Source organism: Actinoallomurus iriomotensis, from assembly GCF_030269445.1.
Lineage (GTDB): Bacteria > Actinomycetota > Actinomycetes > Streptosporangiales > Streptosporangiaceae > Actinoallomurus > Actinoallomurus iriomotensis.
Map to the genome: position 1 here is coordinate 856,778 of NZ_BSTJ01000003.1, position 53,756 is coordinate 910,533.

Below are 53,756 nucleotides of genomic sequence, written 5' to 3' on the forward strand. Positions count from 1 at the left end.
ACATGCACTGGGCGGGCGTGGACATGAAGGCCGAAGACTGGGTGCTGCTGTCCTTCCCCGCGGCCAACCGCGACCCCGCGCAGTTCGACCGCGCCGACGAGGTCGTGATCGACCGGCAGGTCAACCGGCACGCGGCGTTCGGGCTGGGCATCCACCGCTGCGTCGGCTCGCACCTGGCGCGCATGGAGCTGCGGGTGGCGCTGGAGATCTGGCTGGAGCGGATCCCGGCCTTCTCCCTCGACGACCCGTCCGCGGTGACCTGGGCCGCGGGCCAGGTCCGCGGACCGCGAACGCTCCCCCTCCGCGTCGGCTGACGCGCCGCCGGGCTCACGTGGCCGCGCCAGGCGACGCCGACCCGATCAAGATCATGTTTGTTCGGATCGGCCGCCGTGTGCTTCGGCGAATACCGGCAGTGCCACGTCTGGTCGGTAGGCGGTCACGATGCGGTTGACGGGCTGTCGTAGTGCTTCGACGGCGTGCTGCCGGCATGCCGGCTCCGTCTGGTGATCGATGCCGGGACGAAGCAGCTCGACGATCGGTTCGGAGGGGCAGTCGTGCGTCCCGCAGGCTTTGGCGTCGCGATTGATCAGGGCTGAATGGCTGTTCGTCGCGGCGTACGCGTCCGCGGTCAGTGCGGCGAGCAGTCCGATGGAGTACGCGGCGGTGGGATCGGCCGGTGTGGAGGCATTCAACGCCACCGCGTGCGCGTCCACCAACATGAGGTCGAGCGCGTCGAGTCGTTGCGCCGGCGATACCTCCTCGATCTCGGCCAGCCGTGTGCGCAGATTCGCCAGCCAGGGCAAGCCCGGCTGCCCCTCGGCCGTCGTGAGTACGGCCCGGGCACACTCCGCGAACTGGTGTCCTCGGGTCTTCCACCACATGAGCTTGCGCTGCCGCCCGTCTGCCAGCCCGGCCAGCCCTGGCCACTTGCGCCGGGCGCCCTGCCTGGTCATCCCCGCCGCGGCACCGATCGCGGGATAGTCGGCGCCGCGTTGTGCCGCCGACAGGGCCGCAGAGGCCGCCAGCTGTTCCGCGCCGTCTCGGATCGCCAGCAGTGCGGTCAGCGCGGCCAGCCACAGTTGCCGCAGGTCGGCGTCCGGTAGGTCCGAGCCAGGCCCCGCATCCGGTCCGAGCTCCAGCGTTTCTCGCGCCGCGGTCAGGCGGCACATCGTTCGTCGGACGCACGATCGTGAGTGACGCGCTCGGACGGGGACACGAGGTCACGACCTTCAACCGTGGGTTGACCGGCAAGGACGTCGAGGGCGTCGAGGCGCTTCGCGGCGACCGCTCCACCGACGAGGGTCTTCGGCAGCTCACCGGCCGTGCCTTCGATGCGGTCATCGACCCGGGTGGGCTGGTGCCGGCCCACGTGCTGCGCACCGCGCGGGCACTGGCCGAGTCGGCCCCCTTCTACGCGTTCGTCTCCACCACGGCCGTCTATCAGGCATGGAGCACCGCCGGGGCGGACGAGTCGGCGGCGACCTGGCCGGGCGTGGCGGACGAGGACGGCGACCCGGCCGACCTGGCAAGGCTCGGCGTGCGCAAACGTGGGTGTGAGCTGGCGGTCGAGCAGACCTACGGACCGAATGCCTGCCTGATCGCGCGCGCCGGCTTGATCGTGGGTCCGCACGACAACGTGGGCCAGTTGCCCTGGTGGCTCACCAGGATCGCCGAGGGCGGCCGGGTGCCCGCACCCGGCGATCCGGCCCGGAGGCTGCAGCTGATCGACGCGCGTGACGTGTCCACGTTCGTGCTGGACCAGGTCGAGGCGCATGCGGGCGGCATCCACAACGTCGTCCCGGACGAACCGAACACCACGATGGGCCGGCTCCTCGACGACTGCGTGCGGGCCACGGGTTCGAACGCCGCACCCGTGTGGATGGACGAAGGTTTCCTGTTCTCCCAGGCCGTTCAGCCATGGGCCGAGCTCCCGCTATGGATCCCGGACGGGCCTGACACCACCGGCTTCTGGGCGGTGTCCGGCGCCAGTGCGAAGGCGGCCGGTCTGCGCACCCGGCCGTTCGGCGAGTCCGTACGGGACACCTGGGAATGGTTGCGGTCGGGCGGCGAAGTGCAGACCACCCCCGGCGCCCTGCCGTTCGGCCTCTCCAGCGAGAAGGAGCAGCAGGTGCTCGCGGCATGGGACGCCCGACCGGCCGCCTGATGGCCCGGGAGGCGGTCAGGCGGGTTCGCCGGCCTGACCGCCCACCGAGCTCACCGACCGGCATGTCCGTTGGGCTCGATGCGGCCCGGGCCCTCCCGTGTCGCCACCATCGTTGACCGATCGAACCGCAATTCCTACTATCCAAGTAGATTTGATCGGGAGATGAGTACATGACCAAGCCCGGCAAGCAGGTACATCTCGCCGCGCACTTCCCCGGCGTCAACAACACGACCGTCTGGTCCGACCCGCGTTCGGAGAGCCAGATCGACTTCGGCTCGTTCGTCCGGCTGGCGCAGACCGCCGAACGCGGCAAGTTCGACTTCTTCTTCCTCGCCGAGGGCCTCCGGCTGCGTGAGCTCAAGGGCCGCATCCACGATCTGGACGTCATGGGACGGCCCGAGTCGTTGACGGTGCTGTCCGCGCTGGCGGCGGTCACCGAGCGCCTCGGTCTGGCCGCGACGGTCAACTCCACCTTCAACGAGCCGTACGAGGTCGCCCGGCGGCTGGCCTCGCTCGACCATCTCAGCGGCGGCCGGGCGGCCTGGAACGTCGTGACCAGCTTCGACGCGTTCACCGGCGAGAACTTCCGGCGCGGCGGCTACCTCGACGAGGCCGACCGGTACACGCGCGCCGCCGAGTTCCTCCAGACCGCGCGCGAGCTCTGGGACTCCTGGCGGCCCGACGCCGTGGCCGCCGATCCGGCCCGAGGGGAGTTCGTCCGCCCCGGCGGCATCGGCGCCTTCCGGCACGACGGACGCCACATCTCCATCTCCGGACGGTTCAACGTGCCGCGCGGTCCGCAGGGCCGGCCGGTGATCATCCAGGCCGGCGACTCGGACGAGGGACGGGAGTTCGCCGCCTCCGACGCCGACGTCATCTTCAGCCGGCACGGCAGGCTGGAGGAGGGCCGGGCCTTCTACAAGGACGTCAAGGCCCGCATGGCCAAGTACGGCCGCCGGCCCGAGGACCTGAAGATCCTGCCCGCGGTGACCTACGCCCTCGGCGACACCGAGGAGGAGGCCGCCGAGCACGCTGCCGAGATCCGCCGGGCGCAGGTGAGCCCGCAGACGGCGCTCGCCTTCCTCGAAGGCGTCTGGGGCCGCGACTTCTCCGACGTCGACCCGGACGGGCCGCTGCCCGACCTCGAACCGGACCTCGGCGAGGGCGTGTCCAAGGGCCGCGCGCAGTTCCGCGGCGACCGGAGCGCCACCGTCGAGAAGTGGCGGGCGCTGGCACGCGAGAAGAACCTCACGGTCCGCGAACTGGTCATCGAGGTGACCGGCCGGCAGACGTTCGTCGGCACCCCCCGTACGGTCGCGGACCGGATCGAGGAGTTCGTGCGGACCGACGCGGCGGACGGCTTCATCTTCGTGCCGCACCTGACCCCCGGCGGCCTGGACGACCTGGTCGACAAGGTCGTGCCGCTGCTCCAGGAGAAGGGCGTCTTCCGCGCCGACTACACCGGCCCGACACTCCGCGACCACCTCGGCCTCACGAAGGAGCAGGCGGCATGACACGTGTCCACCTCGCCGCCGCGCTGGACGGCGCCGGCTGGCACCCGGCGGCGTGGCGCTCGCCGGACGCACGGCCGGACGAGCTGTTCACCGCCGGCTACTGGGCCGGCCTGGTGGCCGAGGCCGAGAACGGCCTGCTGGACTTCGTCACCTTCGAGGACTCTCTCGGCCCGCAGTCGTCGCGGTTCGAGGGCCCCGACGACCGCGTCGACCAGGTCCGCGGGCGGCTCGACGCCGTGCTGGTCGCCGCCCGCGTCGCGCCGCTCACCTCCCGGATCGGGCTGGTGCCGACGACGAGCACCACGCACACCGAGCCCTTTCACGTCGCGATCGGCATCGCCTCGCTCGACCACGTGAGCCGCGGCCGGGCGGGCTGGCGACCGCAGATCTCCCCCCGCGCCGCGGACGCCCGGCACTTCGGCCGCCGGGAGTTCCCCGAGTTCACCCTCGACCAGCGCGCCGACCCGCGGATCGCCGAGCACGTACGCCTGCTGTTCGACGAGGCCGCCGACGTGGTCGAGGTCGCGCGGCGGCTGTGGGACAGCTGGGAGGACGACGCCGAGATCCGCGACGTGGCCACCGGACGGTTCGTCGACCGCGACAAGCTGCACTACATCGACTTCGAGGGTCGGTTCTTCAGCGTCAAGGGACCGTCGATCACGCCCCGGTCGCCGCAGGGCCGGCCGCTGGTCACCGCGCTCGCCCACGACGTCCTGCCGTACGAGTTCGCGGCACGCGGCGCGGACGTCGTGTACGTCACCCCGCGCTCCGCGGCCGAGGCCGCCGAGATCGTCGGGCGGGTACGCGAGGCGGAGACGACGGTCGGGCGGCTCGGCGACCCGCTGAAGGTCTTCGCCGACGTGCTGGTCTTCCTCGACGACGACGCCCCGGCGGCCCGCGACCGCAAGGCGCGGCTGGACGACCTGGACGGCGCGCCGCTCGCCTCGGACGCCCTGGTCTTCACCGGCTCCCCCGGAGAGCTGGCCGACCTCCTGCTGGAGTGGCGCGACGCCGGCGTCGAGGGCTTCCGGCTCCGCCCGGCCGTACTCCCGTACGACCTGGCCGGGATCACGCGCGGGCTCGCGCCGGAGCTGCGCAGCCGCGGCGCGTTCCACGACGCGTACGGCGCGGACACGTTGCGGGGCCTGATCGGCCTCGACCGCCCCGCCGGCCGCTACGCGGTCAGCTGAGGTTCGACGCGGCGCGGCGCCGCCGGTACTCGGCCGCGCGGGCCTCGTAGGTGCGGTGCTCCTCGGCCGCGTCCGGCGGCAGGTGCGGCGCGTCCGGGGTGTGGTCGGCGAAGAACTCCCTGGTCGCGTTGTTCGACGCGACGGCGAGCGGCCCGGAGCGGGCGAACATCTCCGTCTCGTAGCGGGTGATCGCCTCCTCGGTGTCGCCCGCGGCGACGATGGCGCGGGCCAGCTCGGCGCCATCGAGCATCGCGAGGTTCGCCCCGTACCCGCCGAACGGTCCCATGAGGTGGGCCGCGTCGCCGATCAGCGTGACGCCGGGCACGCGGTCCCAGGTCAGGGGGGCGGGCAGGCCGGCGAAGGAGCGGGGCACGTAGGAGCCGTCGATCTCGGTGATCGCCCGCCGGAGATCGGCCGACCAGTGACCGAACTCCCGCAGCAGGTACGCGGACACGGACGCGCGATCGCGGACATCGACCCCCTGCCGCGCGGGCCAGTCGAGCCGAGCGCGGAACGCCAGGTAGCCGCGGATGACGGCGTCGCCGTTGCGCTGCAGGATCAGCCCCCGGCCGTTGCCGTCATTGACGAACAGATGCCCGTCGCCGACGAGCGCGGCGATCTCGGGATGCGCGCGATCGACGTCGTCGTACCGCGCGTCGAGGAAGCAGACGCCCAGGTGCTCGGGTGCGGCGTCGGTCAGCAGCGGCCGGACCCTCGACCATGCGCCGTCGGCGCCGATCACGAGGTCGGCTTCGACGCCCGAGCCGTCGGCGAACTCCAGCCGCCACACGCCGTCGCCGCCGGGCGTGATCGCGGTCAGCTCGCGTCCCCAGTGGACCGTCCCGGGCAGCAGGTGTTCGTAGAGCATGACGCGAAGGCGGCCACGGTCGATCTCGGGCGCCGCCTGGTCGGACTCATCGGGAACGAATCCGGCGAGGACGCGGCCCTGCTCGTCCATCCAGGTCTTGGCCTGCCTGCTGATGCTCGCGAGCCCCAGGAACGCGTCGAGGAGGTCGGCGTCCTCCAGGGCGATCTGGCCGGTGTCGGCGTGCAGATCGAGCGTGCCTCCGGGATCGCGGGCGTCGACGGCGGAGTCGGCGTCGAAGACGGTGGGCCGGATGCCGTGGCGCTGCAGCACCCGTGCGCAGGTGAGGCCGGCGGGTCCGGCGCCGACGATGGCGATGCGAGGTGAGGGCGTCATCTCGGGCTCCTCTCGTGTCGAAGCGGGTCCGGGTGGCCCGGACCCCGAGAAAAGCACACTTGAGCAATAAGTGCAACGGATACACTTTTTGAGCGGGTAACCCGATCTCTAGGCATGGCGGGGCCGTGTGGTGAGGAAGGGCTTGTCGGCGTGGGTCGGCTACGCCGTCGTGTCGGCGGCCGGGCCGCCCACCGCGTGCCAGCCGTGCTCGAGCAGGTCGAACGCGCGCTCGACCATCAGCTCGGGGTCGGAGCCGTCGAACACGAGGTCGATGACCTCGATCGAGAAGTGGGCGAGCGCACGGCAGGCCGGATCGTCGTGGGGAGCGCCCACGTCGTCGGCGATCTCCGCGGCGAGAGCGAGCTCGTACCGCATCCACATCTTGCGCGAGTACTCGCGAAGCGCCGGGGTCTGCTCGATGAGCCGCTTGAACTGGGCGAAGCGCGGATCGTCACCGTGGTGGGGCAGCCGATGCCGGATCACGTAGTCCCGCAGTGCGGCCGGGATCGACCGCCCGGCACCGCGATCCCGTACGGCCGACAGGAGGGCGTCCTTGACGTCGCCCTCCTGGTCGAAGACCAGGGCCTCCTTGCTCGGAAAGTGCTTGAACAGCGTCGTGACCGACAGGTCGGCCGCCTCGGCGATCTCCCGGATGCCCACCGCGTCGTAGCCGCGCTCCAGGAACAGGCGCAGTGCGGCGTCGGCCAGAGCCTTGTGGGTGGCGGCCTTCTTCCGCTCGCGCCGGCCGAGTCGAGGCTGCTCGATGGCACTCTCCGGCATGCGGTCACTCTACCGAGAACGGCCGCGGGCCGTTCCCCCGTGACCGGACGACGCGGGTCGACTACCCTTTATGACAGGCGTCATGGAAGGCGGGAGTCCATGTCGGGTGAGGAGAGGCCGCCGCGGGAGCGGATGGTCTACAGCGCGGCACAGCTGGTGCGGTCGCGCGGGGTGGCGGCGACCGGCGTACGCGACGTGGTGGCGTACGCGAACGCGCCGCGCGGGTCGTTCCAGCACTACTTCCCCGGCGGCAAGGACCAGCTCGTCGGGGAGGCGCTGGCCTGGTCCGCCGACTTCGCGGCCCGTCGGGTCGCCTCGTACGGGCGGCAGGCCGGCGAGCCGTCGCCGTCCGGGCTGTTCGCGCACATGGCCCGGCAGTGGCGGGAGGAGCTCACCGCGCGCCGCTACGAGCGCGGATGCCCGATCATGGCGACCGCCTCGGAGCTGGCCGGCGGCGACTCGCCCGTCAACGAGCCGCTGCGCACGGCCGCCGCCCGCTGGGAGCGGGCCGTGGTGGAGGAGCTGGTGCGCATGGGCGTGCCGGCCGAGCGGGCCGGGGGCCTGGCCACCGTGATGATCAGCGCGCTGGAGGGGGCGATCATGCTGGCGCGGGTGTGCCGCGACGTCGGCCGGCTCGACACCGTCGTCAGCGAGCTCGCGCCGGTGCTGGACTCCTACGCCGGCTGAGCGGCGGCGCGGGGACGGCCACGTCGACCGTCAGGTCGCAGCCCGCCGCGCTGCTGGCCACGACGTCCGCGCGGGCGCACACGTACGCGATCAGGGACGGCTGCGACCGGCAGAGTTCGAGGCGCATCCGCTCCACCCCGGCGGCGTGTGCCGCGGCGAACAGGCGGGCGAACAGCAGCCCGCCGACGCCCCGGCGCTGCCAGGCGTCCTCGACCAGGACACCCACCTCATGGACGCGCGGGTCGTCGGGAACGGGCCCCGCGCTGGCGAGCGCGACGAGGCCGCCGGCGCCCGCGGGTTCGGCGACGAACGCCCGGTGCCGTCCGTCGAGACAGCTGCTCAGGTAGGCCGCTGGGATCTCGGTGACCGGGCCGTGGAATCGGCGGTAGCGGGTCTCCCCCGAGCAGCGCCCGAACATGGCCGCGAGCGCCGCGGCGTCCTCCGGGCGGACGGCCCGGATCACGTCCGCGCCCCCTCGCCTCGCCCGGCGGGCACGGCCTCGGCGTGCCGGTCCGTACGCTCCTCGATCGCCCGGACCACCGCCACCATGTCCGCCCGGCCGTGGCCCAGCGCGACCGTCTCGTCGTACAGGGCGTGGCAGACGTCCAGCAGCGGGGAGGCCACGCCGGACTCGCGCGCGGCGCCGGCGACCAGGCGGTTGTTCATCAGGACGTCGGCGGCCGCCGCCTGGGCGGCGAAGTCCTGGTCGAGGAGCTTGCGCGTCTTCACCCGCGACACCGCGCTCGCCATCGGCCCCTTGTCGAGGACCTCCGCGAACCGTCGCAGGTCCAGGCCGTGCCGCTCGGCGAAGTGGGCCGCCTCGGCCAGGCCGGTGACCATCGTGATCAGGTACAGGTTGACGGCGAGCTTCATGTACAGCGCTCCCGGGACGGCTCCGCAGACGGTCGTCTCGTGGCACATGGGCGCCAGCAGCGGGCGCACCGCCTGTACCGCGGCGTCGTCACCGGCCAGCATGGCCACGAGCCGTCCCTCCTCGGCGGGCGTGCGCGACCCGGAGACCGGGGCCTCGACGTAGGCGCCGCCGGCGGCGCGGACGTCGGCCTCCAGGCCGCGCGAGTACGCGGGCGAGGTGGTGCCCATATGTACGATCGTGCGCCCGGCGACGCGAGCGCCGAAGTCCGGGGTGGCCCGGGCCAGCACCTGGTCGATGGCCTCCTCGCCCGCGAGCATGAGGATGACGGTGCGGGTGCGGGCGAACAGCTCGGCGGGGCCCTCGGCGACCCGCGCGCCGGCGGCGCGCAGTTCCTCGCACCTGGCGGCCGTGCGGTTCCAGACGACGAGCGGCGTGCCCGCGCGGGCCAGGTTGAGCGCCATGGGCCGCCCCATGAGTCCCAGCCCGGCGAAACCGATGTCCATGCGCCCTCCCTGGTTATGACGGTCGTCATGATAATCATGACAGCTGTCATAGTCCACGAGCCTCGACGGGATTCCGCGCCGTGGTGGACCTGGCGACACCCCACGACCGGCGGTCCAGCCGCACCCGAGGACGCCTCCTGGGCCCAGGGCGCGAACCGCGCCGCCGCAGGAGGCTTGGTCTCACCGGAACGAACCAGAGGGAGACCGACCATGAACGTCGAACTGCGCGACCTCACCGCACTGGCCCAGCGCCTGCTCCACCCCGACCAGGTCACGCTGGCGGAGACCGAACGCGACCACGCCCGCCACCGCGTCGAGGACGCCGTGTACGCCGGCGAGCTGGGCAAGGAGCACGCCGCGACCGCCCTGACCCGCGTCGCGAACGCCCGCACCCGCGGCGACCTGCGCCGGGCGATGGGCGTCGTGCCGGGAGGAGCCGCACCGTCCGGCCTGGTCAACGCCCTGCGCGGAGCGAGCGCCGTGTGGCTGGGCGGGACGGCGGTGCAGATCGTCGTCTGGGCGCTGATCACCGTGATCGGCCTTCACCTGACCGAGCCCTGGTGGCTGTGGACGCTGATCCCCGGCCTGTTCGTCGTCGGCCCGCTGTGGTGGCTCAACGAGACGCACTACCGCGCGGCCCCGGCGACGACCGGCGCCATCGACTCCGCCCGCGGATGACCCGCCGGACGAACGGCCCACCGGCCCCGCGGCGCCGGTGGGCCGACCGTTTCCCGGGCAGGGTCACGAATAGCGCACGCGGTACCACAGGTTCGTCACGTGCGGTGCCTCGGTGACGCGCAGCTGTTCGAGGTCGACCGAGCCCCTGTCCTTCCGGTCGAACATGCGAACGCCGTCGCCGAGCAGCACCGGTGCGACGATCATGAGGATCTCGTCCAGCACGCCGGCCTCCAGGCACTGCCGGGCGACCTCGGCGCCGAGGACGTTGACGTACTTGTAGCCCGCCGCGTCCTTGGCGGCCTTCACGGCGGTGTCCAGGTCACCGACGAACGTGACGTCCGGGATCACCGTGTCGGGCGCATGGTGGGTGAGGACGAACTGCGGGCCCTCCCACCCGCCGCCGAACGCCTTTCCCTCCTTCTCGGTCCCCCGGTGCGGGTCGTCGCCGCCGAAGGTATGGCGGCCGACGAGGAGGGCGCCGATCCGGCCGATCAGCTCGCCGACCTCCGGGTTCGGGCCGAGATGGGCGGTGAGCCAGGACATGTCACCGCCGGGACCGGCGATGAAGCCGTCGAGGGACATGGTGGCCGAGTACAGCAGTCGTGCCATGAGGTACCTCCGTGGAAGCGGACCGGTACCTGTTGAGACGGTGAACCGCGGAGAAACTCATCGACCCGCGGGTGGCAGCTCCAGCGGCAGGCCGAACGCCGGGAACAGGCCGGGATCGTGGAACGCGGTCGCCTCCACGATCAGGTCTCCCTCGATCCGCAGGACGCCGATCGCGGCGGCGCGGTACACCGGCGACGAGGGCTCGCGGATGTAGGCCGCGGCCGCCGGCTGCCGGTTGGCCGAGGTCGGCAGCATCGCGAACCGTCCCACGTACGCCGGGGAGGCCGGGTCCCAGCCCTCGGCCAGCGCGATCAGCACGGCGTCGCGGCCCTGGAACCACATCGGATACGGCGGCATCGTCGTCCGTACGTCCTCGGCCAGCAGGCCGGCCATCGCGGTCAGGTCGGCGTGCTCGACCGCGTCCATGTACCGCCGCAGCACCGCGCGTTCGCGCGGTGTGGGCTCGGCCGGCGCCCGCCAGTCGAGGCGGCGTTCGGGCAGGTGCTCGCGCATCGTCGCGCGGGCGCGCTGGAGCGCGCTGTTCACCGAGGCCACGCTGCCGCCCAGGTGCTCGGCGGTCTGCCTGGCCGGCCAGCCGAGGACGTCGCGCAGGATCAGCACGGCCCGCTGCCGCGGCGGCAGGTGCTGGATCGTGGCCAGGAAGGTCAGCTCGATCGTCTCGCGGGCCACCGCCACCGCCTCCGGCTGCGCCTCGGCCGGCGCCAGGCGGTCGGGGAACGGCTGCAACCAGGAGACGTCCGTACGCGGCGGGCGGCCGGCCGTCGGGTCGGAGGGCTCCTCGACGTGGTGCGGCAGCACCCGCCGGGCCCGGCCGTCGAGCGCGTCGAGGCAGGCGTTCGTCGCGATGCGGTACAGCCAGGCGCGGAACGTCGAGCGGCCCGCGAAGCCGCCGAGGTTCTTCCACGCGCGCAGGAACGTCTCCTGCACCAGGTCCTCGGACTCCTCCAGCGAACCCGTCATCCGGTAGCAGTGCACCCGCAGCTCACGCTGGTGGCGCTGGACGAGCACCGCGAACGCCGACTCGTCGCCCGCGCGGGCGGCGGCCATGACCGCGTCGTCGTCTGCCGTGCTCATCGGTCCCTCCCCGGCCTCGTCTCCGAGTCGACGGCGCGACCGTATCGTCACCGAGATCCTGACAGTAGTCGTCAGTGTCGGCGTCCACGCTGAGATCCGCTCTCCCCATCTCCTGTGAGGACTTCTTGGACGCGTCATCCCGCCGGGCCGAACGCCTGCTCACGCCCGCCGTCTTCATCACCTCGCTGGGCAACAACATCCAGGTCATCGCGGCGTCCCTCCTCCTCGTCCGGGCGGAGGGATCCATGCTGGCGGTGGGCTGGCTGTTCATCGCCATGGCCGTCCCGCAGGCACTGCTGTCGCCCTTCTTCGGCCGGCTCGCCGACCGGGTCGACCGCCGCCTGCTCTGGCTCGGGTGCGATCTGGCCGGCGCGGCCGCCGCCCTGGCCCTGCCGGTGGGCGTCGCGCTCGGCGGGCCACGTGACCTGGTCGTGTACGGGGCGGGCCTCGCCCTCGCGGTGGCCAACGCCCTCTTCGTCCCGGTCGGCGCGGCGCTGATCAAGGAGCGCGTGCCGGCGGGCGAGCTGCGGCGCTTCAACGCGAACTACGAGATCGCCATGCAGGCCGGCATGCTGCTGTCCGGCTCGATCGGCGGGTTCGCCGTGCAGTGGTTCGGGGCGATGCCGCTGTTCGTGTTCAACGCGGCGACCTTCGCGGCGTCCGCGATCTGCGTCTTCGCCCTCGGCCGGGGCCCGGCGCGCCCCGCTCCGGCACGGCCGTCGGCCGCGCCGTACCGAACCTCCCTGCCCGGCGGCACGGGCCGGCTGATCCTGCTGTACGCGCAGACCGGCATCGTCATCACGGTCTTCAACGCCCTGTTGCCGATCCTCGTCGTCGTCGAACTGCGTCGCGGCAGCGGCTTCCTCGGCGTGGTCGACGCCCTCGGCGGCACGGGTTTCCTGTTCGCCGCCGCGGCGTACCGCGTGATCGGCAGACGCGTCGCCGATCTGCCGATCGCGATCGCCGGGCTCCTGCTCACCGGCGTCGGGCTGGTGCTCCAGCCCCTGTACGGCGTCGCCAGCCTGGTGTCGTGCGTGCTGGTGGGCGCGTCGCTGCTGGGCCAGGCGCGCATCGCCTCACGTGCGCTGCTACTGACGTCGGTCGCGGAGAGCCAGGCCGGCCGGCTGTTCGGCCTGGCCAACGGGTGCGGCCTCGCGGGGACCATCGTCGTCATGCTGGGAGTGTCGGAGGTCACCGATCACTCCGACAGCCGGTACGGGTTCGCGACGCTCGCGGTGATCACCACGGCGGCCACACTGCTGGTCCTGGCCGCGAGCCTGCTCACGGCGGGGCGGGCCCGGCGGCCCGAGCCGCCGGCACCGCTCGTACCGGCGGAACAGGGTTAACTCCGGCGGCGGCGGTGGCTCGTGTCGCACAGCGGGAAGCGCCGGCTGCGGTGACAGGCGCAGATCGCGACCATGAAACGGTCGGAGACGACCGTCGTACCGTCGGCGAGCAGGATCTCGACCGGCCCCTCGACCAGGACGGGGCCGGCCGGTACGACGACGACGCGCCTGCGGTCTCCGCGCGGCGGGACGCCGGGGTCCGGCTCACGATCGCTGTTCGGCACGGATCACCACCAGTTCCTCATAGCGCTGTTCGGGGTAGATCAGCCCGCGTTCCTCCAGGTCGTGGGCCCGCGCCGTCATCACCGGCCCGAACTGCTGGCGGCGGCGCGCGCCGACGGTCACGTGCAGGCCGGCCGTACGCAGGAGGTCGACGGTGCTCTCGATCCCGCACACCGCCGACTGGACCATCAGCAGCGTGCCGCCCGGGGTCAGCAGCGAGGGGGCCACCGCGCAGAGCCGGTCCAGGACCGCGCGCCCGCGGGCGCCCCCGTCCCAGGCGCGTCTCGGCCCGCGCGGATGTGCGGTGTCGCTGGAGCAGACGTACGGCGGATTGGCGACGATCAGGTCGAACGCCTCATCGCGAACGGCGTCCACCAGATCGCTCCGGACCACGCGTACGGGCAGCCGCCGGAGCCACACGTTGACCCGCGCGGCGAACACGGCGTGGGAGCAGACGTCCACCGCGACGACCTGGGCGGCGCCGCCACGCGCGGCGGCGAGCGCGAGGGCTCCGGTCCCGGTGCCGACGTCCAGCACCCTCACCCCGACCCGCACGGTGCGCAGGGCCTCGGCCAGCAACCAGGTGTCACCCTGCGGCCGGTAGACGCCTGGTGGCCTGAAAAGCCACACGAACAGCTCATACCGCATTTGTGCTGCAAAAATACGCAGGCGGCGGGTCAAGAAACTCTGGGCATCTCTTGGTTCCGGGGTGGGTCAGGTGAGCACGGGGGCCCGGAGCGACGACTCGCCCGCGCGCCAGGCACCGAGCAGCCGGCCGCCCAGCCGCTCCTCCAGCATCGCGGTCGCCTGCGCGCCGAGCACGACGTCGGCGGCCAGGTACGGCTCGGCCGCGAGGAGATCGCCGACGACGTCGCGGCGGAGGACCTGCTCGTGCACGGCGTCGGCCTCGATGTGCTCGGTGAAGAAGACCTCGGCCCCCGGCCGGGCGCCCAGACGTTCGAGGGCCTCGGCAAGCCGCTGGGCGCCGGGCGGGGTGCTGATCTCGGCGGCCGCGAAGTGCCCGACCAGCGCTCCTCGCAGCGCCCGGTGCAGGCCGAACAGCGACATCATGTTCACGGTCGCCAGCGTCACGGCGGGAACCGCGTCGAGGTAGCGCCCGTACGCGGGATCGAGCCCGGTCTCCCGCATCAGCTCCGCGAACAGCCGCGCGTGCATCCGCTCCCCCCGTCCCCCGCCGAACTCGTCGTACTCGACGGCGACGAGCGAGGCCTTGGCCTGCCCGCGCAGCCGCGGGATCACCCAGGCGTGCGGGTCGGCCTCCTTCAGGTGGTAGATCGAGCGGTGCACGAGGTACTCGCGCAGCTGCCACCATTCACCGTGGTCCCGCAGGTAGGCGCTCACCCCGGTGTCCTCGGTCGCCTCGGCGGTCACCCGGCGCAGCGCGGCGCCCACGTCGTCGCCGCCGGGCAGCTCCGTACGGATGGCGTCGAGGAAGACGCGTTCCATGCGGGCACGGAGCCGCAGCAGTCCCGGCTCCCACTCCCATTCCGGATCGACCCGGTCGAAACCGCGGTAGTGCAGCTCGTAACAGGTGTAGAGCGCGAGCTGGAGATCCTCGCCGAAGGGATCCGCGTCCATCCTGGCGATGGACGCCGGCGCACCGTCCCGCAGCACGGAGACGACCGCCGCCGACAACGGCCCCCGCGCCTCCGGCAACGGCGGCGCGACGATGACGTTCGACGTCACGAGGTTCCCTCCTTCCCTCGGCCCTGGCTTGTCCACAACCGCGGGGACGCCTTCCTTCGGGAGGTCTCGGCCCTTGACAATGGAAGTGGGCTGGAGCCCCCAGGGCGGGCAGGGCGTCTCACCGGGCCGGGGGCAGGGCGTCCCACCAGACCGAGGGCAGGGCGTCCCACCAGACCGAGGGCAGGGCGTCCCACCAGACCGAGGGCAGGGCATCGCACCAGACCGAGGGCAGGGCATCGCACCAGACCGAGGGCAGGGCGTCCCACCAGACCGAGGGCAGGGCATCGCACCAGACCGGGGGCAGGGCGTCTCGCGGCGATGCGGGCGGGGGTCTTGCCTCGGTGGGCCGGCATCAGCGGCGGCCCGTCTGCTGGATGAGCATGTCGACGACGCTTCGCAGGCCGTGGACGGCGGCGATGCGCTGGCGGGCCGCGCCGGTGCCGCTGTGGCCGATCTTGCGGATCAGCGCGCGGACGGTCCGCAGGTCCCCGGTCTCCTCCAGTGCGGGGCGTATCCGGCGCAGGAGTTCATCCAGCAGGTCCCGGGCGGCCGTCCGGCGTTCTTCGAGCAGATGGATGCCCTGCCCCGTCAGGCCGTACCGGGCCGCCGACCACAGCGCGACCGTGCACAGCTGCTCCCCCACCGGCGCCGCCTCCCTGCCTCCGGCGAGTTCGCCGAGCGCGGTCACCACGAGGGCCCGTACGACGGCCGCCTGGAGCACCGCCTCGTCGACCGTGGCCGCCGCGTCGCTCGCCCGTACCTCGATCGTGGGCAGCCGAGGTGACGGTCTGGCCAGCCAGAACGTCGTCGTCCGGTCCGCCAGGACGCCGAGTTCGACCATACGGTCGAGGAACTCGTCGTACGCGGCGGCGGAGGCGAACCACGGCGGGACGCCCCCGCCCGGAAAGCGCGCCTGCACCTGGATCCGCCAGCTCCCGTAACCCGAGTCGCGGCCGTGGTCGAACGGCGAGTTGACCGACAGAGCGACCAGCGTCGGCAGCCAGGGCCGCAGGTGGTTGAGCACGCCGACGGCCAGTTCGCGGTCCGGGACGCCGATGTGCACGTGGCAGCCGCAGGTCTCGTGGCCGACGACCGTGCCCGCCAGGATGTCGGCGATCCGCGCGTAGTGCTCGCCGGGCATGAACGGGGCCGTACGTCCGGGCAGGACCGGGTTGCCCGTCGACACCAGCCGCACCCCCTCGGCCCGTGCCGCGGCCGCCAGGCAGGTACGCGCGTCCGCGAGCTGCCGGCGGAGTGTCTCCAGGTCACGGCACACGCCGGTCGCGGCCTCGACCTGGGTGGCGACGAGTTCCGCCTGGAACATCACCTCCGGTAGAGACGCCTTCGCCGCCCGGGCGAGCACCGCCGGCGCGTGCGGCGAGGTACGGCGGGTGACGGCGTCGACCAGGAGGAACTCCTCCTCGACCCCCATCGTCCGACCGTTCCTGTCCACCAGGCCGCACCTTCCCCGCACCACCCGGTGTCGCCCCAGGCGGCGACACCGGGTGCGCTCGTGAAACGTGAATCGCGTGCCGCGCCGGGTCGAAAGCCCTCTTCCTGGGGAAATGCCCAGCAGCGGCCACCGTCATACCGGCACGGCCGGCGAGGTCAGCTGACCGGCATCCTCTCGCGGGCGCGGCTCTTCATCCTCTCCACCCGCTCCGCCGGCATGGTCTCGCCCATCTCCTCTTCCATCCGCATGGCGTTGCCGAGCGCGAAGAAGGTCGGGGCCCACTGTCCGACGAAGATGCCCCACCGGTCCGCGCGGGCGATGCCACGCGACTCGATGTTGCGGGACATCATCCAGGACGCCACCGACATGCCGATGGACGCGAACCCTGCGGTATAGAGCATCGAGGACGAGATACCCGCCTTGCGGAGCATGCTGATCATGACGATTCCCCCCTGAACTGTGCGTTTGCCTGCCGTAGCCGTACCCATCCAGCCAGTCCGCCACCCCACGCCCGGCGGCGGCCGCCGAAGGGGCCGAGCGGGTCAGCCCGCCAGGGCCTGGCTGATCAGAAAACCGTTGAGCGCCGTGATCAGGGCGGTGACGACCGCGCCGGCGATGACGGTGGACTGGCGGTTGACCAGGTCCCCCATCAGCGTCCGCCGGCTCGTCAGGGCGATCAGCGGGATGAGCGCGAACGGGATGCCGAAGGACAGCGCCACCTGGCTGAGGATCAGCGCCCGGGTGGGGTCCACGCCGGCGGCCAGGAGCGCGACGGCCGGGGCCATGGTGAGCAGCCGGCGGACGAGGACCGGAATCCTCCGGCGCAGGAAGCCGTCCATGATGATCTGGCCCGCGTACGTTCCCACGCTGGACGAGGCCAACCCCGAGGCGAGCAGGGCGACGGCGAAGGCCACCGCGGCGCCGGGTCCCAGGACGTCGCCGAGGCCCGCGTGGATGGCCTGGAGACCGCCGGGGTCGTGGCCGTGGAAGGCGGTGGCGCCCACGGTCAGCATCGTGATGTTGACCAGCCCGGCGACGCCGAGGGCGACGAGGATGTCCACGCGGCTCGACCGCAGCGCCGCACGGCCGGACTGGCGGCGTGTCAGCGCCGAGTGCAGGTAGATGACGTGCGGCATGACCGTGGCGCCGACGATGCCCGTCGCGAGCAGGAGGCTGTCCGGGCCGGCGAGGCGCGGGACGAACCCGCCGGCGGCTCCGGCGAACGACCCCGCCCGTAGGGCCTGATACAGGAAGCCGGCCAGGACGATCGCGAGCATGCCGCCGATCACCACCTCGAACCGGTGGCGGCCCCGCGGTGCCAGCGCGAGCAGCCCGCACGAGACGACCGCGGTGATCGCCGCCGCGGGCAGCAGGGCGACGCCGAACAGCAGGTTCAGGGCGATCGCGCCGCCGACGAACTCGGCCAGGTCGGTGGCGACGGCCACCAGCTCGGCCTGCGCCCACAGCATCCAGGTCAGCGGGCGCGGCAGGTGGTCGCGGCACAGCTCGGGCAGGGTCTGCCCGGTCGCGATGCCGAGTTTGGCGGACAGCGCCTGGACGAACATCGCCAGGACGTTCGCGACGGCGACGACCCACAGGAGCAGGTATCCGTAGCGGGCGCCGCCGGACATGTTGGTCGCGAAGTTGCCCGGGTCGACGTACGCCACCGAGATGACGAACGCCGGCCCGCACATGCCGGCGATGCGGCGGGCTCTGGGGGCGGCCGTCGGGCGGGATGCGACCGGAGGGAAGGTCTCCTGATACTGAGCCGGATCGAGCACGACAGTCACCTGTTCTCCTCATGGCCGCGGAACCTCGGCCGGGCGTGCCGGACGGGGGATCCCGCGCCGGAGGCCCCGCACGGCTCGCGGTGGGGCTCCGACGCCTGCTCCGGCCTCAGGTGAACTTGTCCTTGAGCTTGCCCAAGGGTCCGGTCTCGGTGCCGAGGACGGGACCCTTGGGTTCACCCATGCTGCCGTCGTAGGTGGCGTAGAGCTTGGGGTCGGGCGGGGGCGCGGCGGCCAGGTCGCCGAGGGGTTCGGGGTCCATGAGGTAGGTGAACTCGTGTTCGCCGTCGGGCTGAAGCCCCGATGCCCAGCCGCCGTCGGTGGCGGCGGCGCCGTCGGACAGGTGCCAGATGGTCTGGGCGTGTTCGGCGTGTTCTTCGTCGAGGAGGGCGTTGGGCGCGACGGTGGTGGGTTCGAGGCCGATCTCCTCGGTCGCCACGTCCATGATCAGGTCCTTGTACTTGCCGGGCATCCGGCAGTTCCAGCCCTGGAACAGGTACTGCATCGTCACGGTCATCTCGCCGTACGCCCCGCCGATCAGCTCCTGGAGCTTGTGTGCGAACACGTGGTCGGGCTTCTCGGGCTTGGCGTCGAACTGCAGATGGTCGGTGTGCCGGAACACGCTCACTCCTCACGATCGGTGTCAGACGTGAGGGACGCTATGCGGCACTCGTCTCCCACCCGTCACCACGGCGTCGCCGCCTGCGCCACCGCTCCCGCCGTGTCCCGCTCCGGGCCGGGCCGCAGGCGCGGATGACCAGCCGTACGAGGCGGTGACGGGGCCGTGACGAGCGGGTCGGCGACCTCTGTCAGCGCGGCGTTACCGGCATGCAGACGGGTATTTGCCTCAAAGCGGGTAGGCGACGTCTCAAGTGCGTATTTCGACACCCGCCGCCCCGGAGGACGCGATGGCCGCCATGCCGCAGGCAGAGCACGTCACCGCCGGATACACGGTGCGCCTGCTCGGCGGGTTCGAGCTTCGCCGGGGAGACCGGACCATCGCCGCGAGCCCGTCCGCGCAACGGCTGCTCGCGTACGTCGCCACCCGGCGCGCCATGGTCAACCGGGCGGCCGCCGCACGGGCCCTGTGGCCCGACTATCCCGACCCACGCCCCGCGGCGAACCTGCGGTCGGCCCTCTGGCGGCTACGGCGGGAGCACGGGGGCGGCCCGATGATGTCGACCGCACACGGACTGGAGCTGCGGCGGGACACGGTCGTCGACCTCCAGACGGTGCACGCGAGGACCGCCGCCCTGTCGTCCGCGCCGGACACCTCGTGGGACCTGGACCTGGCGGTGCTGCGGCAGGACGTGCTGCCCGACTGGGCCGATGAGTGGCTGCTGCCGACGCGCGAGTGGTTCCGGCAGATCCGGCTGCACGCGCTGGAGACCCTGTGCACGCGACACTGCCGGTGCGGCCGCTTCGACGCGGCGCTGGAAGCCGGCCTGGCGGCCGTCGACTGCGAACCGCTGCGGGAGAGCGCACACCGCGCGATCGTCCGGGTGCACCTCGCCGAGGGCAATCCGGCCGAGGCACTGCGCCAGTACGAGCTGTACCGGCGGCTGGCAGGCAGCGAGCTGGGGTTGCGCCCGTCGCAGCAGTTCCGCGCACTGATCGCCCACCTGCTCGGCCGCCCGATGGACGTCCAGGCGACCTGAGCGCGGCGGCGTCCACCGGTCCGGCCGATGGAGGGCCGTCGCGCCCACTCAATCGATCACAGCTCCGAGTCGGGCTTTACGTCCGCCTTCGCAACGCATACCGGCGGCTTTCCCAGACCCGTCATCGTTATTGGCCGTGTTGCGGTGCTGGGCGCCCGTGGTGCGGGTCAGACCTCTAATCCGGCGGAAATCGGTTCGACGGTCCTGGCCACCGCGGGCCGTGCCCGGCGACTCAACAGCGTGTCGAGCGCCCACGACCCGCCGCCGAACAGGGCCAGCAGCAGGAAGGACCAGCAGAACATCACCGCCGGCTCGCCGCCGTTGAGGATGGGGAAGAGCGCCTTCGGCTGGTGGACGGTGAAGTAGGCGTAGGCCATCGACCCTGACGCGATCACCGCGGCGACGCGGGTGGCCAGCCCGAGGGTCACCAGCCCGCCGGCAACGAACTGAATCAGGGCGGCCCACCAGCCAGGCCACTCGCCCAGGTGCGGTTGCGCTCCGCCGTGCGCGCCGCCGAGGACGTTGAACAAGGTCGCGGCTCCATGACAGGTGAACAAGAATCCGACCACGACGCGGAAAAGCGACAGTACGGAAGAGCGCAGCCGTTGCATCGATTCCTCCGAGGCAGGGGGGACCCGCGGACGGCCAAGGGGGCCGGCCGTCGGGCGACGGTGAGGGACGGAAAAGACGTTCTCGCCAGATCGTTTACCGGCGCGATTACTGGAGTGTAAGCCGGTTACTAAACTACAGAAAACTCCCTTTCATGGATTTCATAAGCCAGCCTCGATCTGCCGGTTAATGTCGGTGATGGTCTTTAGTTCGCGACTACCCACACCAGCCCTAGCTGACCTGCATGTCAGCAGCGGTCATCGGCTGTTGTTGGTCGCCCGTGGCCAGCCTGTGACGGCCCAGGGACGGCCCGGCGCCCTCGATCGCGATACGTGAAGCAGGAGCCTCGCTGATCGATGTCGAGATTCCCCGCCTGTCCGACCCGCGGCACGCTACCGGTCCAGGGAGTCGGCACCGTCGTAGCGCTGCCGGGCGGCCTCCAGCGCCGAGGTGTTGGCGCTGAACCAGCCCAGTAGCGCGCACAGCTGCTGAGCCAGGCTCTGCCCGAGTGGCGTCAGGCTGTAGGTGACCTGCGGCGGGACGGTCGGCTCCACCAGGCGTTCGACCAGCCCGTACCGCACCAGCGACTTGAGGTACTGCGACAGCATCTTCTGGCTGATGCCGGCGATGTGCTGACGAACGTCCACGGAACCGGTGGTCAAAAAGATGAATGGATTCAAGATGGGCACAAGCCGTGTATCCCCGGCCTTCCTGGGCTGGGACCTTGGAGGCGTCGTCGTACGCCGAATCGACGAAATCGACATCTCACCGGCGACCAGTCAGTGGCTACTGCCCGATGCCACACCGGAGCACTTGCAAAGCCCCTGGCTGCAACCCCACTTCACCAACGGCACAGCCTTTGCGATGCACGTACACCTCTTCGCGATCGAGACGAACGGCAAACGCATCCTGGTCGACACCGGCATCGGCAACGACAAGCCCCGGCAAATACCCGACGCCGACAACCTCCAGACCCCGCTGCTGCACCGGCTGACCGCCGCGGGCTACGCCCCGGACACCGTCGACTTGGTGATCACCACGCACATGCACGTCGACCACATCGGCTGGAACACTCACCTGGTCGACAGCCGCTGGACACCGACCTTCCCGAACGCCCGCTACCTCACCGACCGCAGGGAATGGGACTACTGGACCGCCGCCGCCGAAAGCGACGAGGAAGTCGCCCAGGCGCACCGAGACTCCCTGCGACCCATCCATGACAACGGCCTGTACGACCTGCTCGACATCCCCGCCGCAGGCCTTGAGGTGGCCGACGGTGTCCGCCTAGTACCGACACGCGGCCACACGCCCGGCCACCTGTCGGTGAAGCTGACCGGCGCCAGCCGCAACGCGCTGATCAGCGGCGACAGCCTGCATCATCCCGTGCAACTGGCTTACCCCGACATGGGTAGCGACGGCGACGTCGACCCTGCCGAGGCACGAACCACCCGCCACCGCCTGCTCACCGAACTAGCCGCCACCGACGACCTGCTGCTGGGCACCCACTTCACCCACCCCACCGGCGGCCGCATCCAGCACGAGGACAACCGATTCCAGCTGCTGACCGATTCCCCTGCACTTCTCTCGCCCGCCTCGTTCTAAAGGTCCGCGGGCCGGCACCAAGCGGCCCCCTCACCTACGGCGTTAGACGCAGGCGAGGGGGCCGTTACCTGGCCGGTCAGGGCGTCAGCAGCACCTTGATGGCGCCGTCCTTCTTCTTCTGGAAGATCTCGTAGCCGTGCGGCGCCTCATCGAGCGGCAGGCGGTGCGTGGCCAGGTCCTCCACGCCGAGCGGGTCGCCGTCGCCGGTGACCAGCGGCAGCAGGTCGTCGATCCAGCGTTTGACGTGCGCCTGGCCCATCCGCACCTGGATGCCCTTGTCGAACATCCGCAGCATCGGCAGCGGGTCGGCCGTGCCGCCGTACACACCGCTGATCGACAGTGTCCCGCCCCGTCGTACCGTCTCGATGGCCTGGTAGAGCGCGGCGAGCCGGTCGACGCCCGCCTTCTTCATGAACGTCGCGGCCGCGGCGTCGGGCAGCAGGCCGGTGAGGCTCTGGGCGATCTTCGCGCCCGGCGAGCCGTGCGCCTCCATGCCGACGGCATCGATCACCGAGTCGGTGCCTCGCCCGTCGGTCAGGTCGCGTACGGCGGCCGGCACGTCGTCGCAGTCCTGGGCGTTCAGCACCTCGATGTCGTAGCGGCGGGCCATCTCCAGCCGCTCCGGCACGCCGTCCACCCCGATGACCCGGTACCCCAGGTGGCGGGCGATGCGGACGCACATCTGCCCGATCGGCCCCAGCCCGAACACGGTCACGCTGCCGCCCTCGGGGACGTCCGCGAACGCGACCGCCTGCCACGCCGTCGGCAGCACGTCGGACAGGTAGACGAACCGCTCGTCGGGCGGCCCCTCCGGCACCTTGATCGGCCCGAAGTGGGCCTGCGGCACCCGGAGGTACTCCGCCTGCCCGCCGGGCACCTGCCCGTACAGCTTGGTGTAGCCGAACAGGCTCGCGCCCATGCCCTGCTCGCGGACCTGGGTCGTCTCGCACTGCGCGTACAGCTTCTGGTCGCACATGTAGCAGTGACCGCACGAGATGTTGAACGGGATCACCACCCGGTCACCGGGTCTGATGTGGGTGACCTCCGCGCCCACCTCCTCGACCACGCCCATCGGTTCGTGCCCGAGGATGTCGCCCTCGTCGATGAACGGCCCGAGCACCTCGTACAGATGCAGGTCGGAACCGCAGATCGCGGTCGTCGTCACCCGGATGATCGCGTCCGTCGGCGTCTCGATGGCCGGGTCGGGCACCTCGTCCACGCGTACGTCGCGCCGGCCGTGCCATGCCAGTGCCTTCATCGCCGTTCCTCACCCCTTCCGCGGTAGTGGTCCTGGCCCTGTGCGCTACCCCGGCATCCGGCGAACCAACAGTTCGGGCCAGGGAAGTGTCAAGGAGGCGCCAAGGTGAGGCCGATCCGGAGCCGCCCGGTGTTGGCTGGTAGCCGGGACACGCCGGGCCGCACTGGGGGGAGCATGCCGGGCCAGCACGGACTCGACCTGAGCATCACGCAACTCATCGCCGGCGCCGCCGCCACGATCACCGCGACGGTGGCGTCGTCGTACTTCGGGGTCGGCGGCACTCTCATCGGGGCCGGGGCGGTCAGCGTGCTGTCCACCGCCGGTGCCACCGTCTACCAGCACTTCCTCGACCGCGGCAAGGAACGGATCGCGGCGAAGATCCCGGTACGCGCCGGCGGCGGGACGGGCGACGGACCGCCGCCCGTAGCCACGACGCAGGGACGGCCGTGGCCGAAGTGGTACGTCGTGCTCGGCGCGGCGGGGGTGGTCTTCCTCGCCGTGATGGGGCTCGTCACGGCGTTCGAGCTGTTCACCGGCAGGCCGCTGTCCAACACCGTGCGCGGCCAGGCCGGGCGGGGCACCTCGGTGCACCCGGTCGTGGCGCCCGTACGGCCCCCGCGGACGCCGCCGGTCTCCCGCCGGGCCACGGCGGAGGCCACCGCGACGTCCTCGGTGGCCCCGCTGCCGGGGACGACGGCCCGGACCACGCCGACGCCCTCCCCGAGCCGCACACTCCGGCCGATGCCCGGCGAGCGCTCCGCCGAGGCCACCGCCGGTCCGCCGGCCGTCCACTCGGCCGCACCGCCGGCGACCCCGGATGACGACGGATCCCTGCAGACCCCCTGACGGAACAGAAGTACAACAGGCGTCCAGCGAGTCAGGCCCGGCGAGGAAATACGTCAACGCTTGTAGTGACTCAGCATGACCCATGAAGTCATTGGCTCGGTCAGCGGGTACCGGATCGGCCGGTCCTGGCTCTCAATGACATTCCGTCGGCCGACGATCACTAATCGCGTCGGCCGACGGGAAAGAGGCCCGCCACGGGATGTGACGGGCCTCTGCTCTGTTACGTGCCTACACGGTGGTCACCAGCGATACCACCGGCCACGGGAGCCCGACGAGCCGGCGCTGCGGAACACGAACCCGAGCACCCAGAGGATCAGGACGATGACGGCGATCCACCAGAGAGCCTTGAGGGCGAAGCCCGCCCCGAAGAGGATCAGGGCCAGCAGAAGAACCAGAATCAAAGGAACCATTTCTCATTACCTCCCGGCCAACCCGCTACCCGCGCTCGACGGGTTCATGCAACGCGCTCAGATCATTTCCGCGCGTTTCCGCTCCGGCCGGAGTCGATCACGAGGGAAACGTTTGTGACCGGCATCCGGGGTAGCGGGGCGAGGATGAGAAGACAGGGGGAAGGGCGTCAGGGTCTTATGGACGACGACCTCAGCTACAGCATGGAAGCCCGGGTACGGGTCGCGCTCTCGGCCAGCGCGGCGCAGGTCAGTACCACCGCGGCCTCACTCGTACCCACTCACGACGAATACGGCTGCCCGCGCGGTGAGCTGGCCGAACTCGCCGGGCGCCTGGTCGGTACGGCCACCGAGGCGCTGACGTACGCCGTCGCGTGCGAACGCCGGCGGGGCACGAGCTGGGAGCGGATCGCCGAGGTCCTGGAAGAGGACGTGGCGGCGGTCCGGCGGCGGTTCGAGAAGCCGGTGGCGCGGCTCGACCGGGACCTGGTGGAGGCCTGGCTCGACCCGGATCAGGCGAGGCACCTGCCCGAGGGCGCCGACGACCCGGCCGCGAACGCGGCACGTCTCGACGAGTGGCTGACCGGCGACTCCCGGCTCGACGACGCGTTCCAGCACCATCCCGACTCGGAGGTCCGCGAACACCCGGTCAGCTCCGGGCTGCCCGTCATGTCCCTGAGCGAGCACTACGAGCTTCTCGCCTCCGCCGCCCGCGTGATCGACGAGGACCGCCACGACCGCGAGGCGATGATCAGCCTGCATCGGCGGCGGATCGCCCTGCTCGAATGGCTGCTGGCCGAAGAGCTCGTCGACCCGGAGATCGCCGAGGACGTCGACGAGGACACCCTGCGCACCCTCCTGCGCGCCGCGCGCCGCCGCCTCGCCCGCCTGTAGCCCCTGCCCACTCATGGCGGGGGCGATCCGGGGTAGCGCTCCTGTATGAGAATCGTCATTCTGGGCGCCACGGGCAATGTGGGGTCGAGCACGGCGCAGGCGCTGGCGGCCGACCCGGCCGTCACGTCCTTGATGTGCCTCGCCCGGCGCACCCCGGACCTCGAGCTGCCGAAGGCCGAGTGGGCGTCCGCGGACGTCACCACGACCGACCTGGTCCCGCTCTTCCGCGGCGCCGACGCCGTCATCCACCTCGCCTGGGCCTTCCAGCCCACCCACGACCCGGCGGCGACCTGGCGCGTCAACGTGCTCGGCAGCCGGCGGGTCTTCGACGCGGTGGCCGCGGCGGGCGTGCCCTCGCTGGTGTACGCGTCCTCGGTCGGCGCGTACTCTCCCGGCCCCAAGGACCGGGCCGTCGACGAGTCGTGGGCGACCGACGGCTGGCCGGGCGCCTCCTACACACGGGAGAAGGCGTACGTGGAGCGGGTCCTCGACGCCTTCGAGACCGAGCATCCGAACGTCCGGGTCGTACGTCTCCGCCCCGGGTTCATCTTCAAGCGGGAGTCGGCGCAGGAGCAGCGCCGTATCTTCGCGGGGCCCCTGCTGCCCAATGTCGACGCCCGCGCCCTGCCGATCGTGCCGGACGTTCCCGGGCTGCGGTTCCAGGTGGTGACCACCCCGGACGTCGCCGAGGCGTACCGGCTGGCGGCACTCGGCGACGCCCGCGGCGCGTTCAACATCGCGGCCGATCCGGTGATCGGCACTCCCGAGCTCGCCGAGCTGCTGGACGCGCGGCCCGTACGCGTCCCGGCCCGCCTCGTACGCGCCGCGGTCGCGGCCGGCTGGTGGCTGAACCTGGTGCCGGCCTCACCGGGCCTGTTCGACGCACTGCTGCGCCTGCCGATCATGGACTGCTCCCGCGCGCGGGAGGAGCTCGGCTGGACGCCGCGCGGCAGTGCGCTCGACGCGCTGGAGGAGTTCGTCACCGGGCTGCGCGAGGGTGCCGGCACCCCAACGCCGCCGCTGGCCGCCCGGACCGGCAGCCGGGTACGCGAGCTCCTCACGAGCCGCCGGCAGCTCCCCTGAACGCGCCTGGAGGCGGTCGCCGCGGCGACCGCCCCCAGGCTGACCGGCGCGCTGGTGGTCTCAACGCGCCGGCTGGTTCTCGTCGCTACCCGCCCCGGGCCCGTCGATTCACTTTTCAGGAATCCTTGAGCAACTCGGTCTGAAGCTGGGTGAGCGTGCGGGATATGAGCCGCGACACGTGCATCTGCGACAGGCCCATCAAGTCCGCGATCTCGGTCTGGGTCTTGTTGCCGTAGAAGCGGTACAAGATGATCATCCGCTCGCGCTCGGGCAGGTTGTCGAGCAGCGGACGTAGCGCGATGTGGTCCACGGCGTCCTCGATCGCCGGGTCCTGCGCGCCGATCAGCTCGCCGAAGGTGTCGGCGTCCTCCTCGTCGCCCACCGGTGTGTCGAGTGACATGGGCCGGTAGGCGTCGAAGGCACCGATCACCTCGATGGCCTCCTCCTCGCTGATGTCGAGGATCTCGGCGATCTCCGTCACCGTGGGTGCGCGGTTGTGCTCGCGGAAGAAGTCGCGCCGGGCCTCACGCATCGCCAGCCGCAGTTCCTGCAGCCGGCGGGGCATGCGCAACAGCCAGGTACGGTCACGGAAGTGCCGTTTGACCTCACCGGTCATCGTCGGCCCCGCATAGGCGAGGAACCGCTCGCCGCGCTCGGTGTCGTACCGGTTGATGGCCTTGACCAGGCCGAGCATCGCGGCCTGCTGAACGTCCTCGATGGGTTCGTCGTACTGGGCGTAACGCCGGGCGATGCCGCGGACGATGGGCATGTGCATGCGCACCAGCTCCGCGCGGATGTCCTCGGTCCGGGGGTCCTCCTTCGACAGGGTGCCGAGCTCGCCCAGCAGGGCCTCGGCATGGCCGTCGTCATAGTCGATCTGGGTCGTCATGCGATCTCCCAGGAAGAGTTGCGGGAATAGCGGCTGCCCGCCATGAATTGGAGGTGTCTCCGCTATGTCTCTTCGCTGGGTCGCCGGGCCGAGTCTGTGATCACCGGTCGCATGTGCAGCCGTCACCTCACGTTGGTTTGTTACGTGAGGGCCGCGCTTTTGGACCCGTCGTCCGGCATCCGGCCGGAGCGGTACTTCCACCGTCTACCCCGAGGCGCGGCAAGTCAACCGGAGGAGTTTCGACCGTGTCATGAGTCTCGTCCGGCCGCGTCGGCGGCTCGGCTGGCGCGGTGACCACGAACGTTCGCCGGGCCGGCGCTCATGACGGCGACACAGGACAGCTCCCTTGGCCGGCGGTGGCCCGCCTCGCCCACCCCCTGCGGCGGCGACGAGTCGCTCGCCTCACGGCGAGGATCCACCCACGTCGTCCCGCAAGCCGGGAAACGTTAGTGGACACCGCACTAGTCGACCTCGGCGCTGCCGCTGACGCGGAGTTTGCGGCGGGCGCGTTCGTAGAAGGTCGTGCCACCCAGGCGTACGACCTGGGCCGCCGCGGGCAGAGCGGTCACGGCCAGCCGGTCGCCGGCCGCCATCTGGGCGACGACCGCACCGTCCACCTCCACGGCGAGATCGCCGGAGATCGGCAGGAGGTCCAGCGCGACGGCCTCGTCGGCCGACAGCATGATCGCCCGGTTGAACGCCGAGTGCGCCGCCGCCGGGATCACCAGGAAGCCCTCCACCGTCGGGGAGACGATCGGGCCACCGGCAGAGAAGCTGTAGGCGGTCGAACCGGTGGAGGTGGCCACGATGACCGCGTCCGCGGCGTACCGGACGAACGGCTCGCCGTCCACCGACACCGACAGCGCCGCGAGCCCGTCGCCCGGGATCCGTACCAGGGCGATGTCGTTGAACGCGGTCACGACGCGCCCGCCGGGCAGTTCGGCGCACACCGCCATGCGTGGCTCGACCTGGTAGCGGTGGTCGTCGATCGCTGTCAGCGCGCCGGCCAGCCCGTCGACGTCGATCTCCGCGAGGAACCCCAGTTTGCCCAGGTTCACGCCGAGCACCGGCGTGGACGGCCCCGCGGCCAGCCGCATGGTGCGCAGCATCGTCCCGTCACCACCCAGGCTGACGAGCAGATCGGCCCGCTCGATCATCTCCTCGGGCGGTACCGCCACCGCACTGCAGTCGATCCGGCCGATCTCCTCGGGCAGCCCGAGCACCGTCCCGCCCCGGCTCGAGGCCCACTTGAGGATCGCGTCGATGGCGACCTTCGAGTCGCGCTTCGGGTGCAACACCAACCCGAGCGTGTTCACCATGCCCATGCCGCAAACTGTACGAGCCACCGGACGCCCTCGGTACGGCGAGGCGGGCGCCGCGGGCGCCTTTGTCCACAGCCGCCATGGCGGGCTTCCCTCCGCGGATTCGAGCACTGGACAATAAGGGTGGGGTGGAGGCCCCCGGGCGGGAGGGCTCCAGGCGGGAGGGCTCCAGGCGGGAGGGCTTCGCCGACCTGGGCCGGGGGTTCGGATGGCTTCGTAATATGGTCGCACCATCTGGCGGTACGGCGACCGCCGAGCGGGAGGGACACGTGGCGCGGCTCACCAGGGTGGAGACTCAGGAGCGCAACCGCGCCAAGGTGCTGGCCGCCGCGCGGGAGGAGTTCGCCGAACGGGGCTACCGCGACGCCAAGGTCGACCGGATCGCCGAACGCGCCGAGCTCACCCGTGGCGCGGTCTACTCCAACTTTCCCGGCAAGCGGGCCCTCTACTTCGCCGTGCTGGCCGACGAGGCCGAGCGCGCGCCCCGGCCGGAGCAGCACGGCCGTACTCCGTCGGAGGCGCTCGGCGCGTTCGCCCGCGCCTGGCTCGCCCGGCTGCCGCTCGCCGGTGGCGAACCCGGCCGGCTCGGTCTCGAACTCCTGCCCGAGGTGATCACCGATGATCGGACCCGGCAGGCGTTCGCGCAGCTCACCCGCCTCGACGCGCTGCTGCTCGGCCTGGCGCTCGAAGGGGTGGACGGCAGGCGGCTCCGCATGGTCCGGGCCGCGGAGACGGCGCTGACCACACTGCACGGGGCCAGCCGCCTCGCCGCGGCGGCGCCCGGCTTCGTGGAGCCCTTCACCGTCGTCAGCGCCTGCGAGCGGCTGACCGACCTCGACCTCGGTGACGGCTGGCCGCCGGCGCATCTGCCGTACGTCCCCGACGCCCGCGCCGTCGACGAACCGTGGCCCGCTCCACCGGTGGTGGACGCCGTACGCGGCGAGGCCACCCGGCTCGACGGTGACGGCGTGGTGGCGATCCTCGGCCTCCACCGGCTGGAGGCCGCCGAGGAGGCCGTACGCGCCCTGCCTCCGGGTGAGACGGTCACCGTCGTCCTGGTCAGTGGCGATCCGGGCGAGTTCGCGCCGCTCGCCCGGCTCACCGTCGCCGACCTGTGCGGCTGTCTCCGTCAGGCGTTCCCGTCCGCGCCGGCGCTCCGGGTGGTGCACGACCCGGCGGGTACGGTCGCGGCCGCGGCCGGTGTCCCAGCGGTCAGCGACGTCACCGAGACCGCGATCCGCGTCCACGCAGGCCGCGTCGTCGCCCGAGCCGACGCCCACGGCGCCTGCCACGCGGCCGCCTCGGCCCAGGCACACTGACCTCCACCGACACCTCGACCCGGGCGCCGGCTCCGGACGAATCCACGATCCGCCGTCCTGTTTGGCGCTCCTCGAACGGGTAGGGCGAGCCCTCGGCACGAAACGCGATCCCGGTACGAGGGAGGACGACGTGAAGGGTCTGGTCTCCAACGATCCGCGGGACGTCAGCGTCGATGAGGTCCCGGACGCGGCCGTCGAACGGCCGACCGACGCGTCAGTCACGAGCTGCCCCTGGCCGAGGCACCGGACGCGTACCGGCACTTCGACGCACGCGACGACGCCTGGACCAAGGTCGTCGTCAAGCCGTGAGCACGGCACGGGTATGGCTGCGTTGTACGGAAGGAGAAGTCATGGGCGACAAGAGCGATAAGCACGGTGCACGGCTCGACGACCAGCTCCGGCACGAGACCGAGGGCCTCGTGCGCGGCGGCGGTCCGACGCATGCCGAGCGAGGCAACGATCCCGAACCGGTGGAGACGGACGCGGGCCGGGATCCGACGGCGGCGAGTTCGTCGCGCACCGTGGGCGCCCCGCCGGGCATGTCCCCGGAGGACGTGGCGGCCCGGAGCGAGTTCGCCAAGGTCCTGGCCGGAGCGCGGTACCCGGCGACGCCGGACCAGCTGTCCGCCCACGTGGCGGACGAGGGCGCGCCGGACGTCGCGGTGAGGGCCCTCGGCGACCTGCCGAAGCGGCAGTACGACGGTCTCCCGGAAGTGATGGACGCGCTCGGGTACGGGCACGAGACCGAGAGGTTCTGAGAGACGAAACGGGACGGGCCCGCCGCTGTCGCGGCGGGCCCGTCCGTCGGGAGTGGGGGTCAGAAGGCTCCGGTGCCGTTCGGCGTGCCGAGGCCGGTCGGGCCGTCCCAGCCGGTGCCCGCGTGGCACCACTTGGTGGTGGAGCAGCTGCCGTTGCTGCCCGAGGTCACGTCGAACAGCGACGAGGAGTGGGTGTACGGGTAGTTGTTGTCGATGCTCGCCGCGTTGGCGGCCAGGCCGTACACGCCCGCGATGACCGGTGCGGCGACGCTGGTGCCGCCGAAGACCATCCAGCCACTCTGGCCCTGGTAGGCGGTGCTGTCGTAGACGGCGACGCCGGTGGCCGGGTCGGCCACCGCGGAGACGTCAGCGACGGCGCGGCGGGAGCAGCCGGTGAGGCCGGACTGGCCGCTCAGCGCGGTGTTGTAGCTGGAGCAGCCGCTGCCCGCGCCGCTCCAGGCGGTCTCGGTCCAGCCGCGGCTGTTGCTCGCGGACCTGAGCGAGGTGCCGCCGACGGCGGTCACGTAGTGGGAGGACGCCGGGTACTCCACGCCGTAGCCGGAGTCACCGGAGCTGACCGTGATGGCCTTGCCCGGGTGGTTGTAGTACGAGCCGTAGCTGGAGTCGGAGGCGTCGGAGCCGCCGTAGCTGTTGCTGATGACGTTGGCGAGCCGCGCCGCGGTGTTCTCCGCGGTGCCCAGGTTGGCGAAGGACGCGGAGGTCGCCTCGACCAGGACGATCTTGCAGTTCGGGCAGACCGCGGAGACCATGTCGAGGTCCAGGGAGATCTCCTGCGCCCAGCCGCCGTCGGTGGCCGGGTAGGACGACGTGCCGCCGGTCTGGTTGACCTTCTTGAAGCAGCCGTTCGCGGTCGTGCAGGCCGGCAGCCCGTACTGGCTGCGGTAGACGCCGAGGTCGGCCTCTGCGGTCGGCGCGTTGTAGGCGTCGACGATCGCGACCGTCTGGCCGGAACCGGCGCTGGAGGACGGCAGCTTGTAGGCGCTCTGCAGGTTGGCGGGCGAGAGGCCCGAGGGCGCGGCGAGCGCGGCGCGGAGGGCCGTCTCGCTCGTGGCCACGTCGTTGCGTACCAGGGCGTCGCAGTTCGCGACGCCGGCCCGCGCCGTCGCGCATGAGTGGTGGAAGGAGTGGGAGACGGGCGGCGCCGCCTGGGGCGTGGCGTTGGCCGCCGAGGACAGGAAGGGGACCAGGGCGAGAACCAGTCCGCCCAGGATGGTCCCGGTCACGCGTCGTCGCATGGGCTCTCCTCAGAGCTGGCGGGGGGAACGACGTGCGAATCCTGACATATAAGTCATCGCGACATGAAGCACTGAATCAGCGGCGAAATTTCGGCATGATCAACACTTCTGTCAGAAGGCAGTCGAGGCCGCCGACCATGGCGGATGAGTGAGGAGAGTCAAGAATCGGTAAAGTCGCCTGATGCGCGGCGGTGCCCGCCTCGGCTCGTCAGCGCGGCGTGGCAGGCGAAAGTCAGCCGTTGACGTCGCATGTCAAGGGAAATCAACGATCTTGTCGGACCACTGTCGGCCAGAGGCGGCGGACCGTGGGGCGGGTCCGCGCAGAAAACGAACCAGTCAGGAACAGGCCGAGGCCGCCCCCGCTCCGTGGGCGGCGGGGACGGCCCGGCGGTCGTCCGGTCAGCCTTCGCGCTCCACCCGCATCGCGGCCTCCTCCGCGGTGAAGCCACCCGAGTCCGGGCCGACGTCCTCGGCGATCTCCTCGCTCTCGGTGTCGTCTCGGACGCCTTCGTCCTGCTGCACCAGCCGGCCGGCGCCGCGCGGGGTCTCCGTGGCGCCGCCGGCTCCGACGTCGGGCTCCTCGCGGCTCAGCCGGCCGTCCAGCGACTCGCCCTCACGCTCTTCCTCGGCGGTCGTGCCGAAGTCCTCCAACGCCACGGGTTCGTCGCCGGGTACCGGCGCCTGCTGGGGATCCTCGGCCCACTGCTGCTGGGGATAACCGTCCTGCAGGTCCGGGATCCCCTCGTCCTCCAGCTCCGAACGCGGGTCACGGTTCGTCATATCGGGCCTCCTCAAAGGGATCGCAGGGCCGGGAGGAGCTCGCGCTCCGCCCAGCCGATGAACTCGTCCTGATGGTCGGCGCCGATCTGGACGAGGGCGATCTCGTCGAAACCGGCGTCGACGAACGGCTTGATCTTCCGGACGTGCTCGTCGACGTCCGGGCCGCACGGCAGCTGCTCGGCGACCTGTTCGGGCGTGACGAACTCCGTCGCGGCCTCGAAGGCCGGCGGGCCGACCAGGTCCGCGTTGACCTTCCAGCCGAGCCCGAACCACCGGAACTGCTCATGGGCGCGCTTCATCGCGGCGTCGCGGTCGGTGTCGTAGGCGACCGCGATCTGCCCGATGCGCGGCTTGCCGGCGCCGCCGGCCTCGTCGAACATCTCGCCGAGCTCCCGCTTGGGCTCCGTCGCGATCATGAGGTCGGCCTTCTCCCCGGCGAGGTGGCACGAGCTCTTGCCGGACACCGCGATACCGATCGGCACCCGGGTCTCCGGCAGGTCCCAGAGCCTGGCCTGCTCGACGTCGTAGTACTCGCCCCGGTAGCTCACCTCGTCGCCGTCGAACAGCTTGGAGATCACCTCGACCGCCTCGGTGAGCATCTCGTGGCGTACGCCGGCCAGGGGCCAGCCCTGCCCGACGACGTGCTCGTTGAGGTTCTCCCCCGCGCCGAGCCCGAGCCGGAACCGCCCGCCGGACAGGATCTGCACGGTCGCCGCCTTCTGGGCCACCACGGCCGGGTGGTAGCGGACGATCGGGCAGGTCACGAAGGTCATCAGCGGGATTCGCTCGGTGGCCTGGGCGGCCGCGCCCAGGATGGACCACGCGTATCCGGAGTGGCCCTGGGACCGCAGCCAGGGCTGATAGTGGTCACTGATCACCGAGAAGTCGAAACCGGCGCGCTCGGCCGCCTGGACGTCGCGTACCAGCTGGTCCGGGGGTGCCTGCTCGCACATCATCGTGTATCCGAAAGCCGTCATCTCGGTGTTCCTCTCCCTCCTCCGTACGGGCGCCCGCCGGTACGGCGAGCCCTACCCGGGCACGCCTCACGCATTCGAGGCGTCAGGGCCGGGTCCGTACCTTCAGGCGGCGGCGCCGGCGGGCCCTGAGCAGAGACTGCCGCTGCTGCTCGGTGCGCCCGCCCCAGATGCCGTCCTTGATGCGGTTGGTCAGGGCGTAGCGGAGGCACTCGGCCTGGACCTGGCATCCGTCGCAGATGGCGCGGGCCCGGTCGGCGCTCGCCTCGCTCGAGCTGATCGGGAAGAAGAGTTCCGGATCCTCGTCCTGGCAGGCTCCCTCGGTCATCCAGGGGGCCGGGGCCATGTCGATGAGCGTGGTGGTCATGATTTCCATCTCTCGGGGAAGTTTCGCGGGCGTACCCGCTCGAGCGGTGGTGCGCGGATCAGACCGGAGCCTGGTCGGGCTCGCGCAGGGCCTCAGTGGCCGGTTCGGACGGCGCGGGAAGCGCCCGGAGCGTCGGACGGGCGCGCAGGCACCGCCACATCTCCTCGGCGTACGGCAGCGCGCCGAAGAGCACCAGGGCGGCGATCAGCCCGGTCCGGGTGGAGCGGGACAGCGGATCGTGCCGTTTGAGCCGCAGCCGGAAGCGCGGCGCACGCCGGTCGCCGCCGACGAGGGCACGCGCCTGGTCCCAGTGCAGCGCGGTCAGGAACCCGGTCGCCATCAGCGGGACGACCTCGAGCAGGCTGTGGAGGTGCTGCTCGATCGGGGTGACCCTGCGGCGTTCCTCGGCGTAGGCCTGATCCCAGTAGGCGGTGGCGCCGTGCAGGCCGAGCGCCCCGGCCGAGGCCAGCAGCACTCCGGCGTTGACCTCGCAGAACAGTCCCAGCATCACGGGGACGCCGGTCTCGGTCATCATCAGCAGGTGGATGGCCGACTCACGGGGACCGGCGGTCGTCTCGATGTGGGTCTGCCGGTGGCGGTACCAGTCGGCCAGCCCCGCGCCGAGCCAGAGCGGCATGACTCCGCCGAGCAGCAGCCGGCGGGTGGCGGTCTCCACGCCCAGCGTCCGCCGTACGTCGCCGGGCCCGTGCGTCACCGCGGCGGCCAGCCGGCGCGGGGACGGCCTCATCGGTGCGTTCCCTTCGTTGAGGAAGGCAGACCGTCCCGCTGCGGGGACGGCCTCGCCTACCGGTGTGGATCAGGGCTCCGGGCGATCGACGTTCCCCCGCCAGGCGCCGGTCTCGCGGCCCCGGCTCTCGATGAACTCCTTGAACCGCTTGAGGTCGGACTTGGCCCGCCTCTTGAGCAGCCCCGCCTTGTCCGCGACGTTCTCCAGGAACCCCTCGGGGTCGACGTCCATCTGCGTGGTGACGCGCGTCGTGTTCGGGCCCGTACGGTGGAACGTGACGACGCCGGCGTGCTCCGGCCCCTCGGTGGAGTGCCAGGCCACCCGCTCGTCGGGGATCTGCTCGGTGATCTGCGCGTCGAACTCACGGGTCACCCCGGCCATCTTGACGCGCCAGTGCGTCATCGTGTCCGTGACCTGGTTGACCTCTTCGACGCCCTCCATGAACTCGGGGAACTCCGCGAACTGAGTCCACTGGTTGTAGACGGTATGGATCGGTACGTTGACGTCCACACTTTCGGTAACGGTACTCATCGTGTACCTCCACTCTTCGTGTTCGGGTACATGGCTCGCGCTACCCGGCCTCGTCTGGGGCAAACAGGGCGTCCCGAAATCCCTCCTAGATCGACGAAAGCGCCCGTGACCAGGCCTTTCACCACAGGCGCCGCCGCCGCTGAATCAACACGCGCGCGAGGGGGTAGGGCGGGCGCATGACCGAAAAAGAGGAGCTCGGCCACGAACCCGAAACGACCGACGACCGCCGGTTCGCCCCGGTGACGCGGGGGTCGGACGCCCGCGGCCGTACCGTCCCGCCGGACGAGGAGGGCATGTCCCGGCAGGAGGACGAGGCGGGTGGTACCGGGGTGCCGGGAGTGGATGTGGGCCATCCCGACGCACTGCCGCCCGACGAGGAGGGCGTACGCGAGGCGGAGGAGCACGACGACACCCGGTGAGCGGACGGTCGGCCGATGGTTGCCGTACGTGAATTTCTCGAAATCGGAATGATCGGCTTTTTCGCGGGTAGCGCGGATCCTCGGCCGGTCGACGGTGTCGCGACCGGCGTCTCCTCGGCGAAAAGGTGGTGGCCATGGTGGCTCGTCGGCAGGAAACCGAGTCGGTGGAGGACGTTCGCTCCCGGTTGCTGGCGCGGTTTCCGGAGGACGCCGCCGAGGTGAACCGGCAGTTCAACCTCGCGGTCGCGTGCGCCGACCACCTCGGTGTCCGGCTGACCCCGCCGATGCTGGAGAACCTCGTCGTCGAACGCCTCCAGGCCAAGGCCGCCGCCCGGCCGCCCCGCATCTCGCCGGCCGTGCCGCTCGTGTGCCGTCGCCCGCGGAGCGGTGACACCGAGTCCCGGCGCCCGGGTAGCACCTGGGGAGGGAAGCGAACAACGTCGTCCACGGGGGATTCCTGATGAAAGACCACCTGATCGCGGGGCTGCTGGCCGGGGCGGCCGGTACGACGGCGCTGAACGCCGTCACGTACGTCGACATGGCGGTGCGCGGGCGGGGCGCCAGCGGCATACCGGAGCAGCTGGCCGGCCGCGCCACGGACGCCGCCGGCCTGGACCTCGGCGACGAGGAGACCGCCGAGAACCGCCGGCAGGGGCTCGCGGGCCTGCTGGGCATCGCCACCGGCGTAGGGGTGAGCGCCGCGTACGGCCTGCTGGACGGTCTGGTCGGCGACCCCCGATCCTCGGTGGGCGAGGTCGCGGCGAGCGCGGTGGCCCTGGGAGTCGTGGCGGCCCTCGCCAGCGACACCCCCGCCGCCGCCGCGGGCCTGACCGATCCGCGCGACTGGCCGGCCTCGTCCTGGATCTCCGACGCGGTGCCGCACCTGGCCTACGGCGCGGTCGCCGCGATCACCTACGACCGCCTGATCCGGCGCCGGTACTCCTGTTGACGTGCCCGAACTGCCGGACGTCGAGGGCTTCCGCCGCGTCGTCGCCGACCACGGCACCGGCCGGCGGATCACCTCTGTGCGGGTGGACGACCCGCAGGTGCTGCGCGGCGTCGACCCGGAGAAACTGGCCGGAACGCTGATCGGACTCTCCCTCGGCGAGCCCGAACGCCACGGCAAGTGGCTGGCGGTACCCCTGTCCGGCGACCCGGTGCTGCTGCTCCACTTCGGCATGACCGGCGCGATGGTGTGGGACGACGGCACGTCACCGGCGCACGCCCACGACCGGGTGACCTTCGTCCTGCCCGACGGCGAACTCCGCTTCCGCGACATGCGCAAACTGCGCGGCATCTGGCTCGCCGCGGACCGACCGGACGCCGACCGCCTTCTCGCGCCACTCGGCCCGGACGCCCTGACGGTCGGCCGCGAGGAGTTCGCTTCGGCCGTGCGAACCCGCCGCCGGGTCAAGGCGACGCTGATGGACCAGTCGGCCCTCGCCGGCCTGGGCAACCTGCTGACGGACGAGATCTGCTGGCGAGCAGGCGTCCATCCCCGCCGGAGCGGCGACGACCTGAGCGAGGAGGAACTCGCCACACTCCACCGCGCGATGCGCCGCGTCCTGCGGGGAGCGATCCCGACGGGCCGCGTCCCCGGCCGCCGCACGTGGCTGACCGGCCGCCGGGAGGACCCGGACCCGACATGCCCCCGCTGCGGCACGCGGCTGTCACGCGGCCGCGTCGCCGGCCGCACCACCGTGTGGTGCCCCCACTGCCAGCCGGAGGCGGAGTCTCGCTGAGGGGCACCTCCGGACATGCCCCGCCCGCCTCCGGACACGCCCCGCCCGCCTCCGGACACGCCCCGCCCGCCTCGGGGGGCTCACCCCAATCTCAGTGTCCAGGGGGCGCGCCTGCTCGGACAAGGTGCGCGTCTCGGCTGTGGATGACTCCCGGCCGCTCCGGTCGAGATCCGCTCACGCGGGTTCTTCCGGAAGATCGTCGCTCTCCCGAATCATTCGCACCTTTGACGACGTTCCGCTTGCGGATGACTGCGGGGAGTAGCACCATCGAGAGTCCCCAAACCTCCGAGATCGATGCGGTCGAAAGAGGCGTATGTGAAGACACCAGCGCTATTCCATGCTTTTCGGAACGACATTCTCCCCGCTGGCGCGCAGTTGCTGCAGGCAGAGGACCCGGTCGCGATCGGTGGTCACCGGCTGGCCGGGCGGCTCCGGTCCGGTGGTGCCGGGCTCGTCTACGTGGCGCACGGGCGTGGCTCCGGGCTCGTGACGGTCAAGACGGCCCATCCGGGCGCCGCCGCCGAGCCCGAACCGGTCCGTGCGCGGCTGCGCGCCGAGGTCGCGTGCGCGCGGCGGCTGCCCTCCTCCTGCTCGGTACGGCTACTCGACGACGGCACGGACCACACCCCGCCGTACGTCGTCAGCGAGCACCTCGACGGTCCCTCGCTCGAGCGGATCATCGACGCCAAGGGTCCGCTGGCGCCCGCGCCGATCACCGCGCTCGCCACCGATCTCGCCCAGGCCCTCGCCGCCGTGCACGCCGCCGGGGTCATGCACGGCGACCTGGCGCCCGGCAACGTGCTGTTCACCAAAAACGGCCTGCGCATCCTCGACTTCGGCGTCGCCGAGCACATCCCGGGCGATCCGGCCGAGATCGGCGCGGTCGCCGACAACCCCGGATGGCTGGCGCCGGAGCTGCTCACCGACGGCACGCCCGGCCCCGCGTGCGACATCTTCGGCTGGGGCTGCCTCGTCGCGTACGCCGCCACCGGCCAGAGCCCCTATCGGGAGACCGCGGCCGGCGCGCCCGCCCGGTTCCGGCCCGTCGACACCAGCGCCCTCCGGCAGCCGCTCCGCGACCTGGTCGAAGCGGCGGTCGCCGAGGACCCGGCCCTCCGCCCGTCAGCCGCCGACCTCGTCGTCCGGCTCGCCGCGCACGCCGAGCCGGACGATCTTCCGGTCCTGGCCGCGTCGGCGCAGCCTGTGGTCACGGCTCCTACGGTCGTGACCCACGACGTACGGCCCCCGCGCCCCGGACGGGCACGCGCCCTCGTGTCGGCGCTGCTCGTCCTCGTCGCGGTCCTCATCGCGGCACCCACGTCGACCGAGCGGCCGGCCGCACCGCCGCCCCGCCCCAAGAGCCCTGCCGCGCCGCCCGCGAAACCCCGTCCCCGGCACTCCTCCAACGCCGCCGCGATGGCCCTGTACGGCCGTCCGCCCACGACCGCACGGCGCCCCCGGCCCGCCCCGCACCGGCCGGCCCAGCACCCTCCCGGCGGCACCCTCTGGATGACCTGCTCCAGCAACCGCCCCGGCTGGTGCACGATGTCCGACGCTCCGGACGCCTCTCCCCCGTCGTCCGGCTGGCGGTTCACCTGGGGCGCGGGCGGCTGATCCCGGACGGCCTCTGCGGAGGTCCTCTTCACGGTTTCGGCGGGTCCGCGCCGGGGAGCCGCATCGGACGCCCGGCATGGGGCAGGGTCTCTGGGGTAGCGCGGGCCGGGAGCACGAGAGGAGAGGATCATGAACACCGTGACCGACGCCGTCCGGGACCAGCGGCGTGAGTACAGCCAGGGTGAGGACCGCCCGCTCGGTTCGTACGCGGCGACGCTCGCCGTCTACGGCCTGACCGCCGGCGGCGCCGCGGTGGCGGCGCGGTTGACCGGACGGCGGCCGCCCGACCTCGGTCTCCGGGACGTCGTGCTGATGGCGATCACCACGCACCGGGTCTCGCGCACCCTCGCCAAGGACCCGGTCACCAGCCCGCTCCGTGCGCCGTTCACCCGCTACGAGGGTGTGTCGGGCCCGTCGGAGCTGAAGGAAGAGGTCCGCGGCGCCGGCGTGCGGCACGCGGTGGGCGAGCTCATCTCATGCCCGTTCTGCATGGGCCAGTGGGTCGCGACCGCGTACGCCGCGGGCATGGTGTTCGCCCCGCGTACGACGCGGTTCGCCGGCGCCACGATCACCGCGGTCGCGGTGGCGGACTGGCTGCAGCTCGCCTACGCCAAGCTGCAACAGTCGGCCGAGGGCTGACCGGCCGCGCAGACCAAGCTCCAGCAGCCGGTCAGCCGGACACGCGGCAACCCCTCACGTACGCCCCCGGCTGCGGCGGCCGGGCCGATCAACCCGCGCCAGGCAGGCGGACGTGCAGTACGCCCTCTCGTACCTCCGTCTCGAAGACCGGCTGCGGGGCGGTGGCCGGGCCGCGGGCGACCGAGCCGTCGGAGAGCCGGAACGTGCTGCCGTGCCACGGGCACGTCACGCACCCGTCGTTCACCTCGCCGTCGGACAGCGGCCCGGACAGGTGGCTGCACTGGTCGGCCAGCACGTCGACGTCACCGCCCCGCCGCACCACCAGCAGCGGAACCTCGCCGAGCATCCTGCGCACCGGGCTCCCGTCTGGGAGATCGTCGAGCCTGCCCAGCTCATGCCAGCCGGGCTCCACCAGATGCGGCACCGACTCGGCGTGATTGGCCCCTCCGGCCTGGTGGAAGGACAGATGGCCGCCGAGCAGCGCACCGACGCTCGCCACGCCGAGGCCCGCGTACCGCAGCGCCCGGCGGCGCGCGGGCGTACGAGCGAGCAGGGACGCTCCGTACAGGCCGATCGCGGTGCCGTTCGCCAACGCGTGGACGACACCGACCCGCATCTGCTGCTCGTGCTGTTCGGACCAGTCGGCCGTGCCGGCCAGTACGGCGGGCGCCGAGACCAGCAGCCCGAACGCGGCCAGCCGCCGGGCCCCGTCGTCGCCGCCGCGCCACAGGTCGAGCACCCCGGCGGACAGCCAGGCCCCCACGGACGCCTGGACCAGCATCGGGTGGACCGGATGCCCCAGCCAGGTGCCGTGCAGAGCGTCACGCACCGGCCCGGGCCGCAGCCGCCGCGCGACCTTCTGCGTCGGCTCCACCACACGATCGAGGACCTCGGCGGTCTCCAGCTTGTTGAGTATCTCCATGTGAGCCCGCTTCCCCCACGGCCGTGATCGAAGCATGGAACCCGCACGGGCCCGCGGCGTGCCGTCCGCTCACCGATACCTTGCCCTGGAAGCGAATGAAAGGCGGGGATGTCGATGTCCGGCGGACTCACCAACTGGGCGGGGAGCGTCACCTTCCAGGTGGAGCACGTGGCGCGGCCCGGTTCTCTCGACGAGTTGCGGGCTCTGGTGGCGAGAAGCTCCACGGTCCGCGCCCTCGGCAGCGGGCACTCCTTCAACGACATCGCGGACACCTCCGGGGTGCTGCTGTCGCCGGACGCCCTCCCCCACCTCTTCGAGATCGACGCCGCGGCCCGTACGGTACGGGTCGGGGCGAGCCTGCGGTACGCGGAGGTGGGCCGGCGGCTGTACGAGGCGGGGTTCGCCCTGGGCAACCTGGCCTCGCTGCCGCACATCTCGGTGGCCGGTTCGATCGCCACGGCCACGCACGGCTCCGGCGACGGCAACCGGAACCTCAGCGCCGCCGTGGCCGGGCTGGAGATCGTCACCGCCGACGGCGACCTGGTCGCGCTGCGCCGCGGCGACGAGGGGTTCGAGGGCGCGGTCGTCGGGCTGGGCGCGCTCGGCGTCGTGGTCGCGGTGACGCTCGACATCGTGCCCGCCTTCGACATGCGGCAGTACGTCTACGAGGAGCTGCCCTTCACGGTGCTGGAAGAGCACTTCGACGACGTGTTCTCCAGCGCGTACAGCGTCAGTCTCTTCACAGGCTGGCGCGGCCCGGCGATCGACCAGGTATGGATCAAGCGCCGCGCCGACCAGGACGAAGGTCTGCCCGGCGACTGGTTCGCGGCGCGGCCGGCGGTCGAACCCCGGCACCCCGTACCGGGCATCTCCGCCGCGCCCTGCACCGAGCAGCTCGGTGTGCCCGGGCCCTGGTTCGCGCGGCTGCCGCACTTCCGCCCGGAGTTCACTCCGAGCAGCGGGGTCGAGCTCCAGTCGGAGTACCTCGTGCCCCGGGCGCGTGCCGTCGAGGCCCTGCGGGCGGTGGCGGCGATCCGGGACCGGGTGGCCCCGGTACTGCAGATCTCCGAGATCCGCACCATCGCGGCGGACGACCTGTGGCTCAGCACGGCGTACGGGCGCGACTCGGTCGGCATCCACTTCACCTGGGTGAAGGACATGGAGGGTGTGCTGCCGGTGGTCGCCGCCCTGGAGGAGTGCCTCGCGCCGTACGAGCCCAGGCCGCACTGGGGCAAGCTGTTCACCACCGCGCCCGAGGCGCTACGCGAGGTCTATCCGCGCCTGCCCGACTTCCAGGCGCTCCGGCGCCGCCTCGACCCGGCCGGCAAGTTCGCCAACGCCTTCCTCACCCGGCACCTGCCCGGCTGAGAGCCGGTGGCGGCCTACCCCACCACCACCACCACCGTCGGCGGCAGCCGGACCGCCGGGGGCAGCGGCGAGGTGACCGGCTCGGCCTGGAAGGCCTGGATCAGCAGCGCGGCGAAGCGCCGCGACGCGGCCACCGCGACGGCCGGCGAGGTGGCCCGGATGCCGCCGTGGGCCATGAGCACCAGGATCAGGTCGTCCAGGACGAAGTCCGGGCGCAGCCGGCCGGCCGCCTTGGCCCGGCGGGCGAGCTCGGCGACCTTGCCCAGTGTCCGCTCCCGGTCCGCGGCGAAGTCGACCGCGTGCGGGAAGGCCGCGAGGAACGCCGAGGTGAAACCCCGGTCCCGTGCGTGCATCTCACAGACCTTCTCGATCACTCGGCAGAAGCCGCGCCACGGGTCCGGGTCGGCGAGTCCCTCGTCGACGACGGCGGTGCAGGTCGCCATCTGTTCGGTGAAGGCCTCGGTGACCAGCGCCGCCTTGGTCGGGAAGTGCCGGTAAAGGGTGGCCGGGCCGACCTCGGCGCGGCGTGCGATCTCGCGCATCGGCACGTCCAGGCCCTCGGCGGCGAACGTCGCGCCGGCCACGGCGAGGATGCGCTCGCGGTTGTCCCGGGCGTCGGAGCGCAGGGAGGGAGACGAACGGCCCGTCACGGCTCTCACCCTAGCCAACCGGACGGGGCGTTCCGATAACGTCCGGCGCCGCGGACCGTGGGTCACTTCGGGAGGGCCATCTCCCCCAGCTCGGACCAGTCGTCCTGCGGCACCGTGGCGTTCACGATGCGCGGGGTCTCGGCCAGGTGCGGCGGCAGGGTCCGCTGCGCGGCCTTGAAGTGGTCGGACTGGACGTGAGCCGCGCCCGCCTCGCCGTCACGGAACGCCTCGACGAGGACGTACTCGTTCGGGTCGTCGAGGCTGCGGGACCAGTCGAACCACAGGCAGCCGGGCTCGGCGCGGGTCGCCTCGGTGAATTCGCGGGCGATCTCCGGCCATCGCTCGGCGTCCTCGGGCCGGACCCGGAACTTCGCGGTTATGAAGATCATGAGATCCCCTCGGCGCTCGGTTACGCCCCCACGATGCCAGACGGCGTCCGGCCCCACGAAGGGCCGGAAGGCCCGTGTCTAGGATCAAACACGTGGAATATCGACAGTTGGGACGTTCAGGCCTGAAGGTGTCGGTGCTCACCATGGGCACGATGACCTTCGGCGGCCAGGGGAACTTCGCCAACGTGGGTGACACGGACGTCGACGAGGCGCGGCGACAGGTCGACATGTGCCTCGAGGCCGGTGTCAACATGATCGACACCGCCGACGTGTACTCGACCGGCCGTTCGGAGGAGATCGTCGGCGAGGCGGTCAAGGGACGCCGGGACGACGTGCTGCTCGCCACCAAGGTCCGGATGCCGATGGGACCCGGCCCCAACGACGCGGGCCTGTCCCGTCACCACATCGTGTCCGGCTGCGAGGCCAGCCTGCGGCGGCTCGGCACGGACCACATCGACCTGTACCAGGTGCACGAGTGGGACGGCGTCACCCCGCTGGAGGAGACCCTGGAGGCGCTGGACTCGCTGGTCACCTCCGGCAAGGTCCGGTACGTCGGCGCGTCCAACTACACCGGCTGGCAGCTGATGAAGGCGCTCGGCACCGCCGACCGCCTGGGCTACCAGCGGTTCGTCAGCCAGCAGATCTTCTACTCGCCGCAGGCGCGCGAGGCGGAGTACGAGCTGATCCCCGCCGCGATCGACCAGGGGCTGGGCGTGCTCGTGTGGAGCCCTCTCGCCGGCGGCCTGATGTCGGGCAAGTACCGGCGTGGCCGTACGGCGCCGGAGGGATCGCGGCAGCTCACCGACTGGAACGAGCCGCCGGTCCGCGACGAGGACAAGCTGTACGACACGGTCGACGTGCTCGTCGACATCGCCGAGGGGCACGGCGTCTCCGCCGCGCAGGTCACGCTGGCGTACCTGCTCGGCCGCCCCGCCGTGACGTCACTGGTCATCGGCGCGCGTACCGGCGAGCAGCTCGCCGACAACCTCGCCGCCGTGGACCTGACGCTCACCGAGGACGAACGCGCCCGGCTCGACAAGGTCAGCGAGCTGCCGCTGATCTACCCGTACTGGCACCAGGTCGCGACCGCGCAGGACCGCCTGTCCCCCGCCGACCTGTCCCTGCTCGGGCCGTATCTGGACTAGGGCCTCGGGTCAGTGGAACTGGGGCACGATCAGGTAGATCCCGTACGCCGCGATGGCGGCGCAGGCGAGGAAGCACAGACCGGCGGCGACCGTGCCGAGGGCGCCGGCGCCCGCCGGGGCGTCCGTCTCGGCGGCCCGCGGCCGCACCGATGCGGCGAGCACGCCGACCGCGAAGATCACCACGATCGCGACGCCCACGCCGAGGCTGACCAGCGCGACCTCGCCGAGCGCGCTCCACTTGACGTCCATCCGGTCCCCCTCAGGCGGCGGTCGTCGCCGGTACGACCGGCGCGGTCGGCTGGTCGTTGACGTTGCCCGCGGTGACCGGGTCGCGCCGCGAGATCGTGTAGATCGCGACGGCGACGGCCACGGCGGCCAGGCAGATCACCACGATCCCGGCCGTGCCCTGCTTGGCCACGGCCGCCGAGACGCCGCCGACCACGGCGGCGGCCGGAAGCGTGAAGACCCACGCCAGCGCCATCCGCCCGGCCACGCCCCAGCGCACCTCGGCGAGCCGCCGGCCGATGCCGGCGCCGAGGATGCCGCCGGAGCACACCTGTGTGGTGGACAGCGCGAAGCCCAGGTGGGACGAGGCCAGGATCACCGTCGTCGAGGCGGTCTCGGCCGCGAACCCCTGCGGTGACTGGATGTCGGCCAGTCCGTTGCCCATCGTCCGGATGATCCGCCAGCCGCCCGCGTACGTGCCGAGCGCGATGGCCGTGCCCGCGAGCAGGACCACCCACCACGGCGGGCCGGAGCCGTGCGAGAGGATGCCGGCCGAGATCAGCGTGAGGGTGATGACGCCCATCGTCTTCTGCGCGTCGTTGGTCCCGTGCGCCAGCGAGACCAGCGACGCGGAGGCCACCTGCCCGAACCGGAACCCGCGCGTGACCTCCCGCTCACGTCCCCGGCGCGTGATCACGTACGCCAGGTAGGTCGCGACCATCGCCACGACGCCGGCGACGACCGGCGAGGCGACGGCGGGGATGAGGATCTTCTCGGTGACCTCGGTGAAGTGGACGCCCTTCACGCCGGCGCCGACCCAGACCGCTCCGATCAGCCCGCCGAACAGCGCGTGGGACGAACTCGACGGCAGACCGAACAGCCAGGTCAGCAGGTTCCACACGATCGCTCCCACCAGTCCGGCGAAGATCATCCAGGGGGTGACGAGCGTGTCGTCGACGATGCCACCCGAGATCGTCTTGGCCACCTCGGTGGACAGGAACGCACCGACCAGGTTGAGCGCTCCGGAGATCGCCACGGCGACCCGGGGCGGCAGCGCGCCGGTCGCGACCGAGGTCGCCATCGCGTTGGCGGTGTCGTGGAACCCGTTGGTGAAGTCGAAGGCCAGGGCCGCGATGACCACGACCAGGACCAGGAAAGACCAGTGACCCATCAGGGCTTACCTCCCTGTGACCGCACTGCCGCCCACCGTAGACGCGAGGCGTGAACGGGGGGTGAAGTCCTTCCCAGGCGCGGGCGACGAACCGGTCGGATCCGGCCCTCGGGCTGTAACACCACGGGGCGCTGTGGCGCTGAGGTGGTGTTGACATTGGGATAAGTGTGAAGATCGGGACTAAATGGGACAGAACGCGCCTGCCGCGACTCAGGAGCCGGAGCCGGTCTTCGTCGACCGGACGGGCAGGCGCCGGCGGCTTGTTCGCAATGCCGGAATCGCCGTCGGGTGTCTGCTCGCCGCCTACCTCGCGGTCGTCGCCTTCGGGCTGGTCAGCGGGGCCGACGCTCCCATGGCTCCATGGCCCGCTCCCAAGCCCTCACACCGTGCCGCGCTTCCCCGTCATGACGGCATGACGGCTCGGCCGGACACCCCGCGGCCGGCGGCCAGGCCCACGCCGAGCGCCACCGCGCGGACCCGGCGCGCGCAGCCGCCGAGGAGCGCCGCGACCACGACGCGGACCACCGCACCGGCCGCGACGTCGACGACTCAACCCGGGCAGGGCCGCGCGTACGGCCGTACGAAGAGCCCGAACCCCAGGAAGCCCTGATGGCGAACCGGCGCCGCGATCCACGCGGACACTGGATCCTTCTCCTCCTCGGCGGATTCATCCTCGCCGCCGGGCTGCTCCTGCAGGGCTACGCCCACGGCGCGGTCGGAGAGTCGCCCCAGCACGACCACACCGGCGGCGGCGCGGCACCGGCGGCGGCGACCGGCGGCGGACCCGTGCTCAACCTGTCCGGCGAACGGCCCCAGAGCGTCCGGATGCCTCCGCGCACCATCGCACTGACCTTCGACGACGGACCCGATCCCCGCTGGACCCCGCGGATCCTCGACGTACTGCGCCGTCACCGCGCCCACGCCACGTTCTTCGTCGTCGGGGCGCGCGCCGCCGATCACCCCGGCCTCCTCCGCCGGGCCCTCCGCGAGGGCAACGAGATCGGCTCCCACACCTACACCCACATCGACATGGCCGGTTCGCCGGCGTGGCGGATCCGGCTGGAGCTCGGCCTGACGCAGCGGGCCCTGGCCGGCGCGGCCGGCGTCCACACGCGGCTGCTCCGCATGCCGTACTCCTCGTTGACCGCCGAGATGTCCGCGCCGGAGTACCGCGCCGCGCGGGAGGCCGCGCGGCTGGGCTACCTGGTGGTGAGCACCGACCGCGACACCGACGACTGGAGACGGCCGGGCGTCGCGCGCATCGTCCAGGCCGCGACGCCGGCGAACGGGGCCGGCGCGGTCGTGATGATGCACGACGCCGGCGGCGACCGCGCCCAGACCGTACGGGCGCTGGACACGCTCTTGACCGGTCTGTCCGCGAAGGGGTACCGCTTCACCACGCTCAGCGCGGCGACGCGGCTGCCGGCCGCCGATGTGAGCGCCTCGACCACCGCGAAGGTGACCGGCACGGCCCTGGTCGACGGTCAGCGCGCCGCCGGTTGGCTGGCGGGCGCGTTCGCCACCCTGTTCGCGGTGACCGCCGTGCTCACCGGCCTGCGGCTGCTGGCACAGCAGATCTTCGCCCGCGTGCACGTCCGGCGCATCCGGCGCGAGCGGCGGCGCCGTGCCAGGCCCTGGCTGGCCGCCGGCACGACACCGCCACCGGTCTCAGTGATCGTTCCCGCCTACAACGAGCAGGCCGGTCTCGCCGCCACCGTGCGGTCGCTCGTGCGGACCGACTACCCGGCGCCGATCGAAGTGATCGTCGTTGACGACGGCTCGACGGACGACACCGCGCTCATCGGCCACCGGCTCGCCCAGGAGTTCGCCCACGTCGAGCTGGTGCGCCGGCCCAACGGCGGCAAGCCGGCCGCGCTCAACACCGGCATCGCCCGTGCCCGGTACGACATCCTCGTCCTCGTGGACGGCGACACCGTCTTCCAGCCCGACACGATCGGCAGGCTCGTCGGGCAGCTCGCCGACCCCGCGGTCGGAGCGGTGAGCGGCAACACGAAGGTGGCCAACCGGAAGGGGCTCATCGGCCGCTGGCAGCACATCGAGTACGTCATCGGCTTCAACCTCGACCGCCGCATGTTCGACGTCCTCGAATGCATGCCCACCGTGCCCGGGGCGATCGGCGCCTTCCGGCGTCGCGCCCTCGCCGCGGCCGGTGGCCTGAGCACCGACACCCTCGCCGAGGACACCGACCTGACCATGGCGATCTGCCGCGCCGGCTGGCGGGTGGTGTACGAGGAGACCGCCATCGCCTGGACCGAGGCGCCGTCCTCACTCCGGCAACTGTGGCGACAGCGGTACCGCTGGTGCTACGGCACTCTCCAGTCGATGTGGAAGCACAAGCGGTCGCTCGTCGAAGGCGGCCGCTCGGGCCGGTTCGGCCGCCGCTGCCTGCCGTACCTGACGATCTTCCAGGTCGTGCTCCCGCTCTTCGCGCCCGTCGTCGACATCTTCGCCTGCTACGGCCTGATCTTCCTCGACCCTCTCACCGTGGCGGCGTCGTGGCCGGCGTTCGCGGGCGCCCAGGCGGTGGCCTCCATGTACGCGCTGCGCCTCGACGGTGAGCGCCTCCGCACCCTCTGGGTACTCCCGCTCCAGCAGGTCGTCTACCGCCAGCTGATGTACCTCGTCGTCATCCAGTCCCTGGCGACCGCGATCCTGGGCGACCGGCTCCGCTGGCACGTCATCCGCCGCACCGGCACCTTCTCCGGAGAAGACCCCCTGCCGGCCCAGGCCAACGCCTGAAGCCATTTCTTGCCAGGATGTCGAGAAACCGCAGCCGGCTTCTACCTGTGGGTGAGAGCGCCGGGAGGCGGCGCGGCAGCGGGAAGGACAAGACCGTGAAGTACATGATGTTGATGCAGTTCAGCGCGGCGCAGGCCGATTTTCCGAGCATCGACACCTGGTCGGCGGAGGAGGTCTCGGCGCACCTGGACTTCATGCGGCACACCAACGAGGAGCTCGTCAGGTCCGGCGAGTTCGTCGACGGGCAGGGCCTGGCCATGCCCGACCAGGCCAAGATCGTACGCGCCGGCGACGGCGGCCGGCCGGTGGTCAGCGACGGGCCGTTCCCGGAGACCAAGGAGTTCCTCGCCGGCTGGTGGATCGTCGACTGCGAGACGCCCGAGCGTGTCATCGAACTCGCAGCCGCCGTGTCGGCCGCACCCGGCCCGGGCGGCCGTCCGCTGAACATGCCGATCGAGGTCCGCCAGGTGATGGCGGCTCCGACCGAGGAGCTGTGACCGCTGGAGACGGGCGCCGATGACCTGCTGCGGACGCTGGCGCCGCAGGTCATCGGCGTGCTCTCCCGGCGCTTCGGTGACTTCGAGGCCGCCGAGGACGCGGTGCAGGAGGCGCTGCTGGCCGCGGCGACGCAGTGGCCGGCCGACGGCGTGCCCGCCAACCCGCGGGGCTGGCTGATCCAGGTCGCGGCCCGCCGCATGATCGAGCGGGTACGCGGGGAGCAGGCGCGGCGGCGCCGCGAGGACCTGGTGGCCCGGCGGACGCCGGACGACCGCCGGGCGGCGCCGGCCGCCGACGAGGAGTACGAGGCGGACCGCGACGACACCCTCACCGTGCTGTTCCTGGCCTGCCACCCGTCGCTGTCCTCGGCGTCGGCCATCGCGCTCACCTTGCGGTCCGTCGGCGGGCTGACGACCGCCGAGATCGCGGCGGCGTTCCTGGTGCCCGAGGCGACCATGGCCCAGCGGATCAGCCGGGCCAAGCAGCGCATCAGGGCCTCCGGCGTCCCGTTCCGCATGCCGTCGGCGGAGGAATGGCCGGGCCGGCTGCGGTCGGTGCTGCACGTCCTCTACCTCATCTTCAACGAGGGCTACACCGGGACGACCGGGGCCGGCCTGCACCGCGTCGAACTGTCCCGGGAGGCGATCCGGCTGGCCAGGGCGGTGCACGCGCTCCTGCCCGACGACGCCGAGGTGGCCGGGCTGCTGGCGTTGATGCTGCTGATCGAGGCACGGCGGCCGGCGCGTACCGGCCCGTCCGGCGAACTGGTGCCGCTCGCCGAGCAGGACCGGAGCCGGTGGGACGGCGCGGCCATCGCGGAGGGCGTCGCGCTCATCACCGCGACCCTGTCGAGAGGTGCCGTCGGCCCGTACCAGCTCCAGGCCGCGATCAACGCGGTCCACGACGAGGCCGCCGCCGTGGAGGAGACCGACTGGCCGCAGATCCTCGCCCTGTACGGGCTGCTCGAACACATGTCGGACAACCCGATGGTCACGCTCAACCGCGCCGTCGCCGCGGCCATGGCCCACGGCCCGGCGGCCGGGCTCGCGCTGCTCGACGCGCTGGAGTCCGACGGCCGTCTCACCGGCCACCACCGGCTGCACGCGACCCGGGCCCACCTGCTGGAGATGCGCGGCGACCGCGCGGCGGCGGCGGAGCACTACCGCACGGCCGCCCGGCTGACGATGAGCCTCCCCGAACGGCACTACCTCATCGGCCGTGCCGGCCGCCTCGCCGAATAGGCACGGAGCCGCCCCGCCTGGCCTGCCCCGGCCGCGGGTACGGAGTAGGGCATGGGGAAGAGCTGGTGAGGGCGGTCGTCTTCGGGGGCACCCGTACGGTCTCGGCGGAGGAGGTGCCGGACGCCCGGATCGAGGAGCCGTCCGACGTCGTGGTCCGGGTGACCTCCAGCGCGATCTGCGGCACCGACCTGCACATGTACGACGGGCGCACGGGCGCCGAGCCCGGCATGATCCTCGGCCACGAGCCGCTCGGCGTGGTCGAGAGCGTGGGCGACGCCGTGCGGATGGTCGAGCGCGGGGACCGGGTGGTGATCCCGACCCACCTCTACTGCGGGGTGTGCGTCAACTGCGCGCGTGGCCTGTCCGCGGCCTGCCTGCGCGTGCGTTCCGGCGGGTTCGGCGCCGCGTACGGGTACGCGGGGATGGGCTGTTACCGGGGCGCTCAGGCCGAGCTGCTGCGCGTTCCGTTCGCGGACGCCAACTGTGTTCCGGTGCCCGGCGAGCCGGACGACGTGTTCGAGGACGACTTCGCGATGCTGCCCGACGCCTTCGTGACCGGCTGGCACGCGACCGAGCTGGCGTCGGTGTCGGCGGGCGCGACCGTGGCGGTCTTCGGCGCGGGCGCCGTCGGGCTGCTCTCGGCGTACAGCGCGCTGCTCAAGGGCGCCGAGGAGGTCTACGTCGTCGACCATGTGCCCGAACGGCTGGACAAGGCGGCCGAGATCGGCGCCACGCCCGTCGACTTCCACGAGGGCGACCCGGTCGAGCAGATCCGCGACCTGCGCCGCGCCTCCGGGTTGCCGCCCGGCGAGGAGCCGATGACCGGGGTGGACGCCGGCATCGACGCGGTCGGTTTCCAGGCCGACGACCGCCTGCGGCCCGGCGAGGAGAACCCCACTCAGGTGGTCGGCGACCTGGCCCGCCTGGTGAACCCGGCCGGGCACCTGGGCATCATCGGCGTGTACGCCGAGAAGGACCTGTCCCCCGCCCCTCGCGGACACACCGACGGCCGGCTCACGGTGCCGTGGGCCACGCTGTTCGCCAAGGGCGTGTCGGTGCGGTTCGGCCGCACCCACGACCGGCGCTACACCGTGCTGCTCCGCGACCTGATCCTGTCCGGCCGGGCCCATCCGGGCGTGGTCGTCACCCATCACGGGCCGGTCGAGGAGGCGCCGGCGCTCTACCGGGCGTTCGACCGGCGCGCCGACGGCGTCATCAAGGCCGTTCTCCGGCCCTGACGGGCGGCTCGTCCAGGACGGCGAGGTCCGGCGGCACGAGCGTGGTGGACAGCAGCAGCTCGTGCAGCAGGTTGTGGTTGAGGGCGTTGCCGACCGGCTCGCCGATCTCGGCGCGGGTCAGGCCCGCGACGCCGCCGGCGGACAGCCGGTTGCGGACGCCGACGACGAGGTGCTCGACCTTCTTACGGGTCCAGCCGGCGTCGGGCCGTAGCTCGGCGAGCTGGACGGCCGCCACGTGCCAGGGCAGGGGCTGCGGGCGCGGCTCGTGCAGCAGGTACCGCTGGCCGAGGACGATCAGCGCGAGGCGTTCGTCCTCGTCGAGCGCCCACATCTTCGGCGGCCGGGTGACATCCTCGTGGCGGGGAGCGGGCCGCCGCCCGTCGGCGCCGGCGACGAACACCTCGAGCAGGTGCTCGCGCTCGTTCGACCCGCGGACGAACATCGGCGTGTAACCCTCCGCCAGCGGCACCGGCTCCTCGTTCTCGAACAGCAGGCGCGCGCCGGGCAGCCGGATCGGCAGCCGCCCGGTGTTGTGCAGCCACCATCGCCGGTCGCGGTACACCAGGCTGCCGTGCCGTCGGCTCACCCGCAGGTCGTCCTCGCCGAGGCAGACGTGCACGTCGGGCCGGTTGCGACCGAAGATCACCTCACGGCCCTCGCCCGAGCCGAGCGCGATGCCGCCGGCGAGGGTCAGGGTGAAGATGGTGCCGGGCGCCGACGGCGGGACGCCGCGGGCCAGGCTGCCGTGACTCTCCGGCAGCCTCCTGCCGCCGTCCATGCTTCGAAGCGGACTCACCGGTGTCCTCCCGTCGTCGTGGGGGTGGTGGGCATCCCGGCTCCGTTCACGTCTTCGGCAGCCGGGCGGCGGCCGCCGACGCGAGGGCCTTGGCGTCGGCGCAGAGCCGGCTCTCGGGCCGCGATCCGGACACCACGAGGAAGACGATCTCCGCGGTGGTGTGCCCGCCGGTGTCGGTGTACGTGCGGTGCACCACCCGGGCCAGGCACGTGCCGTGGCCGTCGCCGCCGGCCTGAACGAAGGCGGCGTGGCCCGCGAGACGCACCGGCGTCCCGTCGTCCGAGCTCAGCGGGCCGTTGTGGTCGAAGCGCAGCTGGACGCCGGTGCCACCCGTGCCCCTCCAGCGGCAGTCCCAGCGGCCGAAGCCCGGCGTGGCGCGGCCGGCGCCGACGCGTGACAGGGCGGCGGAGGTGAGCAGCGCGCAGGCGTCCTGGCGGCCCAGCGACGCGGACGGCAGAGGCCGGGCGCGCCGTGGCATGACACCCCGGACCAGCACCGCCGCCGCGTGGTCGGTGGCGGCCGTCGCCGCCGCGCACAGGTCGATCGCGCCGCGGCCCGTGCGCTGCGCGGTGACCGCGACGACGTGCCCGTCGGCGAGACTCAGCTCCTGGCCGCACTCGCCGTCGGCGAGCGGTCCGCGGATGATGCCGACCGTGCCACGCCGCTCGACCCGGTCGCCCGCGCCCGGCTCGGGCGCGGGGCCGTTCTCCAGCTCGATCTTGACGTCGGCGAGGTCGTCGTCGCCCCGCTTGATCAGCACGTCGCAGCGGTTGAAGTTGCCGTAGTCGGTGGACAGCTCGGTGCCGCCGAACCGCCGCAGGGACGCCGGGTCCGCTAACGCGCAGGGTTCGGCGGTGCGCGGATCGCCGACCGCCGACGCCGGAGGGCTCGCCGACCGCGCCGGCTCGTCCTCGGAGGAACGGCCCGCCTGGACGATCATCACCGTCGCGACGGAGACCACGACGATCGCCGCCACGGCCGCGGCGACGGGGACGCTCCGAAGCCGGCGCGGGCGCCGTGCCGCCGGGACGTCGTCGCCGAGTTCGAGCAGGCGGCACGCCTCGGCGGCGTCCGGCCGGTCGTCCGGCTCCAGGCGCAGCATCGCCGACAGGGCGGCGCCGAGCGCGCCCGGCGCGCTGGGCGCGGCGACGTGGCCGGACGCCGAGCGCCAGACGGCGGTCAGCGGGCCCACGCCGTTGCCGAGCGGCGAGTCGCCCTCCGCGGCGGCGAACAGCGTGGCGCCCAGCGAGAACACGTCGGCCGCGGGCAGGGGCTTCGCGCCGCGGGCGACCTCCGGGGCGACGTACGCCGGGGTGCCGCGGAACAGGCCGCTGTCGCTGACCGTCTCGTCGGCCCAGACCGCGCGGGAGACCCCGAAGTCGGTGAGCTTGGCGTCGCCGGACTCGGTGATCAGGACGTTGCCCGGTTTCACGTCGCCGTGGACGATGCCGCGAGCGTGCACGGCGGCGAGCGCGTCGGCGAGCTGCCGGCCGATCCGTGCGACCGCCTCCGGGGCGAGGACCCCGTCGGAGGCGATGACGTCGGCGAGGTCCCGTGCGGGGACGTACTCCATCACCAGCCAGGTCGCGGCGTCCTCGGTGATGAGGTCATAGAGGGTCACGACGCGCGGGTGGTCGATGCCCCCGGCGATGCGGGCCTCGCGGGAGAGCTCCCGGAGCCGGCGTTCGTCGGCGGCGGGGTGCGCACGCTTGAGCGCCACCGGACGGCCGAGACGCTCGTCACGGGCGAGCCAGACGGCGCCCATCCCGCCCGAGCCGATCTGGCGCTCGACCCGGTAGCGCCCCGCGACCAGCGCACCGATCCGTAC

General features: G+C 72.2%; 60 protein-coding genes (2 of these 60 running past the window's edge). 26 read left to right on the forward strand and 34 right to left on the reverse strand.

What is annotated here, in order from left to right; genetic code table 11:
* Positions 1-314, forward strand: partial view of a cytochrome P450 gene (locus QSK37_RS16965; RefSeq protein ID WP_285621746.1) — the end only. It extends 952 nt beyond the left edge of the window; only the last 314 of its 1,266 coding nucleotides appear in the window; its start codon lies beyond the left edge, outside the window; its stop codon occupies positions 312-314.
* Positions 315-365: 51 nt separating this feature from the next.
* Here QSK37_RS16965 and QSK37_RS16970 read toward each other — a convergent pair whose 3' ends face one another.
* Entirely contained in the window at positions 366-1,169 is an 804-nt protein-coding gene (locus tag QSK37_RS16970) for a hypothetical protein (protein WP_285621749.1), read from the reverse strand.
* A gap of 20 nt (positions 1,170-1,189) precedes the next feature.
* Here QSK37_RS16970 and QSK37_RS16975 point away from each other — a divergent pair, with 20 nt between their 5' ends.
* The 3 genes from QSK37_RS16975 to QSK37_RS16985 all read left to right on the forward strand — a co-directional run bounded on the left by QSK37_RS16975 (position 1,190) and on the right by QSK37_RS16985 (position 4,868).
* Entirely contained in the window at positions 1,190-2,164 is a 975-nt protein-coding gene (locus tag QSK37_RS16975; RefSeq protein ID WP_285621752.1) for a Rossmann-fold NAD(P)-binding domain-containing protein, read from the forward strand.
* A 170-nt stretch (positions 2,165-2,334) separates the two neighbouring features.
* Positions 2,335-3,678: an NtaA/DmoA family FMN-dependent monooxygenase gene (locus QSK37_RS16980; protein WP_285621754.1), complete on the forward strand. Its 1,344-nt coding sequence runs from the start codon at positions 2,335-2,337 to the stop codon at positions 3,676-3,678.
* Complete coding sequence (locus QSK37_RS16985; RefSeq protein WP_285621757.1) at positions 3,675-4,868, forward strand: LLM class flavin-dependent oxidoreductase; 1,194 nt, start codon at positions 3,675-3,677, stop codon at positions 4,866-4,868. Before QSK37_RS16980 ends, QSK37_RS16985 begins: the two co-directional genes overlap by 4 nt.
* On the opposite strand, the gene QSK37_RS16990 is transcribed toward QSK37_RS16985, so the two are convergent.
* Together QSK37_RS16990 and QSK37_RS16995 are read right to left on the reverse strand one after the other, a co-directional pair.
* The gene (locus QSK37_RS16990) at positions 4,861-6,069 is read right to left on the reverse strand and encodes an FAD-dependent oxidoreductase (RefSeq protein ID WP_285621760.1); all 1,209 of its coding nucleotides are present in this window, start codon (positions 6,067-6,069) and stop codon (positions 4,861-4,863) included. The two genes, QSK37_RS16985 and QSK37_RS16990, sit on opposite strands and share 8 nt — an antisense overlap.
* A 159-nt stretch (positions 6,070-6,228) precedes the next feature.
* Positions 6,229-6,849 (reverse strand): TetR/AcrR family transcriptional regulator, encoded by a 621-nt coding sequence (locus QSK37_RS16995; RefSeq protein WP_285621763.1) that lies wholly within the window; start codon positions 6,847-6,849, stop codon positions 6,229-6,231.
* A gap of 99 nt (positions 6,850-6,948) precedes the next feature.
* On the opposite strand from QSK37_RS16995, the gene QSK37_RS17000 reads away from it, so the two are divergent.
* Positions 6,949-7,536 carry a TetR/AcrR family transcriptional regulator gene (locus tag QSK37_RS17000; RefSeq protein WP_285621766.1) on the forward strand — a complete coding sequence of 196 codons (588 nt, stop codon included), beginning with the start codon at positions 6,949-6,951 and terminating at the stop codon, positions 7,534-7,536.
* Here the strand turns inward: QSK37_RS17000 and QSK37_RS17005 are convergent.
* Positions 7,496-7,999, reverse strand: a complete 504-nt coding sequence (locus QSK37_RS17005) for a GNAT family N-acetyltransferase (protein ID WP_285621769.1) — start codon at positions 7,997-7,999, stop codon at positions 7,496-7,498. The two genes, QSK37_RS17000 and QSK37_RS17005, sit on opposite strands and share 41 nt — an antisense overlap.
* A complete protein-coding gene (locus tag QSK37_RS17010) occupies positions 7,996-8,913 on the reverse strand; it encodes an NAD(P)-dependent oxidoreductase (RefSeq protein ID WP_285621772.1) in 918 nt (305 codons plus the stop codon). The genes QSK37_RS17005 and QSK37_RS17010 overlap by 4 nt, the downstream gene beginning before the upstream one ends.
* 210 nt (positions 8,914-9,123) lie before the next feature.
* Between QSK37_RS17010 and QSK37_RS17015 the strand changes: the two genes are divergently transcribed.
* Entirely contained in the window at positions 9,124-9,591 is a 468-nt protein-coding gene (locus QSK37_RS17015) for a hypothetical protein (RefSeq protein WP_285621775.1), read from the forward strand.
* A gap of 63 nt (positions 9,592-9,654) precedes the next feature.
* Here QSK37_RS17015 and QSK37_RS17020 read toward each other — a convergent pair whose 3' ends face one another.
* Positions 9,655-10,200, reverse strand: a complete 546-nt coding sequence (locus QSK37_RS17020) for a dihydrofolate reductase family protein (RefSeq protein ID WP_285621778.1) — start codon at positions 10,198-10,200, stop codon at positions 9,655-9,657.
* Between the two features lie 57 nt (positions 10,201-10,257).
* Positions 10,258-11,295, reverse strand: a complete 1,038-nt coding sequence (locus QSK37_RS17025) for a sigma-70 family RNA polymerase sigma factor (protein ID WP_285621783.1) — start codon at positions 11,293-11,295, stop codon at positions 10,258-10,260.
* A gap of 125 nt (positions 11,296-11,420) precedes the next feature.
* Here QSK37_RS17025 and QSK37_RS17030 point away from each other — a divergent pair, with 125 nt between their 5' ends.
* The gene (locus QSK37_RS17030) at positions 11,421-12,641 is read left to right on the forward strand and encodes an MFS transporter (RefSeq protein WP_285621785.1); all 1,221 of its coding nucleotides are present in this window, start codon (positions 11,421-11,423) and stop codon (positions 12,639-12,641) included.
* On the opposite strand, the gene QSK37_RS17035 is transcribed toward QSK37_RS17030, so the two are convergent.
* The 7 genes from QSK37_RS17035 to QSK37_RS17065 all read right to left on the reverse strand — a co-directional run bounded on the left by QSK37_RS17035 (position 12,638) and on the right by QSK37_RS17065 (position 18,432).
* Positions 12,638-12,865 carry a CDGSH iron-sulfur domain-containing protein gene (locus tag QSK37_RS17035; protein ID WP_285621787.1) on the reverse strand — a complete coding sequence of 76 codons (228 nt, stop codon included), beginning with the start codon at positions 12,863-12,865 and terminating at the stop codon, positions 12,638-12,640. The genes QSK37_RS17030 and QSK37_RS17035 overlap by 4 nt on opposite strands.
* On the reverse strand, positions 12,846-13,493 hold the full coding sequence (locus QSK37_RS17040; RefSeq protein WP_285621789.1) for a HemK2/MTQ2 family protein methyltransferase: 648 nt from the start codon (positions 13,491-13,493) through the stop codon (positions 12,846-12,848). The genes QSK37_RS17035 and QSK37_RS17040 overlap by 20 nt, the downstream gene beginning before the upstream one ends.
* Before the next feature lie 84 nt (positions 13,494-13,577).
* Complete coding sequence (locus QSK37_RS17045; protein WP_285621791.1) at positions 13,578-14,570, reverse strand: iron-containing redox enzyme family protein; 993 nt, start codon at positions 14,568-14,570, stop codon at positions 13,578-13,580.
* A 352-nt stretch (positions 14,571-14,922) separates the two neighbouring features.
* On the reverse strand, positions 14,923-16,023 hold the full coding sequence (locus tag QSK37_RS17050) for a carboxylate-amine ligase (RefSeq protein WP_285621794.1): 1,101 nt from the start codon (positions 16,021-16,023) through the stop codon (positions 14,923-14,925).
* Positions 16,024-16,178: 155 nt separating this feature from the next.
* Entirely contained in the window at positions 16,179-16,463 is a 285-nt protein-coding gene (locus tag QSK37_RS17055; RefSeq protein WP_285621797.1) for a hypothetical protein, read from the reverse strand.
* Positions 16,464-16,565: 102 nt separating this feature from the next.
* Positions 16,566-17,813, reverse strand: a complete 1,248-nt coding sequence (locus QSK37_RS17060) for an Nramp family divalent metal transporter (protein WP_285621800.1) — start codon at positions 17,811-17,813, stop codon at positions 16,566-16,568.
* Positions 17,814-17,919: 106 nt separating this feature from the next.
* Positions 17,920-18,432, reverse strand: a complete 513-nt coding sequence (locus QSK37_RS17065) for a manganese catalase family protein (protein ID WP_285621803.1) — start codon at positions 18,430-18,432, stop codon at positions 17,920-17,922.
* Between the two features lie 250 nt (positions 18,433-18,682).
* Between QSK37_RS17065 and QSK37_RS17070 the strand changes: the two genes are divergently transcribed.
* Positions 18,683-19,468 carry an AfsR/SARP family transcriptional regulator gene (locus tag QSK37_RS17070; RefSeq protein ID WP_285621806.1) on the forward strand — a complete coding sequence of 262 codons (786 nt, stop codon included), beginning with the start codon at positions 18,683-18,685 and terminating at the stop codon, positions 19,466-19,468.
* A 167-nt stretch (positions 19,469-19,635) separates the two neighbouring features.
* On the opposite strand, the gene QSK37_RS17075 is transcribed toward QSK37_RS17070, so the two are convergent.
* A complete protein-coding gene (locus QSK37_RS17075) occupies positions 19,636-20,079 on the reverse strand; it encodes a DoxX family protein (RefSeq protein ID WP_285567343.1) in 444 nt (147 codons plus the stop codon).
* A 390-nt stretch (positions 20,080-20,469) separates the two neighbouring features.
* Positions 20,470-20,724, reverse strand: a complete 255-nt coding sequence (locus QSK37_RS17080) for a winged helix-turn-helix transcriptional regulator (protein ID WP_285621808.1) — start codon at positions 20,722-20,724, stop codon at positions 20,470-20,472.
* Positions 20,725-20,758: 34 nt separating this feature from the next.
* On the opposite strand from QSK37_RS17080, the gene QSK37_RS17085 reads away from it, so the two are divergent.
* Positions 20,759-21,679, forward strand: coding sequence for an MBL fold metallo-hydrolase (locus QSK37_RS17085; protein ID WP_285621811.1), 921 nt, complete (start codon positions 20,759-20,761; stop codon positions 21,677-21,679).
* 76 nt (positions 21,680-21,755) lie between these two features.
* Here the strand turns inward: QSK37_RS17085 and QSK37_RS17090 are convergent, their stop codons facing one another.
* Positions 21,756-22,937 carry a zinc-dependent alcohol dehydrogenase gene (locus QSK37_RS17090; RefSeq protein ID WP_285621814.1) on the reverse strand — a complete coding sequence of 394 codons (1,182 nt, stop codon included), beginning with the start codon at positions 22,935-22,937 and terminating at the stop codon, positions 21,756-21,758.
* A 174-nt stretch (positions 22,938-23,111) separates the two neighbouring features.
* Between QSK37_RS17090 and QSK37_RS17095 the strand changes: the two genes are divergently transcribed.
* Complete coding sequence (locus tag QSK37_RS17095) at positions 23,112-23,783, forward strand: hypothetical protein (RefSeq protein WP_285567339.1); 672 nt, start codon at positions 23,112-23,114, stop codon at positions 23,781-23,783.
* Positions 23,784-24,022: 239 nt separating this feature from the next.
* Here the strand turns inward: QSK37_RS17095 and QSK37_RS17100 are convergent, their stop codons facing one another.
* A complete protein-coding gene (locus tag QSK37_RS17100) occupies positions 24,023-24,193 on the reverse strand; it encodes a DUF5670 family protein (protein ID WP_285567338.1) in 171 nt (56 codons plus the stop codon).
* Positions 24,194-24,370: 177 nt separating this feature from the next.
* On the opposite strand from QSK37_RS17100, the gene QSK37_RS17105 reads away from it, so the two are divergent.
* Together QSK37_RS17105 and QSK37_RS17110 are read left to right on the forward strand one after the other, a co-directional pair.
* Positions 24,371-25,084 (forward strand): hypothetical protein, encoded by a 714-nt coding sequence (locus QSK37_RS17105; RefSeq protein ID WP_285567335.1) that lies wholly within the window; start codon positions 24,371-24,373, stop codon positions 25,082-25,084.
* 45 nt (positions 25,085-25,129) lie between these two features.
* Positions 25,130-26,167: an NAD-dependent epimerase/dehydratase family protein gene (locus tag QSK37_RS17110; protein ID WP_285621818.1), complete on the forward strand. Its 1,038-nt coding sequence runs from the start codon at positions 25,130-25,132 to the stop codon at positions 26,165-26,167.
* Between the two features lie 115 nt (positions 26,168-26,282).
* On the opposite strand, the gene QSK37_RS17115 is transcribed toward QSK37_RS17110, so the two are convergent.
* Positions 26,283-27,056, reverse strand: a complete 774-nt coding sequence (locus tag QSK37_RS17115) for a SigB/SigF/SigG family RNA polymerase sigma factor (protein ID WP_285621820.1) — start codon at positions 27,054-27,056, stop codon at positions 26,283-26,285.
* A 461-nt stretch (positions 27,057-27,517) separates the two neighbouring features.
* Positions 27,518-28,381, reverse strand: a complete 864-nt coding sequence (locus QSK37_RS17120) for an NAD(+)/NADH kinase (RefSeq protein WP_285621822.1) — start codon at positions 28,379-28,381, stop codon at positions 27,518-27,520.
* A gap of 266 nt (positions 28,382-28,647) precedes the next feature.
* On the opposite strand from QSK37_RS17120, the gene QSK37_RS17125 reads away from it, so the two are divergent.
* Together QSK37_RS17125 and QSK37_RS17130 are read left to right on the forward strand one after the other, a co-directional pair.
* Complete coding sequence (locus QSK37_RS17125; protein WP_285622032.1) at positions 28,648-29,697, forward strand: TetR/AcrR family transcriptional regulator; 1,050 nt, start codon at positions 28,648-28,650, stop codon at positions 29,695-29,697.
* Positions 29,698-30,047: 350 nt separating this feature from the next.
* Complete coding sequence (locus tag QSK37_RS17130; RefSeq protein ID WP_285621824.1) at positions 30,048-30,455, forward strand: DUF2795 domain-containing protein; 408 nt, start codon at positions 30,048-30,050, stop codon at positions 30,453-30,455.
* Positions 30,456-30,514: 59 nt separating this feature from the next.
* On the opposite strand, the gene QSK37_RS17135 is transcribed toward QSK37_RS17130, so the two are convergent.
* The 6 genes from QSK37_RS17135 to QSK37_RS17160 all read right to left on the reverse strand — a co-directional run bounded on the left by QSK37_RS17135 (position 30,515) and on the right by QSK37_RS17160 (position 35,111).
* Positions 30,515-31,711 (reverse strand): S53 family peptidase, encoded by a 1,197-nt coding sequence (locus QSK37_RS17135; RefSeq protein ID WP_285621825.1) that lies wholly within the window; start codon positions 31,709-31,711, stop codon positions 30,515-30,517.
* Between the two features lie 399 nt (positions 31,712-32,110).
* On the reverse strand, positions 32,111-32,491 hold the full coding sequence (locus tag QSK37_RS17140) for a DUF5709 domain-containing protein (protein ID WP_285567323.1): 381 nt from the start codon (positions 32,489-32,491) through the stop codon (positions 32,111-32,113).
* Positions 32,492-32,502: 11 nt separating this feature from the next.
* Positions 32,503-33,468 carry an LLM class F420-dependent oxidoreductase gene (locus QSK37_RS17145; RefSeq protein ID WP_285621828.1) on the reverse strand — a complete coding sequence of 322 codons (966 nt, stop codon included), beginning with the start codon at positions 33,466-33,468 and terminating at the stop codon, positions 32,503-32,505.
* Between the two features lie 82 nt (positions 33,469-33,550).
* The gene (locus tag QSK37_RS17150; RefSeq protein WP_285621831.1) at positions 33,551-33,832 is read right to left on the reverse strand and encodes a WhiB family transcriptional regulator; all 282 of its coding nucleotides are present in this window, start codon (positions 33,830-33,832) and stop codon (positions 33,551-33,553) included.
* Between the two features lie 58 nt (positions 33,833-33,890).
* Positions 33,891-34,580: a diguanylate cyclase gene (locus QSK37_RS17155; protein ID WP_285621833.1), complete on the reverse strand. Its 690-nt coding sequence runs from the start codon at positions 34,578-34,580 to the stop codon at positions 33,891-33,893.
* 69 nt (positions 34,581-34,649) lie between these two features.
* A complete protein-coding gene (locus tag QSK37_RS17160) occupies positions 34,650-35,111 on the reverse strand; it encodes an SRPBCC family protein (RefSeq protein WP_285621835.1) in 462 nt (153 codons plus the stop codon).
* Between the two features lie 176 nt (positions 35,112-35,287).
* Here QSK37_RS17160 and QSK37_RS17165 point away from each other — a divergent pair, with 176 nt between their 5' ends.
* From QSK37_RS17165 to QSK37_RS17190, 6 genes are all read left to right on the forward strand, one after another.
* On the forward strand, positions 35,288-35,530 hold the full coding sequence (locus tag QSK37_RS17165) for a hypothetical protein (RefSeq protein WP_285567314.1): 243 nt from the start codon (positions 35,288-35,290) through the stop codon (positions 35,528-35,530).
* A 134-nt stretch (positions 35,531-35,664) separates the two neighbouring features.
* Entirely contained in the window at positions 35,665-35,991 is a 327-nt protein-coding gene (locus QSK37_RS17170; RefSeq protein ID WP_285621839.1) for a hypothetical protein, read from the forward strand.
* Positions 35,991-36,479, forward strand: coding sequence for a hypothetical protein (locus QSK37_RS17175; RefSeq protein ID WP_285621841.1), 489 nt, complete (start codon positions 35,991-35,993; stop codon positions 36,477-36,479). The genes QSK37_RS17170 and QSK37_RS17175 overlap by 1 nt, the downstream gene beginning before the upstream one ends.
* Before the next feature lies 1 nt (position 36,480).
* Entirely contained in the window at positions 36,481-37,272 is a 792-nt protein-coding gene (locus tag QSK37_RS17180; RefSeq protein ID WP_285621843.1) for an Fpg/Nei family DNA glycosylase, read from the forward strand.
* Between the two features lie 375 nt (positions 37,273-37,647).
* Positions 37,648-38,886, forward strand: a complete 1,239-nt coding sequence (locus QSK37_RS17185; RefSeq protein WP_285621846.1) for a protein kinase domain-containing protein — start codon at positions 37,648-37,650, stop codon at positions 38,884-38,886.
* Between the two features lie 129 nt (positions 38,887-39,015).
* The gene (locus tag QSK37_RS17190; protein ID WP_285621849.1) at positions 39,016-39,525 is read left to right on the forward strand and encodes a DUF1360 domain-containing protein; all 510 of its coding nucleotides are present in this window, start codon (positions 39,016-39,018) and stop codon (positions 39,523-39,525) included.
* Positions 39,526-39,613: 88 nt separating this feature from the next.
* Here the strand turns inward: QSK37_RS17190 and QSK37_RS17195 are convergent, their stop codons facing one another.
* Complete coding sequence (locus QSK37_RS17195) at positions 39,614-40,447, reverse strand: Rieske (2Fe-2S) protein (RefSeq protein ID WP_285621852.1); 834 nt, start codon at positions 40,445-40,447, stop codon at positions 39,614-39,616.
* 114 nt (positions 40,448-40,561) lie between these two features.
* Between QSK37_RS17195 and QSK37_RS17200 the strand changes: the two genes are divergently transcribed.
* The gene (locus tag QSK37_RS17200; protein ID WP_285621854.1) at positions 40,562-41,815 is read left to right on the forward strand and encodes a D-arabinono-1,4-lactone oxidase; all 1,254 of its coding nucleotides are present in this window, start codon (positions 40,562-40,564) and stop codon (positions 41,813-41,815) included.
* Positions 41,816-41,829: 14 nt separating this feature from the next.
* Here QSK37_RS17200 and QSK37_RS17205 read toward each other — a convergent pair whose 3' ends face one another.
* Positions 41,830-42,465: a TetR/AcrR family transcriptional regulator gene (locus tag QSK37_RS17205; protein WP_285621857.1), complete on the reverse strand. Its 636-nt coding sequence runs from the start codon at positions 42,463-42,465 to the stop codon at positions 41,830-41,832.
* 62 nt (positions 42,466-42,527) lie between these two features.
* Positions 42,528-42,854 carry a putative quinol monooxygenase gene (locus QSK37_RS17210; protein WP_285621859.1) on the reverse strand — a complete coding sequence of 109 codons (327 nt, stop codon included), beginning with the start codon at positions 42,852-42,854 and terminating at the stop codon, positions 42,528-42,530.
* A 92-nt stretch (positions 42,855-42,946) separates the two neighbouring features.
* Here QSK37_RS17210 and QSK37_RS17215 point away from each other — a divergent pair, with 92 nt between their 5' ends.
* The gene (locus tag QSK37_RS17215; RefSeq protein ID WP_285621861.1) at positions 42,947-43,999 is read left to right on the forward strand and encodes an aldo/keto reductase; all 1,053 of its coding nucleotides are present in this window, start codon (positions 42,947-42,949) and stop codon (positions 43,997-43,999) included.
* 9 nt (positions 44,000-44,008) lie between these two features.
* On the opposite strand, the gene QSK37_RS17220 is transcribed toward QSK37_RS17215, so the two are convergent.
* From QSK37_RS17220 to QSK37_RS17230, 3 genes are all read right to left on the reverse strand, one after another.
* Positions 44,009-44,248, reverse strand: coding sequence for a hypothetical protein (locus QSK37_RS17220; protein WP_285567294.1), 240 nt, complete (start codon positions 44,246-44,248; stop codon positions 44,009-44,011).
* Between the two features lie 10 nt (positions 44,249-44,258).
* Complete coding sequence (locus QSK37_RS17225) at positions 44,259-45,395, reverse strand: inorganic phosphate transporter (RefSeq protein WP_285621863.1); 1,137 nt, start codon at positions 45,393-45,395, stop codon at positions 44,259-44,261.
* A gap of 402 nt (positions 45,396-45,797) precedes the next feature.
* A complete protein-coding gene (locus tag QSK37_RS17230) occupies positions 45,798-45,920 on the reverse strand; it encodes a hypothetical protein (protein ID WP_285621865.1) in 123 nt (40 codons plus the stop codon).
* An 84-nt stretch (positions 45,921-46,004) separates the two neighbouring features.
* Between QSK37_RS17230 and QSK37_RS17235 the strand changes: the two genes are divergently transcribed.
* The 4 genes from QSK37_RS17235 to QSK37_RS17250 all read left to right on the forward strand — a co-directional run bounded on the left by QSK37_RS17235 (position 46,005) and on the right by QSK37_RS17250 (position 51,132).
* Entirely contained in the window at positions 46,005-48,155 is a 2,151-nt protein-coding gene (locus tag QSK37_RS17235) for a bifunctional polysaccharide deacetylase/glycosyltransferase family 2 protein (protein WP_285621868.1), read from the forward strand.
* A 104-nt stretch (positions 48,156-48,259) separates the two neighbouring features.
* A complete protein-coding gene (locus tag QSK37_RS17240; protein ID WP_285622035.1) occupies positions 48,260-48,652 on the forward strand; it encodes a YciI family protein in 393 nt (130 codons plus the stop codon).
* Positions 48,653-48,709: 57 nt separating this feature from the next.
* Positions 48,710-49,894, forward strand: a complete 1,185-nt coding sequence (locus tag QSK37_RS17245) for an RNA polymerase sigma factor (protein ID WP_432705569.1) — start codon at positions 48,710-48,712, stop codon at positions 49,892-49,894.
* 65 nt (positions 49,895-49,959) lie between these two features.
* Positions 49,960-51,132 carry a glutathione-independent formaldehyde dehydrogenase gene (locus QSK37_RS17250; RefSeq protein WP_285621871.1) on the forward strand — a complete coding sequence of 391 codons (1,173 nt, stop codon included), beginning with the start codon at positions 49,960-49,962 and terminating at the stop codon, positions 51,130-51,132.
* On the opposite strand, the gene QSK37_RS17255 is transcribed toward QSK37_RS17250, so the two are convergent.
* Together QSK37_RS17255 and QSK37_RS17260 are read right to left on the reverse strand one after the other, a co-directional pair.
* Positions 51,110-51,928 carry an FHA domain-containing protein gene (locus QSK37_RS17255; protein ID WP_285621874.1) on the reverse strand — a complete coding sequence of 273 codons (819 nt, stop codon included), beginning with the start codon at positions 51,926-51,928 and terminating at the stop codon, positions 51,110-51,112. The genes QSK37_RS17250 and QSK37_RS17255 overlap by 23 nt on opposite strands.
* 46 nt (positions 51,929-51,974) lie before the next feature.
* Positions 51,975-53,756, reverse strand: partial view of a serine/threonine-protein kinase gene (locus tag QSK37_RS17260; protein WP_285621877.1) — the 3' portion only. It continues 6 nt past the right edge of the window; 1,782 of the gene's 1,788 nt are visible here — the last part of the coding sequence; the start codon falls outside the window, past its right edge; it ends in the stop codon at positions 51,975-51,977.

Bases quoted from the DNA above. Each gene is read 5' to 3' on its own strand.
- QSK37_RS17140 (WP_285567323.1), bottom strand. From the start codon at position 32,491: ATGACGAACCGTGACCCGCGTTCGGAGCTGGAGGACGAGGGGATCCCG.
- QSK37_RS16980 (WP_285621754.1), top strand. From the start codon at position 2,335: ATGACCAAGCCCGGCAAGCAGGTACATCTCGCCGCGCACTTCCCCGGC.
- QSK37_RS17015 (WP_285621775.1), top strand. From the start codon at position 9,124: ATGAACGTCGAACTGCGCGACCTCACCGCACTGGCCCAGCGCCTGCTC.
- QSK37_RS17155 (WP_285621833.1), bottom strand. From the start codon at position 34,580: ATGAGGCCGTCCCCGCGCCGGCTGGCCGCCGCGGTGACGCACGGGCCC.
- QSK37_RS17200 (WP_285621854.1), top strand. From the start codon at position 40,562: ATGTCCGGCGGACTCACCAACTGGGCGGGGAGCGTCACCTTCCAGGTG.
- QSK37_RS17195 (WP_285621852.1), bottom strand. From the start codon at position 40,447: ATGGAGATACTCAACAAGCTGGAGACCGCCGAGGTCCTCGATCGTGTG.
- QSK37_RS17135 (WP_285621825.1), bottom strand. From the start codon at position 31,711: ATGCGACGACGCGTGACCGGGACCATCCTGGGCGGACTGGTTCTCGCC.
- QSK37_RS17145 (WP_285621828.1), bottom strand. From the start codon at position 33,468: ATGACGGCTTTCGGATACACGATGATGTGCGAGCAGGCACCCCCGGAC.
- QSK37_RS17130 (WP_285621824.1), top strand. From the start codon at position 30,048: ATGGGCGACAAGAGCGATAAGCACGGTGCACGGCTCGACGACCAGCTC.
- QSK37_RS17235 (WP_285621868.1), top strand. From the start codon at position 46,005: ATGGCGAACCGGCGCCGCGATCCACGCGGACACTGGATCCTTCTCCTC.
- QSK37_RS17160 (WP_285621835.1), bottom strand. From the start codon at position 35,111: ATGAGTACCGTTACCGAAAGTGTGGACGTCAACGTACCGATCCATACC.
- QSK37_RS16985 (WP_285621757.1), top strand. From the start codon at position 3,675: ATGACACGTGTCCACCTCGCCGCCGCGCTGGACGGCGCCGGCTGGCAC.
- QSK37_RS17110 (WP_285621818.1), top strand. From the start codon at position 25,130: ATGAGAATCGTCATTCTGGGCGCCACGGGCAATGTGGGGTCGAGCACG.
- QSK37_RS17240 (WP_285622035.1), top strand. From the start codon at position 48,260: ATGATGTTGATGCAGTTCAGCGCGGCGCAGGCCGATTTTCCGAGCATC.
- QSK37_RS17165 (WP_285567314.1), top strand. From the start codon at position 35,288: ATGACCGAAAAAGAGGAGCTCGGCCACGAACCCGAAACGACCGACGAC.
- QSK37_RS17120 (WP_285621822.1), bottom strand. From the start codon at position 28,381: ATGGGCATGGTGAACACGCTCGGGTTGGTGTTGCACCCGAAGCGCGAC.
- QSK37_RS17225 (WP_285621863.1), bottom strand. From the start codon at position 45,395: ATGGGTCACTGGTCTTTCCTGGTCCTGGTCGTGGTCATCGCGGCCCTG.
- QSK37_RS17000 (WP_285621766.1), top strand. From the start codon at position 6,949: ATGTCGGGTGAGGAGAGGCCGCCGCGGGAGCGGATGGTCTACAGCGCG.
- QSK37_RS17055 (WP_285621797.1), bottom strand. From the start codon at position 16,463: ATGATCAGCATGCTCCGCAAGGCGGGTATCTCGTCCTCGATGCTCTAT.
- QSK37_RS17010 (WP_285621772.1), bottom strand. From the start codon at position 8,913: ATGGACATCGGTTTCGCCGGGCTGGGACTCATGGGGCGGCCCATGGCG.
- QSK37_RS17190 (WP_285621849.1), top strand. From the start codon at position 39,016: ATGAACACCGTGACCGACGCCGTCCGGGACCAGCGGCGTGAGTACAGC.
- QSK37_RS17175 (WP_285621841.1), top strand. From the start codon at position 35,991: ATGAAAGACCACCTGATCGCGGGGCTGCTGGCCGGGGCGGCCGGTACG.
- QSK37_RS17090 (WP_285621814.1), bottom strand. From the start codon at position 22,937: ATGAAGGCACTGGCATGGCACGGCCGGCGCGACGTACGCGTGGACGAG.
- QSK37_RS17105 (WP_285567335.1), top strand. From the start codon at position 24,371: ATGGACGACGACCTCAGCTACAGCATGGAAGCCCGGGTACGGGTCGCG.
- QSK37_RS17150 (WP_285621831.1), bottom strand. From the start codon at position 33,832: ATGACCACCACGCTCATCGACATGGCCCCGGCCCCCTGGATGACCGAG.
- QSK37_RS17075 (WP_285567343.1), bottom strand. From the start codon at position 20,079: ATGCAACGGCTGCGCTCTTCCGTACTGTCGCTTTTCCGCGTCGTGGTC.
- QSK37_RS17020 (WP_285621778.1), bottom strand. From the start codon at position 10,200: ATGGCACGACTGCTGTACTCGGCCACCATGTCCCTCGACGGCTTCATC.
- QSK37_RS17115 (WP_285621820.1), bottom strand. From the start codon at position 27,056: ATGACGACCCAGATCGACTATGACGACGGCCATGCCGAGGCCCTGCTG.
- QSK37_RS17100 (WP_285567338.1), bottom strand. From the start codon at position 24,193: ATGGTTCCTTTGATTCTGGTTCTTCTGCTGGCCCTGATCCTCTTCGGG.
- QSK37_RS16970 (WP_285621749.1), bottom strand. From the start codon at position 1,169: ATGTGCCGCCTGACCGCGGCGCGAGAAACGCTGGAGCTCGGACCGGAT.
- QSK37_RS17220 (WP_285567294.1), bottom strand. From the start codon at position 44,248: ATGGACGTCAAGTGGAGCGCGCTCGGCGAGGTCGCGCTGGTCAGCCTC.
- QSK37_RS16990 (WP_285621760.1), bottom strand. From the start codon at position 6,069: ATGACGCCCTCACCTCGCATCGCCATCGTCGGCGCCGGACCCGCCGGC.
- QSK37_RS17210 (WP_285621859.1), bottom strand. From the start codon at position 42,854: ATGATCTTCATAACCGCGAAGTTCCGGGTCCGGCCCGAGGACGCCGAG.
- QSK37_RS17085 (WP_285621811.1), top strand. From the start codon at position 20,759: ATGGGCACAAGCCGTGTATCCCCGGCCTTCCTGGGCTGGGACCTTGGA.
- QSK37_RS17170 (WP_285621839.1), top strand. From the start codon at position 35,665: ATGGTGGCTCGTCGGCAGGAAACCGAGTCGGTGGAGGACGTTCGCTCC.
- QSK37_RS17025 (WP_285621783.1), bottom strand. From the start codon at position 11,295: ATGAGCACGGCAGACGACGACGCGGTCATGGCCGCCGCCCGCGCGGGC.
- QSK37_RS16995 (WP_285621763.1), bottom strand. From the start codon at position 6,849: ATGCCGGAGAGTGCCATCGAGCAGCCTCGACTCGGCCGGCGCGAGCGG.
- QSK37_RS17095 (WP_285567339.1), top strand. From the start codon at position 23,112: ATGCCGGGCCAGCACGGACTCGACCTGAGCATCACGCAACTCATCGCC.